Source organism: Williamsia sp. (assembly GCF_036566845.1).
Lineage (GTDB): Bacteria > Actinomycetota > Actinomycetes > Mycobacteriales > Mycobacteriaceae > Williamsia.
The window spans coordinates 1-55493 of the sequence record NZ_DATCVM010000028.1 but is presented as its reverse complement, the minus strand read 5'-3'; the positions used below and the strand labels follow the sequence as shown (position 1 = coordinate 55493).

58 protein-coding genes and 1 pseudogene (1 of these 59 running past the window's edge) are annotated in these 55493 nt (G+C 63.4%); 25 read left to right on the top strand and 34 right to left on the bottom strand.

Annotation, left to right across the window (positions count from 1 at the left end):
- The 4 genes in view from VIQ49_RS01870 to VIQ49_RS01855 are tightly spaced (at most 11 nt apart) and all read right to left on the bottom strand, a layout consistent with a single transcriptional unit that may run on beyond the window.
- Positions 1–653, bottom strand: partial view of an aldehyde dehydrogenase family protein gene (locus tag VIQ49_RS01870; RefSeq protein ID WP_331880218.1) — the 5' portion only. It extends 766 nt beyond the left edge of the window; only the first 653 of its 1419 coding nucleotides appear in the window; the start codon lies at positions 651–653; its stop codon lies off the left edge, out of view.
- 4 nt (positions 654–657) lie between these two features.
- Positions 658–1662 (bottom strand): aldo/keto reductase, encoded by a 1005-nt coding sequence (locus VIQ49_RS01865; protein WP_331880216.1) that lies wholly within the window; start codon positions 1660–1662, stop codon positions 658–660.
- Complete coding sequence (locus VIQ49_RS01860; RefSeq protein WP_331880214.1) at positions 1649–3055, bottom strand: acyl-CoA reductase; 1407 nt, start codon at positions 3053–3055, stop codon at positions 1649–1651. The genes VIQ49_RS01865 and VIQ49_RS01860 overlap by 14 nt, the downstream gene beginning before the upstream one ends.
- An 11-nt stretch (positions 3056–3066) precedes the next feature.
- Positions 3067–4359 carry a hypothetical protein gene (locus VIQ49_RS01855; RefSeq protein ID WP_331880213.1) on the bottom strand — a complete coding sequence of 431 codons (1293 nt, stop codon included), beginning with the start codon at positions 4357–4359 and terminating at the stop codon, positions 3067–3069.
- 112 nt (positions 4360–4471) lie between these two features.
- Between VIQ49_RS01855 and VIQ49_RS01850 the strand changes: the two genes are divergently transcribed.
- A complete protein-coding gene (locus tag VIQ49_RS01850) occupies positions 4472–5143 on the top strand; it encodes a TetR/AcrR family transcriptional regulator (protein WP_331880212.1) in 672 nt (223 codons plus the stop codon).
- On the opposite strand, the gene VIQ49_RS01845 is transcribed toward VIQ49_RS01850, so the two are convergent.
- Genes VIQ49_RS01845 through VIQ49_RS01830 form a run of 4 tightly spaced genes read right to left on the bottom strand, consistent with a single transcriptional unit; the run spans position 5130 to position 7417 of the window.
- Positions 5130–5759: a helix-turn-helix domain-containing protein gene (locus VIQ49_RS01845; protein WP_331880211.1), complete on the bottom strand. Its 630-nt coding sequence runs from the start codon at positions 5757–5759 to the stop codon at positions 5130–5132. The genes VIQ49_RS01850 and VIQ49_RS01845 overlap by 14 nt on opposite strands.
- 22 nt (positions 5760–5781) lie before the next feature.
- Positions 5782–6117 (bottom strand): hypothetical protein, encoded by a 336-nt coding sequence (locus tag VIQ49_RS01840; protein ID WP_331880210.1) that lies wholly within the window; start codon positions 6115–6117, stop codon positions 5782–5784.
- Positions 6118–6140: 23 nt separating this feature from the next.
- Positions 6141–6989, bottom strand: a complete 849-nt coding sequence (locus VIQ49_RS01835) for an SDR family oxidoreductase (protein WP_331880209.1) — start codon at positions 6987–6989, stop codon at positions 6141–6143.
- Positions 6971–7417, bottom strand: coding sequence for a VOC family protein (locus VIQ49_RS01830; protein ID WP_331880208.1), 447 nt, complete (start codon positions 7415–7417; stop codon positions 6971–6973). Before VIQ49_RS01830 ends, VIQ49_RS01835 begins: the two co-directional genes overlap by 19 nt.
- 115 nt (positions 7418–7532) lie before the next feature.
- Here VIQ49_RS01830 and VIQ49_RS01825 point away from each other — a divergent pair, with 115 nt between their 5' ends.
- From VIQ49_RS01825 to VIQ49_RS01785, 9 genes and pseudogenes are all read left to right on the top strand, one after another.
- Positions 7533–8834 carry an acyl-CoA dehydrogenase family protein gene (locus VIQ49_RS01825; protein WP_331880207.1) on the top strand — a complete coding sequence of 434 codons (1302 nt, stop codon included), beginning with the start codon at positions 7533–7535 and terminating at the stop codon, positions 8832–8834.
- Positions 8831–9850 (top strand): phosphotransferase family protein, encoded by a 1020-nt coding sequence (locus tag VIQ49_RS01820; protein WP_331880205.1) that lies wholly within the window; start codon positions 8831–8833, stop codon positions 9848–9850. Before VIQ49_RS01825 ends, VIQ49_RS01820 begins: the two co-directional genes overlap by 4 nt.
- Complete coding sequence (locus tag VIQ49_RS01815; protein WP_331880204.1) at positions 9847–10608, top strand: enoyl-CoA hydratase-related protein; 762 nt, start codon at positions 9847–9849, stop codon at positions 10606–10608. The genes VIQ49_RS01820 and VIQ49_RS01815 overlap by 4 nt, the downstream gene beginning before the upstream one ends.
- 5 nt (positions 10609–10613) lie before the next feature.
- Positions 10614–11582 carry an NADPH:quinone oxidoreductase family protein gene (locus tag VIQ49_RS01810; protein WP_331880202.1) on the top strand — a complete coding sequence of 323 codons (969 nt, stop codon included), beginning with the start codon at positions 10614–10616 and terminating at the stop codon, positions 11580–11582.
- Positions 11579–12151, top strand: a pseudogene (locus tag VIQ49_RS01805) (zinc-dependent alcohol dehydrogenase); the annotation flags it as partial. The gene VIQ49_RS01810 and the pseudogene VIQ49_RS01805, both read left to right, overlap by 4 nt.
- Positions 12152–12239: 88 nt before the next feature.
- On the top strand, positions 12240–12500 hold the full coding sequence (locus VIQ49_RS01800) for a hypothetical protein (protein WP_331880200.1): 261 nt from the start codon (positions 12240–12242) through the stop codon (positions 12498–12500).
- A 387-nt stretch (positions 12501–12887) separates the two neighbouring features.
- Positions 12888–13391, top strand: coding sequence for an ABC transporter substrate-binding protein (locus VIQ49_RS01795; RefSeq protein ID WP_331880198.1), 504 nt, complete (start codon positions 12888–12890; stop codon positions 13389–13391).
- A gap of 307 nt (positions 13392–13698) precedes the next feature.
- Positions 13699–14136, top strand: a complete 438-nt coding sequence (locus VIQ49_RS01790; protein ID WP_331880196.1) for a TetR/AcrR family transcriptional regulator — start codon at positions 13699–13701, stop codon at positions 14134–14136.
- Positions 14137–14400: 264 nt separating this feature from the next.
- Positions 14401–15072, top strand: coding sequence for a hypothetical protein (locus VIQ49_RS01785; RefSeq protein WP_331880194.1), 672 nt, complete (start codon positions 14401–14403; stop codon positions 15070–15072).
- 74 nt (positions 15073–15146) lie between these two features.
- On the opposite strand, the gene VIQ49_RS01780 is transcribed toward VIQ49_RS01785, so the two are convergent.
- From VIQ49_RS01780 to VIQ49_RS01715, 14 genes are all read right to left on the bottom strand, one after another.
- Complete coding sequence (locus tag VIQ49_RS01780) at positions 15147–15650, bottom strand: hypothetical protein (protein WP_331880192.1); 504 nt, start codon at positions 15648–15650, stop codon at positions 15147–15149.
- On the bottom strand, positions 15647–16252 hold the full coding sequence (locus VIQ49_RS01775; protein ID WP_331880190.1) for a helix-turn-helix domain-containing protein: 606 nt from the start codon (positions 16250–16252) through the stop codon (positions 15647–15649). The genes VIQ49_RS01780 and VIQ49_RS01775 overlap by 4 nt, the downstream gene beginning before the upstream one ends.
- Positions 16253–16346: 94 nt before the next feature.
- On the bottom strand, positions 16347–17495 hold the full coding sequence (locus VIQ49_RS01770) for an acyl-CoA dehydrogenase family protein (RefSeq protein ID WP_331880188.1): 1149 nt from the start codon (positions 17493–17495) through the stop codon (positions 16347–16349).
- A gap of 13 nt (positions 17496–17508) precedes the next feature.
- Complete coding sequence (locus VIQ49_RS01765; RefSeq protein WP_331880186.1) at positions 17509–18654, bottom strand: thiolase family protein; 1146 nt, start codon at positions 18652–18654, stop codon at positions 17509–17511.
- Positions 18655–19473 (bottom strand): enoyl-CoA hydratase/isomerase family protein, encoded by an 819-nt coding sequence (locus tag VIQ49_RS01760; protein WP_331880184.1) that lies wholly within the window; start codon positions 19471–19473, stop codon positions 18655–18657.
- Entirely contained in the window at positions 19463–20725 is a 1263-nt protein-coding gene (locus tag VIQ49_RS01755; RefSeq protein ID WP_331880183.1) for a CaiB/BaiF CoA-transferase family protein, read from the bottom strand. Before VIQ49_RS01755 ends, VIQ49_RS01760 begins: the two co-directional genes overlap by 11 nt.
- Complete coding sequence (locus VIQ49_RS01750; protein ID WP_331880182.1) at positions 20725–21492, bottom strand: SDR family NAD(P)-dependent oxidoreductase; 768 nt, start codon at positions 21490–21492, stop codon at positions 20725–20727. Before VIQ49_RS01750 ends, VIQ49_RS01755 begins: the two co-directional genes overlap by 1 nt.
- Complete coding sequence (locus VIQ49_RS01745; RefSeq protein ID WP_331880251.1) at positions 21492–22658, bottom strand: acyl-CoA dehydrogenase family protein; 1167 nt, start codon at positions 22656–22658, stop codon at positions 21492–21494. The genes VIQ49_RS01750 and VIQ49_RS01745 overlap by 1 nt, the downstream gene beginning before the upstream one ends.
- A gap of 138 nt (positions 22659–22796) precedes the next feature.
- Positions 22797–23114, bottom strand: a complete 318-nt coding sequence (locus VIQ49_RS01740; protein WP_331880181.1) for a hypothetical protein — start codon at positions 23112–23114, stop codon at positions 22797–22799.
- Positions 23080–23484, bottom strand: coding sequence for a hypothetical protein (locus VIQ49_RS01735; protein ID WP_331880180.1), 405 nt, complete (start codon positions 23482–23484; stop codon positions 23080–23082). Before VIQ49_RS01735 ends, VIQ49_RS01740 begins: the two co-directional genes overlap by 35 nt.
- A complete protein-coding gene (locus VIQ49_RS01730) occupies positions 23481–24188 on the bottom strand; it encodes an ABC transporter ATP-binding protein (RefSeq protein WP_331880178.1) in 708 nt (235 codons plus the stop codon). The genes VIQ49_RS01735 and VIQ49_RS01730 overlap by 4 nt, the downstream gene beginning before the upstream one ends.
- A complete protein-coding gene (locus tag VIQ49_RS01725) occupies positions 24185–24901 on the bottom strand; it encodes an ABC transporter ATP-binding protein (protein WP_331880176.1) in 717 nt (238 codons plus the stop codon). The genes VIQ49_RS01730 and VIQ49_RS01725 overlap by 4 nt, the downstream gene beginning before the upstream one ends.
- Positions 24879–27059 carry an ABC transporter permease gene (locus tag VIQ49_RS01720; RefSeq protein WP_331880174.1) on the bottom strand — a complete coding sequence of 727 codons (2181 nt, stop codon included), beginning with the start codon at positions 27057–27059 and terminating at the stop codon, positions 24879–24881. The genes VIQ49_RS01725 and VIQ49_RS01720 overlap by 23 nt, the downstream gene beginning before the upstream one ends.
- Positions 27059–28429 carry an ABC transporter substrate-binding protein gene (locus tag VIQ49_RS01715; RefSeq protein ID WP_331880249.1) on the bottom strand — a complete coding sequence of 457 codons (1371 nt, stop codon included), beginning with the start codon at positions 28427–28429 and terminating at the stop codon, positions 27059–27061. The genes VIQ49_RS01720 and VIQ49_RS01715 overlap by 1 nt, the downstream gene beginning before the upstream one ends.
- Before the next feature lie 465 nt (positions 28430–28894).
- Between VIQ49_RS01715 and VIQ49_RS01710 the strand changes: the two genes are divergently transcribed.
- The 7 genes from VIQ49_RS01710 to VIQ49_RS01680 are packed head-to-tail and all read left to right on the top strand — an operon-like array spanning position 28895 to position 34533.
- Entirely contained in the window at positions 28895–29425 is a 531-nt protein-coding gene (locus VIQ49_RS01710; protein ID WP_331880172.1) for a carboxymuconolactone decarboxylase family protein, read from the top strand.
- A 4-nt stretch (positions 29426–29429) separates the two neighbouring features.
- Complete coding sequence (locus VIQ49_RS01705) at positions 29430–30701, top strand: aromatic ring-hydroxylating dioxygenase subunit alpha (protein ID WP_331880171.1); 1272 nt, start codon at positions 29430–29432, stop codon at positions 30699–30701.
- Complete coding sequence (locus VIQ49_RS01700) at positions 30682–31008, top strand: hypothetical protein (protein ID WP_331880170.1); 327 nt, start codon at positions 30682–30684, stop codon at positions 31006–31008. The genes VIQ49_RS01705 and VIQ49_RS01700 overlap by 20 nt, the downstream gene beginning before the upstream one ends.
- A gap of 1 nt (position 31009) precedes the next feature.
- Positions 31010–32221 carry an amidohydrolase family protein gene (locus tag VIQ49_RS01695; RefSeq protein ID WP_331880169.1) on the top strand — a complete coding sequence of 404 codons (1212 nt, stop codon included), beginning with the start codon at positions 31010–31012 and terminating at the stop codon, positions 32219–32221.
- Entirely contained in the window at positions 32208–32624 is a 417-nt protein-coding gene (locus VIQ49_RS01690) for a nuclear transport factor 2 family protein (RefSeq protein WP_331880167.1), read from the top strand. Before VIQ49_RS01695 ends, VIQ49_RS01690 begins: the two co-directional genes overlap by 14 nt.
- Positions 32621–33721, top strand: a complete 1101-nt coding sequence (locus VIQ49_RS01685; RefSeq protein ID WP_331880165.1) for an acyl-CoA dehydrogenase family protein — start codon at positions 32621–32623, stop codon at positions 33719–33721. The genes VIQ49_RS01690 and VIQ49_RS01685 overlap by 4 nt, the downstream gene beginning before the upstream one ends.
- 2 nt (positions 33722–33723) lie before the next feature.
- Complete coding sequence (locus VIQ49_RS01680) at positions 33724–34533, top strand: acyl-CoA dehydrogenase family protein (protein WP_331880163.1); 810 nt, start codon at positions 33724–33726, stop codon at positions 34531–34533.
- Between the two features lie 182 nt (positions 34534–34715).
- On the opposite strand, the gene VIQ49_RS01675 is transcribed toward VIQ49_RS01680, so the two are convergent.
- The 4 genes from VIQ49_RS01675 to VIQ49_RS01660 form a co-directional block, all read right to left on the bottom strand.
- Positions 34716–35240, bottom strand: a complete 525-nt coding sequence (locus tag VIQ49_RS01675; protein WP_331880162.1) for a hypothetical protein — start codon at positions 35238–35240, stop codon at positions 34716–34718.
- Positions 35241–35485: 245 nt separating this feature from the next.
- A complete protein-coding gene (locus VIQ49_RS01670) occupies positions 35486–36271 on the bottom strand; it encodes an enoyl-CoA hydratase (RefSeq protein ID WP_331880161.1) in 786 nt (261 codons plus the stop codon).
- A gap of 5 nt (positions 36272–36276) precedes the next feature.
- Positions 36277–37452 (bottom strand): acyl-CoA dehydrogenase family protein, encoded by a 1176-nt coding sequence (locus tag VIQ49_RS01665; protein ID WP_331880159.1) that lies wholly within the window; start codon positions 37450–37452, stop codon positions 36277–36279.
- Positions 37436–38437 (bottom strand): acyl-CoA dehydrogenase family protein, encoded by a 1002-nt coding sequence (locus VIQ49_RS01660; RefSeq protein ID WP_331880158.1) that lies wholly within the window; start codon positions 38435–38437, stop codon positions 37436–37438. The genes VIQ49_RS01665 and VIQ49_RS01660 overlap by 17 nt, the downstream gene beginning before the upstream one ends.
- A 201-nt stretch (positions 38438–38638) precedes the next feature.
- Here VIQ49_RS01660 and VIQ49_RS01655 point away from each other — a divergent pair, with 201 nt between their 5' ends.
- The 3 genes from VIQ49_RS01655 to VIQ49_RS01645 are packed head-to-tail and all read left to right on the top strand — an operon-like array spanning position 38639 to position 41274.
- Positions 38639–39292 (top strand): TetR/AcrR family transcriptional regulator, encoded by a 654-nt coding sequence (locus tag VIQ49_RS01655; protein ID WP_331880156.1) that lies wholly within the window; start codon positions 38639–38641, stop codon positions 39290–39292.
- 49 nt (positions 39293–39341) lie between these two features.
- Positions 39342–40184 (top strand): acyl-CoA thioesterase, encoded by an 843-nt coding sequence (locus tag VIQ49_RS01650; RefSeq protein WP_331880155.1) that lies wholly within the window; start codon positions 39342–39344, stop codon positions 40182–40184.
- Positions 40185–40230: 46 nt separating this feature from the next.
- Positions 40231–41274, top strand: a complete 1044-nt coding sequence (locus VIQ49_RS01645; protein ID WP_331880154.1) for a dihydrodipicolinate reductase — start codon at positions 40231–40233, stop codon at positions 41272–41274.
- Here the strand turns inward: VIQ49_RS01645 and meaB are convergent.
- From meaB to VIQ49_RS01630, 3 genes are read right to left on the bottom strand one after another with little or no spacing between them, the layout of a single operon-like run.
- Entirely contained in the window at positions 41255–42142 is an 888-nt protein-coding gene (meaB, locus tag VIQ49_RS01640) for a methylmalonyl Co-A mutase-associated GTPase MeaB (RefSeq protein ID WP_331880152.1), read from the bottom strand. The genes VIQ49_RS01645 and meaB overlap by 20 nt on opposite strands.
- Positions 42143–42170: 28 nt before the next feature.
- On the bottom strand, positions 42171–43310 hold the full coding sequence (locus VIQ49_RS01635; protein ID WP_331880151.1) for a thiolase family protein: 1140 nt from the start codon (positions 43308–43310) through the stop codon (positions 42171–42173).
- A complete protein-coding gene (locus VIQ49_RS01630; RefSeq protein WP_331880150.1) occupies positions 43303–44748 on the bottom strand; it encodes a class I adenylate-forming enzyme family protein in 1446 nt (481 codons plus the stop codon). Before VIQ49_RS01630 ends, VIQ49_RS01635 begins: the two co-directional genes overlap by 8 nt.
- A gap of 52 nt (positions 44749–44800) precedes the next feature.
- Here VIQ49_RS01630 and VIQ49_RS01625 point away from each other — a divergent pair, with 52 nt between their 5' ends.
- Complete coding sequence (locus tag VIQ49_RS01625) at positions 44801–45565, top strand: SDR family NAD(P)-dependent oxidoreductase (RefSeq protein ID WP_331880148.1); 765 nt, start codon at positions 44801–44803, stop codon at positions 45563–45565.
- Positions 45562–46320 (top strand): SDR family NAD(P)-dependent oxidoreductase, encoded by a 759-nt coding sequence (locus VIQ49_RS01620; protein ID WP_331880146.1) that lies wholly within the window; start codon positions 45562–45564, stop codon positions 46318–46320. Before VIQ49_RS01625 ends, VIQ49_RS01620 begins: the two co-directional genes overlap by 4 nt.
- 91 nt (positions 46321–46411) lie before the next feature.
- Here VIQ49_RS01620 and VIQ49_RS01615 read toward each other — a convergent pair whose 3' ends face one another.
- From VIQ49_RS01615 to VIQ49_RS01595, 5 genes are all read right to left on the bottom strand, one after another.
- The gene (locus tag VIQ49_RS01615; RefSeq protein ID WP_331880145.1) at positions 46412–47191 is read right to left on the bottom strand and encodes an enoyl-CoA hydratase/isomerase family protein; all 780 of its coding nucleotides are present in this window, start codon (positions 47189–47191) and stop codon (positions 46412–46414) included.
- Between the two features lie 318 nt (positions 47192–47509).
- Complete coding sequence (locus VIQ49_RS01610) at positions 47510–48277, bottom strand: enoyl-CoA hydratase/isomerase family protein (protein ID WP_331880248.1); 768 nt, start codon at positions 48275–48277, stop codon at positions 47510–47512.
- Positions 48278–48279: 2 nt separating this feature from the next.
- Positions 48280–49368, bottom strand: coding sequence for an acyl-CoA dehydrogenase family protein (locus tag VIQ49_RS01605; RefSeq protein WP_331880144.1), 1089 nt, complete (start codon positions 49366–49368; stop codon positions 48280–48282).
- A complete protein-coding gene (locus VIQ49_RS01600) occupies positions 49355–50260 on the bottom strand; it encodes an acyl-CoA dehydrogenase family protein (protein ID WP_331880143.1) in 906 nt (301 codons plus the stop codon). The genes VIQ49_RS01605 and VIQ49_RS01600 overlap by 14 nt, the downstream gene beginning before the upstream one ends.
- On the bottom strand, positions 50238–51674 hold the full coding sequence (locus VIQ49_RS01595) for a class I adenylate-forming enzyme family protein (RefSeq protein ID WP_331880142.1): 1437 nt from the start codon (positions 51672–51674) through the stop codon (positions 50238–50240). The genes VIQ49_RS01600 and VIQ49_RS01595 overlap by 23 nt, the downstream gene beginning before the upstream one ends.
- 161 nt (positions 51675–51835) lie before the next feature.
- Here VIQ49_RS01595 and VIQ49_RS01590 point away from each other — a divergent pair, with 161 nt between their 5' ends.
- The 3 genes from VIQ49_RS01590 (at position 51836) to VIQ49_RS01580 (ending at position 55473) form a co-directional block, all read left to right on the top strand.
- The gene (locus VIQ49_RS01590) at positions 51836–52882 is read left to right on the top strand and encodes a ferredoxin--NADP reductase (protein WP_331880141.1); all 1047 of its coding nucleotides are present in this window, start codon (positions 51836–51838) and stop codon (positions 52880–52882) included.
- Positions 52883–53617: 735 nt separating this feature from the next.
- Positions 53618–54574, top strand: a complete 957-nt coding sequence (locus VIQ49_RS01585; RefSeq protein ID WP_331880140.1) for an ABC transporter permease — start codon at positions 53618–53620, stop codon at positions 54572–54574.
- Positions 54571–55473 carry an ABC transporter permease gene (locus VIQ49_RS01580; RefSeq protein WP_331880139.1) on the top strand — a complete coding sequence of 301 codons (903 nt, stop codon included), beginning with the start codon at positions 54571–54573 and terminating at the stop codon, positions 55471–55473. The genes VIQ49_RS01585 and VIQ49_RS01580 overlap by 4 nt, the downstream gene beginning before the upstream one ends.
- Positions 55474–55493: the final 20 nt, after the last annotated feature.

Below are 55493 nucleotides of genomic sequence, written 5' to 3'. Positions count from 1 at the left end.
ACCGAGGGATGCTCCACCAGCGCCGCCCCGGCGTCGGGGCCGTCGCCGAGTACAACGTTGAACACACCCGGCGCGAAGCCCGCCTCACTGGCCAGCTGGGCCAGCCGAACTGTGGTCGACGACGTGAACTCCGAGGGCTTGACCACAACTGTGTTCCCGGCGGCCAGTGCCGGTGCACACGCTCGCGCGGCCTGATTGATCGGCACGTTCCAGGGCGTGATCACCCCGACGACACCGAAGGGTTCTCGCCGGGTGTAGACGTGCTGATCCGGTGCCACGTCGAGGGTTTCGCCGACCGGCATACCGATCAGTCCGCCGTAGAAGTCGAAATAGGCGGCCGAACCCTCGATCTCACCCAAGGCGGCGGCTTCCGGCTTGCCGGTCTCGCTGATCTCCAGTTGCGCCAGTTCCGGCGCGTTGTCCCGCATGGCGCGCGCCAGGTCGGAGAACAGCCGCGCACGCGCCTGTCCCGGCACCTGCCGCCAGGCCTGCGCGGCCGACTCGGAAGACGAGACCGCGGTCCCGATGTCGGAGGCATCTCCCTGCGCGATCCGGCGGACCTCGTTGCCGGTGGCCGGATCGGTGACAGCGAGGTACGCACCGGTCGACGGTGCCGCTGCGGCGCCGCCGATCCAATGGTCGAGTTGATCCAAGATCTCAGATCCTTCTGGTAGGAGGTGTGAACATGTCGCGGCGCTCATGCAGGAAGTCATGGGGGTATCCCAGCCGGATTCGCGATGCCTTGTCGAGCCGGTCAAGATGTGACTGGTCCAACCTGACACCCGGCGCTCCCAGGTTATCGCGCAACTGTTCTGGCGTTCGAGCGCCCACCGATGGCATCAGTCCCTGCTCGATCACCCAGGCCAGAGCGACTCTCGCCGGCGTGGACTCGAGCTCGGACGCAACCTCTTTCACCACCTCGATCGTCTGCATCGCCGATGCCGACAGCTGTCTGCGTCCACCAGGTGGTTTGCCGGTGAGCAGGCCTCGTGCGAGTGGACTCCATGCACACACCGCGATGTTCAGTTCGCGCGCCATCGGCAACAGCTCCCGCTCCGGTGTCCGCGCCACCAACGAGTATTCGACCTGCATGGCGCAGAACGACATCCAGCCGCGCAGTTCCGCGATCGCATCCGACCGGGCGACCACCCAGGCCGGCATGTTGGTCACGCCCACCGACAGCACCTTGCCCGACCGCACCAGATCGTCGAGAGCCCGCAGCGTCTCCTGGATCGGAGTGCACTGGTCCCACGCGTGGACCCACAGCAGGTCGATGTAGTCGGTGCCGAGTCGCCGCAGACTGGTCTCCACACTGCGCCGCAGACTCTTCCGATGGTTGCCACCGGAGTTCGGGTCACCTTGCGTGGTGGGCAGTGAGTACTTGGTACTGATCACCACGTCGTCGCGTTCACCGGCGACCAGGCGGCCGAGGATCTCTTCGCTGGCACCGTTTGTGTAGTTGTTGGCGGTGTCCACAAAGTTCCCTCCTGCCTCGCGGAACAAGCGATACACCTCCCCGCTGACCTTCTCGTCGGCCCCGAACCCCCAGTCGGTGCCGAATGTCATCGCTCCGAGACAGAGTTCGCTCACCCGCAGCCCGGACTTGCCCAGGATCCGCAGGTTCATCGTGGCCGAATCATCGGCCAGCTCACGCGTCGTCATCGACCACCCAATTCACGAATCGATGCAGCGGGTACATGCCGTCATGGGGGCTGCCCATGCTCCCTGTCATGGCGCTGCCCAGCTTCACCACGCGCTGGACGCCGGCGGTGGCGAGGTCGTCGCGGATCTCGGCCTTGCGGTGGGTCGGGAAGACACCGACCGTCTGTGTTGCCACCGTCGCCAGCGCGGCCGCATCACGCATGTGTTGTACCGGAATGACATTCACTGTCTTGTTGGTGGGGTGGAAGTCCACCATCTCGGGCGAGCGGACCACAAGGCCACGTCCGTCGAACTCTCCCCAGACCCGGTAGTCGGGTTCGAGGAACCGCATTCCGTCGACGGCCTCCCTGATCTCGGATGCCGGTTTGGGTCCCACTGCCGACGCGAAATCACGGTCTATGCCGAGTCGTTCGAAGAGCAGCGCGCAGAATCGGTCGACGTCGGCGACATCACCTTCGACGCAGATATGCCTGGCCGCCAGGCACGCGTCCTGGTTGAAGATCGTGACGTCGGACGCCGCCTTCTCGGCGACCTCGCGCAGGGTCTCATCCGATTCGAACGCCTCCCGGCCGATGATCGACATCGACACCTTGGGATCGAAGGAGATGAGCCCGAAGCCGGGTCCGGCGTACTTCGCGGCGTTCTCGATCGCTGCGCCGCCGCCCCAGGCCACCAGCTTGTCGAAATACTGCGACCGGTACAGGACACTCTCCACCTTCTCGTCACCACCGCGCCAGTAGACCGCCGACATCGATTGGAGCACTGGATGATCCGGAGCGATGTCGGCCATGGTGCGCAGTACGGCCACCGTGGTGAACGGGTCCGCGGACGGCATCTTGAAGACGTTGACCGCCTTCGTCAGCGCCGCGTCGGCGATCGACGTCATGCAGGCACTCGGCGAGTTGCCGGCCAGCATGTGCACCAGACGCGGGGGGAACGCCCGTACCCGGCTGACCCGGCCGTTGGGGTCGGTGCGCTCGACCCACCCGTCGAGGACGTCGACGTCGCCGAATGTCCTCTGCAGGCGGTACTCCAGGGCCTCCCTGGTGAGGAATTGTCCCGGCCGGGCGAAGGTGTTCTCGATGATCCGCCGCGGAAGCGCGCTGACCTGAACAGTCATCTCCAGGGATTCCTGGAGGTATTCGTTCTTCTCCAGCGAGAGGTGTGAGGCGGTCTCGACCAGGAAGTCGATGATATCGGACACCGGTACGTCGAAGGCCGGTCCCTGCTGGGTGCGCGGGACGAACAGATCGTTGAACTCGAGTTTGGGGGTGACAAAGGGAACCCCGAAATCCCGGGAGAGGTACTCACTGTCCTCGCCCCAGACCAGTTTTCCCCGAACGAAGTGCGGTACCCGGATCTTCGATGCGACCGGGCTCAGCGTGGTGGTCATGGCGTATTTCCTCAGTCCTCGATGAATCCACGCACGTAGGCATCCATCGTGCCTGCGCAGGTGATCTTGTCGTCGTCTTTGAGATCGGAGTAGCGGGCGATCTGGTCCAGGACCGTGGTCCCGCCCCGCCCACAGGGGCATCCGTCGAGTTCGGCGATGATCTTGTCACCGGAAATCGTTCCGCCCCAACGTCCGTCGACGGTGGTGTCGAAGAAGGCGGCGCGTCCCTCGACCTGTCCGTCCGAGATCGGCGCAAGCGTCTCACCGTTTTTGTCCAGGACAAACAGGACCACGTCGCCGGGCACGTGGTACCGGCCGGCAAGGCACTTCGGCAGACGCTGATTGAGCTCCTGCATCGAGTAGTAGTGCAGGAACCGGCTCGGGTCGATGTTCAGCATCCGGTCGATCTGTTCGCGGTAGTCGTCCGGCAGCGACGTGCCCTTGAGCCCACCGCCACTTGTCAGTGCGTTCTCGCCGGTGATGTCGCCGTCCTTGGCACCGAGTTCCCGGAGGATCTCGGTCAGCCGGAACAGGTTCGGGAACTGGGAGCTGAAGAAGAAGCGCTCAGTGCGCCGGGTGAGGATCTGCTCGGCCAGGTAGTGCAGCCGGTCTTCGTTCTTCTGCTGGCGCTGCGCGGCTTTCGCCTCGAAGGCTGCGATCTCATCGGGTGCGGCGGTGCCATCGGCCATGGCCCGGCGCATCGCCTGCAGCTGCGACATGTACTTGTGGTGTCCGACGGGGGCTGTGCTCGGAGGCATGGTGATGCCGTCCGGCCGACCATAGGACCTGGCGAGCATGTCGCGAAGTGCGACGTGCGCGGTGAGGCTGGTCTCCGGGCCCACCGGGATGAAGTTCCAGACCTGTTGTGGCGGAAGGCCGAGATCGGTCAGGGCGTCGAGCATGTTGGCCGAGTTCGAGTCGAGGTCGGTCTGGGTCTTGTTCAGAAACGAACCCTTGCCGCTGGTGCCACTGGAACTCGACACCATGTGCCCGGCGGACTCGAGCCGGCCGATCCAGCCGTCGACGTCGTCGACCCCATCGACGTCCACCTCGACCCGGCGGGTCGACAAGGAGTCGAGCCAGCGATTCATCTGTTGCCATTTACCCTTGGCCACAAGGGATTCCGGGTAGCTCTTGTACGTGGTGTGGGGAAACAGCAGAGGAATGAGGTCTTCACGGGCCTTGATCTGGGTGATCCCTTCGGCGTCGGCACGCTGCCGGAGCACCGGCACCTGCTCTCGACGTTGCTGAAATCTCCCGTCGAGTAGCTCGACGACCTCTCGCTGACCGGTGGTCATTGACATTGCTGCCTCCGTGAAATGGGGAACGTACGAAAGCGCGCCGGAGCGCCACTCCAATAACCATACCCGCGGGTATGGTTTTCTGTCCAGGGCTACGGATGGCAGACTTTTCCGGGTGACGTCGACCAACTCCGCCGGCCCCGCGAGCAGCCCCGGCCGCAACCGCGGCGGCCGTCCGACCAAAGCACAGGCCGGCGAACTCGATCGCAAGATCCGCGAATGTGCGCTCGACGAGTTCCTGCAACATGGCTACGAGGGCACGTCGATGAACGCGATCGCCGCCGCGGCAGGCACCACAAAGCCCTCCCTCTACGCCCGGTTCCCGACCAAGGAGGACGTCTTCCGTTCAGTACTGGGGTGGGCCCTCCAGCAGCATGATTGGCCCGAGCCCGAACCACCCGCGCCCGACCCCGACGACCTCGAGTCCGCCCTGACGGCCGTGGCCCGGGCAGCCATTCGCCGTGCGACCAATCCCTCGATGATCAAACTCGAGCAGATCGCCATCGCCCACGCCTCGCGCTATCCCGAAATCGCCCGTCGCACATACGGCACCGGCTTCTGGCCGCGCAAGCAATTTGTCGTCGACCTGCTGGTGAGGCACTCGGCTACCGGGGCGATCGTGGCCGAGGACCCGGGCATGCTCGCCGAGCTCTTCCTCGGCATGGTCGGCGGCCAGTCGCGCCTGGCATCATTCGGTATCGTGCGGGACACCGAGGAGCAGGACCGTCACATCGACGCCGCGGTACAGCTCTTCCTGCGCAGCCTGCGACCTGTCAACGGGGGTTGACAGTCCGCAGACAGAACTCGTAGATGCGGTCGATGTCGGCGGCGGACGGTTCAACTCGTCGCCACAGGTAGTCCGCGAGCATCCCCAGCACCGCGTGGGAGGCGAGCAGTGCATCGAAATCGGGTTCGGCACTGCCCAGCTCGGTGAACGGCTCGTGCAGCAACGACGCCATCGGACGGTCCGCAGACAACTTGGCCTTCATACTGTCTTCACCGAGGCCTCCGGCGTTCCACTCCACCGCGCGTGTGGTGTCCGCGGTCTCTCCGATGGCTTGCGCGAGCACACCTTCGACCCAGCGGCGAATCTTGCGCTCGGGAGTGGGTTCCTTGTTCATCTGATGGTCGACATACCTGCGCAGACGCAGGGTGCCGTCCTCCAGCAACGCGGCCACCAGTGCGTCCTTGGACGAGAAGTGCCGGTAGAAGGCCTCGTTCGACAATCCCGCAGCGGCCACGATGTCGGCCACCCGCGGCCGTGACGCGGTCCCCCGCTCCTTCATCACGGCCAATGCGGCGTCAAGCAACCGGCGCACTTCGGCAGCATAGTTCGCTCCCCGTTTCGCCAGAGAGCGCTCGGCGATTCGGCTCGCCAGATCGTCCGCTGTGTCCCCACTCATCTGCTTGTCCACATCATAGAGATTATTGGTGCCCGTCCACAGCAGGGTACTCAGTGGTGAGTTCGAGCAGCCGCGTCGCCGGCGGCGGATCCAGTTGTTGCAACTTCGACAACGTCAGTGCACCCGATCGCGCCGCGGCAACCATCCTCTCCACAATCGCCGTCAACTCGTCGCCTTCCAGCTCGTAGATCGCGATGTAGGGTCCGCCCTCATCGCCCGGCGCGAACCGCCGCGCGGACCTGATGCCGTCGATCGCAATCATTTCGGGCAGATGGATCTCCTTGTACCAGCGGTTGAATTCGGCATCGACGTCCGGCGAAGCCGGTCGTGATTCGACAACATAGATTCCCTTGGCCATATGTTGTTGCCTCTCAATCATTCTCAGGTAGCTGCGCCGGGGCCGCGCACAGCGGCGCAGACTCCACCGTCAACCAATAGGTCGATGCCGTTGAGAAAGCTCGCGTCGGCCGACAGCACGAACGCAGCAACCGCGGCGACTTCCTCGGCCCGCCCGAATCGGCCCAGCGGAGTCTGCTCCGCCCAGGCCGCCATCCGAGGGTTGTCCGCAGCTTCCTGTCGTCCCTGCGGTGTGTCGATGAGACCCGGTGAGATCGAGCAGATGCGCCCGCCGGCGGGACCCAGGCGCACCGCCTCATGTTGGGCAAAACGCTTGACCCCGAGTTTGGCCAGCGAATAGGCCACACCGGGATGCTCGACCATCGAGCCGAAACTCGCGTGGATCCGGTCGAGAAACTCATCGTGCAACGGATCGTCGAGAATCGCGCCAGTGACGGTGTCAACCTCGAGGCCACCGATCGTCGGCGCCATCGAGGCGAACGTGACCCACGCGGTGTCACCGGTCGCCAGTGGTCTGAGTACCTCCGCGAGCTTCGCCGTTCCGATCAGGTCGACGGTGAAGATCCGGCGCCAATCCGCCATGGTCGGTGAGATCCCGGCGACATGGGCCACCGCACGCAACGTTCCCAGCTCGTCGACACGGGCAACCAGCCGCCCCAGTCCGCCCACATCGGTGATGTCGAGGACAAAAGGCTCGACAACCGCGTGACCACCGCTCAATTCCTCCGCCGCCGCGATCACGGTTGCCTCGTCCAGGTCGACCAGAACCAGTGTGTCCACCAGACCGGTGAGCCGCTTGGCGACCTCGAGGCCCATCCCACGGCCGGCTCCGGTGACGATGCCCACGGTGCCCATCAGTGGTGAGCCCAGCACTGCTGCATGTGCGGCTCGGCCGCCCGGGTCACCAGTTCCATCCGGTAACCGGTATCACTGCGCAGGAATGCGAAGAACAACGATCCGTCCGGACCGCTGCGGGTCGCTTCGGTGACGTAACCCTGACTCGTCAGCTCGGCTGCATCGGCATCGACGTCATCCGACCAATAGCCGGCATGGTGGACCCCGGATCCCTCGGCCGGTTCCCAGAACGTGCCCGGCACGCTCCGGACAACCTCGAGGCGCGGGGTGGTGATCGAGAACGCGCATCGAACCTCGACCGTCACGAGCCCCGGCGGCAGCGTGACCTCGATGGGAGCACCGACCTCCGGCCCCCACTCGTACCCGAGCAATGACGACAACTGGGTCTGGGTCGCCTCCAAATCGTGCGTGACGATTCCCACGTGAAACAGGTCTTCAGCCTTCATGAACTCGCGACCACCTTTCGTTGCACTCCATGTTCGGAACGATCTTCACACTAAGTAAGAATTGTGTTCCGTATCGCCAGAATGATATTCTGGCACACGAAACGAGGAGGCCTCCATGGCATGGGATTTTGAGACCAACCCGGACTACCAGGCGAAACTGGACTGGGCCGATGAGTTTGTCCGCGAAGAAGTCGAACCGCTTGACCTCGCGTGGCCGCACATGCAGTTCGTACCGCTCGACGGCGGCCGCCGCAAGGCGATCGATCCGCTGAAACAGCAGGTTCGCGACGAGGGCTTGTGGGCAACCCACCTCGGTCCCGACCTCGGCGGGCAGGGTTACGGCCAGCTCCAACTGGCGCTCCTCAACGAGATCCTCGGCCGGTCATCCTGGGCGCCGATCGTCTTCGGCTGCCAGGCCCCGGACACCGGCAACGCCGAGATCATCGCCCACTACGGCACGCCAGAACAGAAGAAGCAGTATCTGCAGCCGTTGCTGGACGGCGAGTGCTTCTCCAGCTACTCGATGACCGAGCCACAGGCCGGCGCCGACCCGACCCAGTTCAAGACCAGCGCGGTCCGCGACGGCGATCACTGGATCATCAACGGCTACAAGTACTTCTCATCGAACGCGAAGACCGCGTCCTTCCTCATCGTCATGGTGGTCACCAACACCGAGGTCAGCGCTTACAAGGGCATGTCGATGTTCCTGGTCCCCACCGACACCCCCGGCGTCATCATCGAGCGCAACGTCGGCCTGCACGGCGAGCCGATGGACGAGGGCACCCACGCACTCATCCACTACGACAACGTCCGCGTCCCGGACAGTGCATTGCTCGGTGGAGAAGGCCAGGCCTTCGCCGTGGCCCAGACCCGCCTCGGCGGTGGACGGATCCATCACGCCATGCGGACGATCGGTTTGGCGCAGAAGGCAATCGACATGATGTGCGAGCGCGTGCTGAGTCGTGAAACGGCCGGCAGCCGCCTTGCCGACAAGCAGTTCATCCAGGGCTACATCGCCGACTCGTACGCGCAGCTGGCGCAGTTCCGGCTGTTCGTCCTGAACACCGCCTGGAAGATCGACAAGTACAACGACTACAAGAAGGTCCGCAAGGACATCGCCACCGCCAAGGTGATCATGCCGACGGTCCTGCACGACATCGCCTGGCGCGCGATGCAGGTCCACGGCGCCCTGGGTGTCACCAACGAGATGCCGTTCCTGACGATGGTGCACGGCGCCGCGGTGATGGGACTCGCGGACGGACCCACCGAGGTCCACAAGATGACCGTCGCCAAGCAAGTCCTGCGCGATTACAAGGCCACCGATGACCTCTGGCCCACCGAGTGGATTCCCAGGAAAACAGCTGCTGCCAAGGCGAAGTACGCCGAATACCTCGAACTCGAAGTGGGGAACCTATGATCGACACCGCAAAACTCGCCGCCTGGATGGACGAGCAGAACCTACCCGGAAAGGGCGAACCGCTCGAGACCAAGTTCCTCTCCGGCGGCACGCAGAACGAAATCTACAAGCTCACCCGCGGTGAGCATGTCAGCGTGATCCGGCTCCCACCGGCAGCCGCGCCGGCCAACCGTGACGACGGCATCATGCGCGAATGGCGCATCATCGAGGCCCTCGACGGCACCGATGTGCCGCACACCAAGGCCATCGCTGCCTGCTCGGACACTTCTGTTCTCGGCAGGGCCTTCTACCTCATGGGATTCGTCGACGGCTGGTCGCCGATGGACAACAAGAAGTGGAAAGAACCGTTCACCAGCGACCCCGAACTGCGTCGCGGGCTGGCTTTCCAGCTCGCCGAGGGCATCGCGCTGCTGTCGAAGGTCGACTGGCAGGCCAAGGGTCTGCAAGACCTCGGTCGCCCGGACGGCTTCCACGAACGCCAGGTGACCCGGTGGACGAGCTTCTTCGATCGGATCAAGGGTCGCGAGCTCGACGGCATGGACGAGTCGACCGCCTGGCTCAATGCCCACAAGCCGCTCGACTTCATCCCCGGCCTCATGCACGGTGACTACCAGTTCGCCAACGTGATGTTCAAGGAAGGCGCACCGGCTCAGCTCGCCGCCATCGTCGACTGGGAAATGGGCACGGTCGGTGACCCGAAGCTGGACCTGGCGTGGATGATTCAGGGCTGGCCCGAAGACACCAGCGCACCCGAGGCCGCCACCTCCAGCTACGTCGACCTGTCCGGAATGCCGTCGAAGCAGGAGATGGTCGACCACTACGCCAAGGTGTCGGGCCGTCAGGTCGACGACCTCGACTACTACCTGGTCCTGGCCAAGTGGAAGCTCGCCATCGTCCTCGAACAGGGCTTCCAGCGCGCCGGCGACGATCACAAGCTGCAGTCCTTCGGCTCGATCGTCCCGCAGCTCATGCGTGGAGCAGCCGATTTCGCCGCGTCGAGCGACTACAAGTCATGACCGGTACCGAAGGACTCGTCATCGAGCGGCGGGGTGCTGTCCAGGTCCTGCGGCTCAATCGCCCCGACGCGCGAAATGCGCTCACCGACAGCCTGCTTCGCGGGATCGGGACGGCGGCTCTGGAAGCAGAGGCCGACCCCGAGATCCGCGCCATCGTGCTCACCGGAGCCGGTGACCGCGCGTTCTGTGCGGGTATGGACCTGAAGGCTTTCGCCGAGGGCGGCGACTTTTCGTCCGAGGGTTACGGCAAGCTGACCAAGGGTGAACTGGCCATCCCGGTGATCGGCGCTGTCAACGGCACCGCCATCGGCGGCGGTCTCGAACTGCTTCTCGGCTGCGACATCATCGTGTCGTCGTCGGCTGCGAAGTTCGGTCTGCCAGAGGTCAAACGCGGTCTGTTCCCCGGTGGGGGCGGCACCACCATCGGAACGCGAATACCGCTGAGCGTCGCCTTGGAGATGACGCTGACCGGCGACTTCATCACCGCTGACCGGGCATACGAGCTCGGGCTGGTCAACGCTGTTGCCGCCCCAGAGGACGTGCTGGAAACCGCTATCGGCTATGCCCAGCGGGTAGCCGCGAACGCACCCCTGGGCCTGGCTGCGATCAAGGAACTCGTTCGACTCTCGGTCTCGGACAGCGCTCTTGCCGATCAGAAGATCGGCGATTGGCAGAAGACCGTCTTCAGCAGCAGCGATGCCAAAGAAGGTGCCATTGCGTTCATCGAGAAGCGGACACCGAATTGGAAGGGCCGGTAGGGACGATGCGAGCTGTTGTCTGCTCGACCCACGGGCTACCGGAAGTTGTTCGGGTAGAGAATGTTCCGTCTCCTGAGCTGGACTCCGGCCAGGTGCGGGTCGGCGTGGTCGCGGCAGCAGCCAACTTCCCGGACGTGCTGGTCATCGCGAACGAGTACCAGATCAAGATCCCGGTACCGTTCACACCCGGCAGCGAGTTCGCCGGAGTGGTGACCGAAGTCGCCCCGGACGTGATCGGTGTCGCGGTCGGTGACCGCGTCACCGGTACCGGCATCGTCGGCGCGTTCGCCGAGGAAGTCGTCGCGAAGGCCAAGGGCCTGAGCAGGATCCCGGACGGTGTCGACGAGTCGGTGGCCGCCGCCTTCGGCGTCGCGTACCGAACCGCGTATCACTCCCTGCGTTCGGTCGCCCGGGTCGAAGCCGGTGATCACGTGATCGTGCTCGGCGCCGGCGGCGGTGTCGGCCTGGCCGCGGTACAGCTCTGTGCCGCGCTGGGCGTGACCGTCACCGCCGTCGCCTCGTCGGCCGAAAAGCTGGATGTGGCAATGAGTTACGGGGCCAAGAACTTCGTCAACCATCGGGAGACCGACTTGCGCAAGACTCTGCGCGAGCTGTTGCCCGACGGTGCTGACGCGGTGATCGACCCGGTGGGTGGCGACCTCTCCGAGGCCGCGCTCCGCACCCTCGGCCGGGGTGGACGCTTCGTCACCATCGGATACGCATCCGGAACCATTCCCCGGATTCCGCTCAATCTCGTTCTTGTCAAGGGTGTTCACGTCCTCGGGTTTCAGTTCCAAGACCTCCCGCCGGACGAGTTCGGGCGCAACGAGGAAGAGCTCGCCGGTCTGCTGAAAGATGGCCGGATCCGGCCCCACGTCGGTGCGAGTTTTCCGCTCGAGGAAACTGCCGCAGCACTGCGTCTCGTCGCCGACGGCAAAGCCATCGGCAAGATCCTCATCGAGGTCAAGAGATGAAATCGGTGATCGTGTCCGGCGCTGGATCGACGGCCATAGTCGAGATACCCACTCCGACACCGGGACCCGATGACGTCCTGATCAAGATGCGAGCCTGTGGCATCTGTGGATCCAACGGCTTCTACGTCGAAATCGGAGGCATTCCACCTCTGCAGGGCAAGACTCCCCTCGGCCACGAGCCGGCCGGTGAGGTCGTCGAGGTCGGCGCCAAGGTCGAGGGCATCGCCGTCGGCGATCACGTCGTGATCAATCCGATGGCCGATGGCGCGAACATGTTGGGCAGTGGCGGACCGGTCGGCGCACTCTCGGAGTACGTACTCATAGAACGTGCTCGGGTCGGGGTCAATCTCGCGATCCTTCCTCCCGAGGTACCGTTTCACGTCGCTGCGCTCAACGAGCCGATGGCAGTGGCCCGGCATGCGGTCAACCGCACCGGCGTCAAGGCCGGCGACACCGTCGTCGTGTTCGGTGGCGGGCCGATCGGTCTCGGCGCGGTCATCGGTTTCAAGCTGAGCGGTGCCCAACACGTGGTGGTGGCCGATATTCTGCCGTCCCGACTGGAGAAGGCGCACCGCACATGTCGGCGCTGTGGTACATCTGGGACGGGAAGGCACTGTGGCTCAATTCCCTTGTGAAGAGCCAACGCTGGACCGACCTGTGAGAGATCCGCGGGTCTCGGTGCTCGTCGACGCCGGAGAGAGCTTCAACGACCTGCGTGGTGTCGAGATCATCGGCAAGGCCACCCCGGTCGGCGAGATCCCTCGAACTGGCGAGCCATGCGACGAACTCGTCGTGCCTGAAACAGCTTTCGGCGAAAAATATGCCGGCGGCAGGTTCGGATACGACGGTAGGCACGCCTGGCTCCAGGTCGTTCCCGAAAAGATGGTCAGCTGGGATTTCAGCAAATCTGGGCGATAGACCCGGGGATCTCAGTCCGCCCCGCGCGAGCACTCGGCCGCGCGGGGTTGTGTCGTTTCCTCATGCAGGACAGGGTGATTCGTGGCTCGTCAATCATCGCAAGTTTGCAATGAGAGCGCCACAATCGAATTCAGACATGGGTATGGTCACCGGCAGTGAGACAGATCACCGCAGAACCGTCATCATCCTTCGAAAGCCTCGAACTCCCCGGAAGCCGAGGGAGAACCGGTTCCCGGCGGGACCGCCAGGATTCTGCAAGCCGCCGAACCTCCGTTCACTCGACCCTGCGGCACTGTCGAACAACTATGCGTTCCAGCCGGTTCTGGGCAACGCCCTGTACGGAACGTTGATGATCACAGCATCGACACCCTCGAGATCGAGTACAAGATGGCAACCGACTTCTCCACCACCGACAACGGCGCCAGCTTCACTCTCGTGTTGCAGCCGGGCCTGACGTTCACCGACGGCACTCCGCTCGACGCCGGACTCCTCAGCGAAATCGTGCCGACCGGCGGCGGCCAGTACATCAGGATGAACCAGCGCCGAGCACCTTTCGACGGTATTCGCGCGCGACGTGCGGTGATGCTCGCCGCCGATCCCGAGGGTCTGAACACGATCGTCCACAACGGCGAGAACGAGGTCCCGCAGACACTGTTCAACGAGGACTCACCGTATTTCACGGATGTGAAACTTCAGCAATCGAACAATGAGGAGGCCCAGGCCCTGTTCGATGAGCTCGCCGCCGCGGGAGCCACGGCGCGGACCACACAGGAGCGGCTCGTTGCAGAGATCCCCGGAATCTGGTACACGCGTGCAGTTCCATCGGTCACCTACGGAACCAATGTCAAAGGGGTAGAACTCTTCACCCTCGGCCGCAGCGAATCTGGGTAGGTGGCGCGAAGGCCTTGTTGCGGACACGAATGTGATCTCTCTTGCACTATGGCCTACATCAGCAGCTTCTGGCCTTCGAGCTTCCATCCTTTGCCGGCCGGTGATCATTCTGCGGCGCTATGTGTTTCGGCCGCCGTTGACGCCTGGTATCTGCCCGGTGCCGCGGATTGGTGAGCCTCTCCCTGCCGCCAGTAAACTGACCGACGGTCCACTTGAGGGCGTAATCGCAGAATGTGGACCACCGGTCAACTTGTCAACCACTAGGGTGCATACATGAGCGAGCAGGGTGTGAAGCGCGTACGAAGCGATGCAGCTCGCAATCGACTCGCCATCCTCGATACGACGGACCTTCTTCTCGCGCAGCACGGCGCCGGCAACATCTCCATCGAGCAGATTGCCGCCGCCGCGGGGGGTCGGAAAGGGAACGATCTTCCACCGCTTCGGTTCGCGCGCCGGGCTGATGCGAGCACTGGTGGTCGAACGCGCCGAAACACTTCGGCAGACGGTGACCGACGGGCCACCACCATTGGGTCCCGGCGCAACGGCCGCCGACAGACTCCTGGCTTTCTTCGACGCCATGTTCGAGCCTACCGTGGACAACGTCGAGCTCATGATCGCGTACGACAACGCGACCGCTCATACCCAGGCGGACGAGATCAACGCCTTCTGGCACCGCCACATCGCCCAGTGCTCAGCGAAGCCAGACCAGAGGTCGACACCAAGATCGTGGCGAGAGTCCTGCTGAGCACCCTGGACCCCGACGTAGTCCTTCAACACATTCGGACCGATCACACCGCCCGTCTCGCGGCAGCAGTCCACACCGTTGTCGCAGCCGTTGTCGCACAAGGTGATTGACTCTTCGACCCCGCCCGGGATCGACCCAATCTGGAGTCCCGGTGATCCAGCGCTCCAGCCCGTAGGGGCCGGCCGAGTCGCCACCATGTAGCACCACTGCCATCGAATCGGCGAAATCGCGACCATCCACGCGGTCCCCGGTCACAATGTTCGTGTGAGCGGAGCGGCCAAACGACACACACTGTCGCCAGAACCTGCCCGGACCACGATGACGGTGGTCCCGGACTTCGCCACCACCGATGAACTCGTCGACGCCGTACGTCTGGTGAATCAGGTCCGCCGAAAGGCGCGCAATCGAGATCTGCCGTACCGGCTCGCGGTCCTGGGCAACGATCCGACCGACCTCGTCCAGCACGCCGGCGGTCTGCTGTTCGACCACGTCATGGCAGGCTGGAACGTCACCGTCCTGGTACCGGCCGAAGCTGATCCGCGGCCGCTTCGCATACTCGGCACGCGGATCATCGACCTGGAAACCGCGCTCGCGATGGACCTCGAACCCGCACTCGCCTCACGGCGCCGCAGCCCCTGGCCTCACAAGGTGGTTCTGGCCGGCGATCTATGCGCTCACAACGACAGGTTGCACGAGGCGGTTCTGGATTCTTTCGACCACGGCGACACCAACACAATGTTGTGGGGCCCGCACCGGCCGACAGTGGACGACAACGACGCCATACCGGTCGAACATCAACTCAGCAGAGCGGCCCGCGCATTCAAATCACACGCGCTGGCCGCCACGTCGGGAGCCGCCGCAGATGTCGTCCCGATCGAGTCCTTCGTCGGCAACACCTCGCACACTGCGGCAGCGCCGGCACTCCATCTCACCTGACCGGTCGCCCCATACCTCGAAAACACCTGTGCCCCAACGCTACTGCGTTGGGGCACAGGTGAGATCGAGGCGGATCAGGCCGGAACCAGATCCGACAGGCCGCACCACGACCTGGTCTTGCTGCAGCGAAACATCTCCGCGACACCGGCGGTTTCGGTGGGCAGAGATGCTGCCGCAAGCGCCTGCGCCTTGAACGCCCGGGCGGCAACGCTGAGACGGTGCCGCACCGTACCGATCTGTTTGTCGAGTCCGGACGGCAGGCTGTCGCCGAACAGCGTCACTTCGGTCTCGCCATCTCCGAGGATCTGCTGCACACCCTCGCGCACCCGATCGTCGCGCTCGTACAGCGATCCTGCGGTGACCACGGCCTGCGGGTGAAAACCGTACCCACGCCACTGGAACCCCTGATCGAAGTCGACCGTATGCGCACCGAGAATCTGGAGTGCTCGAGCGCTGGGATCGTCCTGCACGAGAACGGTGACGTCCCAACCGGCCATTCCGCGGTCGAACACCAGGCCCCCCGCGTATTGGATGACCTCGTTTGCGGTGGGTGCAACGACCACCAGGCGGTACTTCATGTATTCGTCGCCGGCATGAAGTCCTTCGCCAGCGCCTGCGCGTATTCCTTGAACACGTCCGTGAGTGGAACTGATTGATCCAGCAGCCATGATGTTTCCATCCCGTTGAGAAAGGCGACTATTTCGACGGCCTTCAGGTCCGCATCGAAGTCCGGGCGGTATCTGCCATCGACCTGTCCGCGCCGGATACCAGCGGCAACGGTGTCAATTGAGGCACGATGCCTGGCGACCAGGCGATCATGCAACGGAGCATCCGGTTCGAGGTTCTCTATTTGGAGAACCGCAAACGTTCCTATCAATTCAGGCGATCGTTCGAATCGCTCGGCGACTCTCACGATGCCTTCCAGCAGATCACCCTCGCGATCGGCATGTTGGTCGTCGTCCGCATCGCGCATTTCGAGCACCGCGTGCAAGAGCTGTGCCTTGGACTCGAAATGGTGGAGCAAACCGGCGGAGCTGACGCCGGCTTCGGCAGCGATCTGCGACAGAGTCGTATTTCGCCAACCATTGCGTGCGAGCAACCGTTGCGCAACGTCAAGAATCTGCCGTTTGCGCTCCTCCCCCTTGACAAGGAGAGCTTCATACGGTCGATCGCGAGCCACTTCGCTCCTTCGTCACGGACAACCAACTGAACAGATAGTAGGTTGGTTTCGCCCGTGTGACAAGGGTCTCACAGAAATCGGCCCGGGACCCAGCTCACAAGCCAAGCGACTTGGCGATGATCACCTTCATGACTTCGCTTGTACCTGCATAAATGCGGGCGACGCGGGCATCCGTGTAAAGCCTCGCGATCGGGTATTCGGCCATGTACCCATACCCACCGAAGAGCTGCAAGCACCGATCAACGACTCGCGCCTGCATTTCGGTACAGAACAATTTCACCCGCGCGGCATCCGAACCGGACAGCTCGTCGTCGACGAGGTCGAGGACCGCCCGATCGAGCATCGCCTGGCCGGCCTCGATCTCGGCCGACATGGCGGCGAGTTCGAACTTGGTGTTCTGGAACGAGCTGACCGGCGTGCCGAACGCTTTGCGCTCTTTCACGTAGTCGATCGTGGTGGCCACGGCCGCACGAGCCTGGGCAACCGACCCGACCGCCACAGCGATACGTTCCTGCGCCAGGTTCCGTCCGAGGTACCCGAAGGCTTTGCCTTCTTCACCGAGCAGGTTCTTCACGGGGACGCGGACGTCATCAAACGAGAGTTCGACGGTGTCCTGCACTTTGCAGCCCATCTTGTCGAGCACCCGGCCGCGTTCGAATCCAGGCATGCCGTTCTCGACCACCAGCAACGACAGCCCACCGCGGCGGTTATCCGGATCGGTGGACGTACGGGCCAGGACTATCACCAGGTCGGCGAGCAATCCGCCGGTGATGAACGTCTTGGCTCCGTTCAGCACATAGTCATCGCCTTCCCGGACAGCGTTCGTCTTGACGCCGGCCAGATCGGAACCGGTACCCGGTTCGGTCATGGCAATGGCCGAGAGCAGGGTGCCTTTGGCGAGTCCCGGGAACCAGCGGGTGCGCTGCTCCTCATTGGCGTACTCGAGGAAGTACGGGAGGATCACGTCGAGCTGGGTCCGGACCGTGCTCAGGGTAACCAGTGCGCGGGCCGCCTCCTCCTGGAGAATCACGTTGTAGCGGTAATCGCGCAGGCCGGCGCCCCCGAATTCCTCGGGAATCGCGATTCCCAGCAATCCCAGCGACCCGAGTTCGGCGAAGATCTCGCGGGGCATCTGGCCCGCCTTCTCCCAGACCGGATACTCCGGGACGACACGCTTGTTGATGAAGTCGCGCGCCAGGGACCGGAACTCCTCGTGATCCTCGGTGAATACCTCGCGTCTCATTTCGATTCCTCTCTCACGAGACCAGTTCGACGAGGGTGGCGTTGGCTGTGCCGCCGCCCTCACACATCGTCTGCAGTCCATATCGGACCCCGTTGTCACGCATGTGATTGATCATGCGGGTCATCAGTACAGCGCCCGATCCACCGAGCGGATGGCCCAGAGCGATCGCGCCGCCGAGTGGATTGAGCAGGTCGGGATCGGCACCCGTCTCGGCCAGCCAGGCCATCGGCACGGGCGCGAAGGCCTCGTTCACCTCGAACACCCCGACCTCGGACAGCTTCACCCCGGCCTTGTCGAGCACCTTGGCGGTGGCCGGGATCGGGCCGGTGAGCATGAGCACCGGGTCGTCGCCGACAACCGCACCCGCGGTGTAGCGCACCAATGGATTCAGTCCGAGTTCGCGGGCCTTCTCCGGGGTCATCACCAACAGGGCGGCCGCACCGTCGGAGATCTGCGACGAGTTCCCGGCGTGGATCACACCGTCATCGGTGAACGCGGGCTTGAGGTTTCCGAGTCTTTCGACCGTGCTCCCCCGGCGGATGCCCTCGTCGGCGGTGACCACACCGTCGTCGGTCTGAACCGCGGCGATCTGGGATTCGAAGGCTCCGGCATCCTGTGCGAGCGCGGCCCGTTCGTGCGAGAGCACCGAGTACTCGTCGACAGCAGTTCGGTCGAAGCCCCACTTCTGAGCGATCTTCTCCGCCGAAATTCCCTGGTTGAAGGCAAATCCTTCATAGCGGCCAAGCGCTTTGGGTCCGTACGGTGCACCCGTGGAGCGAGCCGCACCCAGTGGTACCCGGCTCATCACCTCGACGCCGCCGGCGACAACAACGTCCTGTTGACCCGACATGACGGCCTGGACCGCGAAATCGAGCGCCTGCTGGCTCGACCCGCAGGCCCGGTTGATCGTGACCCCAGGAATCGACTCGGGCCAGCCGGCCGCGAGGACCGAATAGCGGCCGACGTTGCTGGACTGGTCACCGACCTGCGAAACACAGCCCCACACAACGTCATCGATGATCGCGGGATCAACACCGCTGCGTTCGACCAGCGCACCGAGCACGTGAGCCGACAGGTCCACCGGATGGATGCCGGCCAATCCACCGTTCCGCTTTCCGACCGGGGTACGAACCGCCTCGACAATTACTACTTCACGCATCTACTTCTCCACTTCGGTGTTCTCTGCTGAAGGTCTGGGAACTGCCCAGCGGCCGGTGAACTCCGGTGCTCTCCGCTGGCTGAACGCAGCGAACGCCTCCTGGGCATCGCCGGTTGCAAAGTTGGCCGCCTGTGCCCGGGCCTCATTGGCAAGTGCGTCGTGCAGCGTGCGATCGGCACCCTCGTTGAGCAATGCCTTGGTCTGGGCCAACGCAATCGGCGGTCCGGACGCGAGACGGCCGGTGAGGTCCTCGACGAATCCGTCGATCTCATCGGCGGCAACAACCCAGGTGACGAGATTGAGTTTGTGCGCCTGCTCGGCATCGATCGTCTCGGCGAGCATTGTCAGCCGTTTGGCCTGTTGCAGACCAACAAGTTTCGGGAGAAGCCAAGACCCACCGAGATCCATCGACAGACCGCGTTTGACAAAGATCTGCGAGAACTCCGATCCGGGTGTGGCGATCACGAAATCGCAACCAAGCGCCAGGTTCCATCCTGCACCCACAGCGACACCATCCACTTTCGCAATGGTCGGTATCGGAAGGTTGTGCAACAACTCGGCAACCGCAGTCAGGTTCCGCAGCTTGTACGTCGGATGTGTCGGATCCGGGGTGGCGATGTCAGCACCAGAGCAGAATGCACCGCCGGCGCCGGACAGGACCAGTGCACGAACACCCCGATCGTCTCCCGCGGCGATGAGCGCATCTCGCAGGGCAATCCAGAGTTCCCGACTGATCGCATTCTTACAGTGCGGCCGATTCAGCGTGAGAGTACGAACTCCCTCACGATCAGCGCACAGCAGGATCGGCTCAGCGTTCATACACCGGACCCACTGCGCCCTGAACTCGCAAGTCCGCCAGCTGGGTTTCGTCGATCCCGACTTCGGCCAGGATCTTCTCGGTGTGTTCGCCGAGCCCCGGTACCGCGCCCATCGGCGGATCGAAGTCCGAGATGATCGGCGGCGGCAGCAGTGCGGGAATCGGTCCGTTCGGCGTATCTATCTCACGCCACCGATCTCGTTCAGACAGCTGAGGATGCGCGATGACCTCACTCGGTAGGTTGTACCGCGCGTTGCCGATACCCGCGTCGTCCGCAATCCGCTGGATCTCGGCCAGGTCGTGCTCGGCACACCACGCCCCTACTGCCTTCTGCAGGACATCGCGGTTCGCGACCCGCCCACTGTTGTTCGCGAAACGTGCATCGTCGGCGAGGTCGTCCCGTTTGATGATCTCGCGTGCCAGACGTTGCCACTCGCTGTCATTGGTGGTGCCCAGCACCACCGTCTGCCCATCCGCGGTCCGATACGAACCGTACGGCGACACCGCCGGTGAACTCATGCCCAGAGGTTGCTGGTCGACGCCCGAATGGCGGGTGTAGTTCAGCTGATAACCCATGACCTCGGCGGCCGTGTCGAACAAACTCACCTTGACCTCGGCCGATCCCTTGCCCTGTGCCACGCGTCGATCTCGCGAGTAGAGCAGCGAGATGATCGACAGTGCCGCATAGAGTCCCGTCGAGACATCCGCCACCGGCGGACCGGGTTTCGCCGGTTCACCCGGGAAGCCGGTGACCGCGCAGACCCCGGCCTCTGCCTGCACGAGCAAGTCATACGCCCGCTTGTGCGACAGCGGACCTCCGCTGCCGTACCCGTCGATCTCCACGGCGATGAGGTTCGGGTGCCGTTGTGCCAGCTCGTCCCCCGACAGGCCGAGCCGTACAGTCGCACCCGGGGCCAGATTCGACACCAGCGCGTCGGCCTCATCAAGCAACCGGTGCAGCAGATCGATTCCGGCCTCGGACTTGAGATCGAGGGTGACCGACTCCTTGCCGCGATTGGCCCAGACAAAGTGGGCTGCTTGACCTTTCACCACGTCGTCGTAGTGCCGTGCGAAGTCGCCACCCTTCGGGTTCTCCACCTTGATCACCCGGGCACCGAAGTCGGCGAGCGTACGGGTACACATCGGCGCCGAAATGGCCTGCTCCAGGGTCACCACCGTGACGCCCGCGAGCGGGCCCGCCTGCGGGTGGTTGCCTGGGTGATCGGGTGTCACCGATGGGTCGGCGTCGGTCATCACATCACCGTGCCGCCGTCAACCGGCAACACCTGTCCGGTGACGAAGGACGCAGCGTCCGAGGCGAGGAACAGGAACGCACCGGCGATCTCCTCCGGCTCGGCCCAGCGTCGCAGCGGGATCCGGTTCAGCATTGTCTCCGAGAACTTCTCGTTGGTGCGAATCGTCTTGGTCATCGGTGTGGCGGCCAGCGGGGCCAGCGCATTCACCAGGATCTGCTTGCGTGCGAGTTCGCGGGCCAGCGACTTCGTCAGACCGATGATCCCGGCCTTGGCCGCGGAATAGTTGACCTGACCCAGTGTTCCGGTGATGCCGGCAGCCGACGTCACGTTGATGATGCGGCCGGTGCCGTCCGTCGGCAGGAACCGAAGTGCCGCCTGTGAGCAGTTGAACGCGCCCTTGAGGTGGATGTCGAGCATGCGCTGGAACGACTCTCCGGTCGTGTCCTTGAACATCGCGGGCGCCGTGACCCCGGCGTTGTTGACAACGATGTGCAACACACCGTCGGTGAGTGCCGCCGCGGCCGCCGCTGCCGCATCGGCACCTTCGCGGTCGCTGACGTCGAGCTCGAAACCTTCGGCCTTTCCGCCGGATTCGACAATTCGCTTGGCGACCAGCGTAGCCGCCTCACCATTGATGTCGGTCACCAGCACGGATGCCCCGGCGGCCGCGAAGGCCTCGGCCACGGCCGAACCGATGCCACCGGCAGCGCCGGTCACCAGCGCAGACCGGCCGGTCAGATCAAACATCCCACTCTTGACAGTCATCAGTAGCTCCTCGGCATTCCCAAAGTGTGTGAACCCAGATAGTTCAGAATCATTTCCTGGCTGATCGGGGCGATCCGCATCAGACGGGCCTCACGGAAGTACCGTGCGACGTGGTACTCCTCGGAGTAACCCATACCGCCATGCGTCTGCAGGGCGCGGTCGGCCGCAGCAAAACCCGCCTCGGCACAAAGATACTTCGCCGTGTTCGCCTCACGGCCACAGGGCTTTCCATTGTCGTAGAGCCAGGTTGCCTTGCGCAGCACCAGCTCTGCCGCATCGAGGTGCGCCAATGCATCGGCCAGCGGAAACTGAATCCCCTGGTTCATCCCGATCGGCCGGTTGAACACAACGCGCTCACCGCCGTACTTGACAGCCTTCTCCAGGGCCACCCGGCCGATGCCCAGCGCCTCGGAGGCGATCAGCATCCGCTCTGGATTCAGGCCGTCGAGCAGGTACTTGAAGCCCTGGCCCTCCTCACCGACACGGTCCTCGACAGGGATCCGAAGATCATCGATGAACAACTCGTTCGAGGTCACCGCATTTCGGCCCATCTTGGGGATCGGCCGGATCGTCACCTTGCTGCGATCCAGATCGGTGAGGAACAGCGTCATGCCGTCGGTCTTCTTCTCGACGTCTTCGTACTTCGTGGTGCGGGTGAGGAGGAGGATCTTCTCCGACTCCATGGCCTTCGAGATCCAGACCTTGCGGCCGTTGACCACATAGCTGTCACCATCACGCTTGGCGAAGGTGGTGATCCGTGAAGTATCCAATCCGGCACCGGGTTCGGTGACACCGAAGCAGACGTGCAAGTCGCCGTTCACGATTCGGGGAAGCGTGCGCGCCTTCAGCTCGTCGGATCCGTGCACCACCACCGGATGCATGCCGAAGATCGATAGGTGGATCGAACTCGCGGCGTTCATCGCTCCTCCGGAACGGGACACCGCCTCGAGAAGCAAGGTCGCCTCGGTGATGCCGAGCCCGTGACCGCCGTATTCCTCGGGCATGGTCATTCCCAGCCAGCCACCGTCGGCGATCGCTTTGTAGAATTCTTTCGGAAACTCGTGCGCGAGATCCTTTTCCATCCAATACTGGTCATCAAAACGGCTTGCCAGCTCAGATACCGACTTGCGGATCAGCTCCTGATCCTCGGTCAAGTCGAAGTTCATTCCGGTGGACACAACGCATTCCTTCCGATTTCGTGTCGAGTCACCACGTCCGCGAGCGAACGCAGAAGAATTCGCCGCTGCGGGAGGCCGGATTTCGGGCCCCCCGCGACGACGACGTTTGGCGTGCCCAGTACCCGATCAGTCTGACGCCGGCAGCGGCTTGGGGCTCTTGATACTCAGCTCCACACCATTGATGCTCAATGTTCCGGTGCCCGCCGATGTGCAGAGCAGCTCGATGGAGCCCTCCGCATCAACATAGCGCTTTCCGAGAAGTGTTGCAGGAGCGGCACCGTCACCCGCTATCTTTTCGGCTGTGGCCGCCGGAACCATCGGGCTGCCGCCGCAGCTCACAACCGCGGCACCGTCACTCGGAGCCTTGACGATCACGACGCGAGTGGCGCAGGTGGTACTTGCCAGCTGGTCACCGGGGCGCAACGGCGTGCTTTGCTGTGTCATCGTGAATATCCTTTTCGACGAGAAGTTTATCGTTGGGGGACAATTGTTCCGACAGGTTGCTGAAGTCAAATGCCTGCCGCGCCAACCAGAATCGCAGGAAGTCGGTGAGCGAATAGCGCAGGAACACTGCCGATCCTACGACAGCCAGCGAAATGCCGATGAGTGCGATCACGATCGCATCGCGCTGCTCCAGCGGATTCGAGGTGCCGTGTGACATGAAGTAGGCGATGATCGCGAGCACCGGGCCCACCACCATCAGTGCCAGACCGATGCGCAGCCAGAGCTGCGACCGGCCGGCCGACGGATCGGGGATCTTCAGCTCGGACAACTCACGGGTGAAGCGATCGGCGCGAGATTCGGGTGCGGTCATGATGAACTTCCTAGGTAGAGGGCTGCCAGTTCTTTCTTGAATTCGTCGTCGGGACGACCCTGGTGTTCGACCCGGCCACGGACGAGTACCGCGGCATGGTCTGCATAGTCGAGAACGGCCGCCGCAAACTGCTCGACAACCAGGACCGCGACGCCCTGCCGGGCGATCTCGGCCACCTGCTCGTAGAGCTCGGCGACGATCAGGGGCGCGAGCCCCATCGACAATTCGTCGAGCAGCAAAACCGCGGGATCGGTTGCCAGACCCCGGGTCAGGGCCAACATCTGCTGCTCACCGCCGGACATGGTCCCGGCGGTCTGCGATGCGCGCTTTCCGAGAATCGGGAATCGCCTGAATGCGATCTCCTCGATCTCCTCACGCGAACGCCCGGTGAACGTCATCATCTGGAGGTTCTCGCGAACCGTCAGGTTCGGGAAGACCCCGCGGCCTTCCGGGATCAGGCACACGCCCGAACGGGCGACGTCTCCCAATGCCATTCCGGTGGCGTCCCGTCCACCGAGCCAGAGTTGACCCGACTTGACGGGATGGTTTCCGGCCGCCACGTTCAGCGTTGTGGTCTTGCCGGCACCGTTGGGGCCGAGCAGCGCGACAACTTGCCCGGCGGAGACACTCAGATCGATGCCGTGGAGCACCGTGATCGCGTCATACGCCGCACGGACGTCCTTCAATTCCAACAAAGGAGTCATGCTTCCGTCCCCAGGTATGCCGCCAGAACCTTTTCGTCCTTGCGGATGACGTCGGGCGGGCCGGATGCGATGATCCTGCCGAGGTCGAGCACGAACACCTGGTCACAGACCTCCATGACCAGTTCCATGTCGTGTTCGACCAGCAGGATCGCTGCACCGCGGTCAGCGATGGTGCGAAGGAGGAGCGCGAAACGCTCCGTCTCCTCGGGATCCTGACCGGCCGCAGGTTCGTCGAGCAGCAGCAAGCTCGGTTTGACGGCGAGGGCGCGCGCCACCTCCACCAAACGACCTATACCCGTGGGCAATTCGTCGGAACTCTCGTCGGCGATATCGCCGAGGTCGAGTCGCTCGATGATCTCGTCCACCACTTCCGCCGAGTTCCGGCGGTGCGGACCGAGTTCGGCGGCGACCAGCAGGTTGTCCCGAACGCTCAAGCGACCGAACAATTCCAGTCGCTGGAAGGTGCGGGCCAGGCCGCGCCGGGCCCGTTTCGAGGGTCCTTCCCGGGTGACGTCATGGCCGTCCATGATCACCGTGCCCGACACCGGCTTGCGCAATCCGGTGACGACGTCGAACAGCGTGCTCTTTCCGGCGCCGTTGGGGCCGATCAAGCCGGTGATCTTCCCGGCCTCGGCGGACAGCGCAACGTCCTCGAGCGCCCGATGGCCACCAAAGGCCACCGTCACGCCACTAACCTCGAGTTGCAACGGCATGGTCCAACACCTCCTCGTCCTCGGCGCGCCAAGGGCGTTTGATACCCCACCACTCGACCGGGATGTCTGATTCCACGATGGCCCCATTCGGGCCCGATGTGTCCGAATTCTGCGAATCGATGTCGTCCGGATCGATTGTGGGCTTCGGCTTGACGGCCACCCACACCCGCAGTGCCACCACTCCGGCGACGATGCCGAAGAAGAACATCCAACCGTCGATCACATCGGCCAGGCGCAGTGCCCAGAGCAACACGAACCAGCTCAGGAATGCTGATACCCCAATGCGGTCAGCGAAAACCGGATCCCACTCCTTGCGCATCTGCGGGATGGCACCCGAACTGATGATGCCACCGGCGAAGGCGATTCCGAGCAGGCCAGGGATCACCTGCACCAGGTCGGCGGAGTCCGGCCAGATCATGACCACAGCAACAAACGGGCCAGCCAACATGAATCCGGTGAAGAAGCCGGCTCCGACCGAGCCGAGTCCGGCGATGACCGCAATCAGGAACAGCGGCAGTCCTGCAACAAAATTGAACTGATCGGCGGTGACCGACTGCAATTGCATTCCGTACAGCGCTCCGCCGAGTCCGGCGATACCGGCACCGAGTGCGAACACTGCGACCTTGGCCATCAGGAGGTTGCCACCGAGCGTGGCATAGGCCGCCTCGCTGTCACGCTGGGCGATGAGCCTGCGTCCGAAGCGACTACGGCGAACCAGTGCCACCATCAGTGTCGCCAGGGCGAGGAACACCGCCGAGAGAATCGTGACTCTCGCCGTGGTGTCGAAATGGAACCCGAACAGATTCGGTCCCACCAGCTCCACCGATCCCTGGTCGAAGATCGAGATGTCCGCCCCGAAGAGATTGAACTCCGGCAGCGTGAATATCCAGCGATCCATGATGACCGCGAACGCGGCGGTTCCGAGCGCCAGATAGACACCCGATAGCCGCAGCGCCGGAATCGCGACGAGTGCACCCGCGATTGCCGAGACCACCACCGCGGCGATCAGTGCCCACCACTGCCCGCTTCCACCGAAGTAGGCGCAGGCGGCCGCACCGATCCCGGCCATCGTCAACTGACACAACGAGATCTGGCCGGCGAAGCCCGCCAGGGGGACAAACGAGAGCGCGATGATACTCATCGGGAAGATCAACCCGAAGCTGATCAGATCGCCTTCACCCAGAACGGTGGTCAGCACCACCGCGAACACGACGATCACCGCACCGAAGATCAGGGTGCCGCGAACTGTGGGTAGCGGAACCCTGGTGAGTCGACGGTCGCGGCCACGTAGCCGGCCGTGCGGGAACAGGAGGAGTGCGAGCAGCAACAAGATCGCAGGCGCTGCCAGGCGCAGACCCGGGAGGTACGCGTTCTGCGGCAGGTATCCCGCCAGGTACGCCTCCATGCAGCCGACCACGATCGCGCCGACAAACGTCATCGGCAGGCTCTTGAGTCGGCCGAAGATGGCTGCGGCGTAGGCGCTGATGATGAGCAGCGACAGCTGCATGGCATCGAGGGCCACCATCGAAGCGATCAAGATGCCGCCGATCGCGGCGAGTTCGGTTCCGAGGATCCAGGCCACGCGGTTGGCCCGCACCGGATTTGCTCCGGTGAGGCCGACCAGTCCCCGGTCGTCGACGGTTGCCCGCATCTCGGTTCCGATACGGGTGTTGAACATCAACACCCGTAAGCCGATTGCCACTGCAATTGCCACCGCCATCGTCACTGCCTGATGCCAGGTGATGGTGGCGGAACCGATGTGGATCGGAGACCTTTCGGCGAAGAACCGGGGAATCGACTTGGCGTCGTTCGGATCCCAGATCCACCGTGCAACGGCGATGAGAGCGCTCAACAGAGCGATCGTCATCACCATCTTCTCGGCCTCACCCAATCGTTGGACCGGTCGCATCGCCAATTCGACAAGGAGCGCGAACCCCGGTGCCAGGACACCGAGAATGATGATCAGCGAGAGCCATACGGGCACACCCCATCCGATGGAGAGCTGCCAGTATGTGAAGGCGGCGAACATGCCGGCCGCGCCGTGCGCGAAGTTGAAGACGCCGGTGGTCGTGTACGTGAGTACCAGGCCGCTGCCGATCACTGCGTAGATCGCAGCGGTCGTCAGACCAACGATTCCGAAGGTGAGGAATTGATCCATTACTTCACATCACTCATGCTCTTGCCGACATCGGCCAGGGTCAGCGGGGTCCCATAGTCCTTGGTGTACTTGTACGGCTGCGCGCAGCGGTAGAATTCTCCGTCGGTCGCACCGATGTCGACAGACTCCCAGCCGTCGGCGGTCGACTTCTCGACGTTGAAACAGCCGTTCGGCGGAACCGGTGCGAGCATGTTGTTAGGCGCATGCAATCCACCTGCAGTCCAGGCGGTTTCGCTCTTTGCCTTTTCCACGAGGCAGGCCCGGGTGAGGTCGTCGCCACAGGCTGCGGCCGACTTCGCGAACAACAGCCACGACGAGAACGCACGGATCGCCGGCAGGGTCATCTCGGTATCGGGCGAGTACTTCTCCCACAACTCGTTGAGCTGCTCCATCGCCGGAACGTCGCTGGTGATCGGCGCATTGCCACCGAGGTCGAGGTAGTTGTTCTGTTCGGCGGCCGAGGTACCGGCCAACTCGATGAACTGGCCGCCGTATGCGTTGTTGTTGGTGTCGATCCAGTCGAGCTTGTAATCGATACTGGTGAGCACACTTTCGAGCTTTGCGAGCTGTTTGAAGTCGCCATAGTAGATCAGGCCCTTGACGCCCTTGCTCTTCATCGCCTGCGCGTAGGGGGTCCAGTCCGAGACACCCATCGCCGGATACAGGTCGTTGTAGACGAACGTGCCACCGGCCGCGGTGGTCGATTCGACAGCCTGTTCGCCCAGGACCTTTGTCACGGGTGAATCACCGTTGATGATGCCGACCGCACCCTTGGAATCGGGGTAGGCCTCATTGAGGAGCCAGCTCCGGAAGCCGTAGTAGGGGTCGTAGCCGACGGTCAGGCTGGGGTCTGCCGCGATCTCGAGTTCGGCACCGGCGGACTGGGCCTGTGCGATCTGGGCCGGGAAGCTCGGAAGCGTGCAGTTCAGACGCTCTTTGACGCCTAGTCCGTCCAGCGCGGCACCGCCGCCGACCAGAGCGAAGTCTTCTCGGCACGCGGCGATCATCTGCTGGCGAACCTCCATGAGCTTGCTATCACGGGTGTTGGCTACGAGCTCGCGTCCGTTGATACCGCCGAGTTCGTTACACCACGAGGTGAAGACCTTGGCCGCGTCCACGAACTCCGAGTTCTTGGTGAAACCGACATCTGAGAAGACCCCCACCTGGATCTGCGAGTCTGTGACACCTTGCGCGGGAGCGCCTTTCGGGGAGCCCGACTGGCAGACGTCCGACAGATCACCGAAGTCGGCCGAAGCGCTGGCCGCTGCAGTCGTGCCGCCGCCACCGCCGCCTTCTTCCGAGCCCGTGTCGCTGCCGTCCCGGCCACAGCCGGCAACAAGCAACGTGGCCGCCATCAGGGCGATCACCATGCGTTGTGGTCTCACATTGTTTCCTCTCGAGTGCGTGCGTTCCGCCTGCGGATGTAGCGATCCGAGACGGGTTTGTGGACCCTGCCCCCGACGGATCGACACCACGTCGCGGGCCGTTGCGCTTTCGCTAGTAGGAAACTAGCTTCTCCCATTTGAAGAATCAAGATTTTGTAGGACGCAGATCACACCGTACCGGAACTGTGACCATCGGCAAATCGGACACCGGGGGCATCTTCAACTGCCGGCCCGGACGTGTTTCGGCAGGTGGGGCGACTCCACATCGGACATTCGCATCTGCACATCCAAGTCAAGGGCCCCGCCCGTCGCCGGATCAGCACAGCATGGACGACGAAGACGCGCGATCGACAAATTTCCCCGCAGGATTGACTAACCGGGGACTTCATGGAAATCTAGGTGTTCGAAAGTGAGAATGCGATTCTCCTACCGAACGAGAGGAGGTGGTGGATGCGTCTGCCCCCGTTACCCGCGGACCAATGGGACGAGACCGTCGACACTGCCCTTAAGGGGATGCTGCCGAGATGGCGGAGGAACCCGGAGAATGCCGGAACGATCCTGGCGACCCTGGTACGTCACCCGGCCCTGACTCAGGCGTACCTCGGATTCAACGTGTACATCTTGTTCAACTCGACCCTGCCGGCCCGGCTCCGCGAGCTCATGATCCTGCGGATCTCGACCCTGTCGAACTGCGAGTACGAGGCCAACCATCACGCCGAACTCGGTAAGGAGGCAGGGTTGACGGATGAGGAGATCTCCGCCGCCCTGCTCGGCAAGGGACTCAATGACTTCGACAGCGCCGCCCTGCGCTCAGTCGATGAATTAAACAGGGAATCTCGAATCTCGGACGAGACCTGGGCGGCATTGTCCGACCACCTCGACGAAAAGCAGCGGATGGACCTGGTCTTCACGGTCGGTTCCTATCGAATGCTCGCAATGGCAATCAATACTTTTGACGTCCAGCTTGAAAAGGAAAGGTAAATCAATGGCCCACTTCAAGAAACCAGCTGCAGGCAGCTGGACGGAGCATTGGCCGGAGCTCGGTACCGAGCCGGTCGATTACTCCGACTCCACCGATCCCGAGTTCTACCAGGCCGAGATCGACGCCATCTTCAAGAAGAAGTGGGTCAACATCGGACGCGTTGAGACCATCCCCAAGAAGGGGAACTTCTTCACCCGTGAGATCGCCGCACTCGGCACCTCGCTGATCATCGTTCGCGATTCCAACCTCGAAGTTCGCGCATTCCACAACGTGTGCCGCCACCGCGGAAACAAGCTGGTCTGGAACGACTACCCGAACGAAGAAACCTCGGGTACCTGCCGCCAGTTCACCTGCAAGTACCACGCCTGGCGCTACAGCCTCGAAGGCGACCTGACGTACGTGCAGCAGGAAGGCGAGTTCTTCGACCTCGACAAGAACCAGTACGGACTTGTCTCCGTGCGCTGTGAGGTCTGGGAAGGCTTCATCTGGGTCAACATGGATGACAACGCCGGGCCACTGACCGACTACCTGGGCCGCTTCGCCAAGGGTGTCGAAGGCTACCCGTTCGGTGAGATGACCGAGGTCTACAGCTACAAGTCGACGATCAACAGCAACTGGAAGCTGTTCATCGACGCGTTCGCCGAGTTCTACCACGCACCGGTGCTGCACCAGAAGCAGGCCACCAAGGAAGAAGCCGAGAAGCTTCTGCACTTCGGCTTCGAGGCCCTGCACTATGACCTCGACACCCCGCACTCGATGATCTCCAGCTGGGGAGGCATGTCGCCGCCCAAGGACGAGAGCATGGTCAAGCCCATCGAGCGGAAGCTCCGCAGCGGCCTCTTCGGCCCCTGGGATCGCCCCGACATCGAAGGTCTCGACCCATTGCCGGCAGGCATCAACCCCGCCGGTGCAAAGCCTTGGGGCGTCGACGAGTTCGAGTTCTTCCCGAACATGTCGCTGCTGTTCTGGGCGCCGGGCTGGTACCTCACGTACCACTACTGGCCCACCGCGGTGAACCAGCACGTCTTCGAGGCCAACCTGTACTTCGTCCCGGCCAAGACCTGCCGCGAACGGCTTGCGCAGGAACTCGCCGCAGTCACGTTCAAGGAGTACGCGTTCCAGGACGCCAACACCCTCGAAGCAACGCAGACGATGCTCGCAACCAAGACGGTCAGCGAGTTCCCGCTCTGTGACCAGGAAATCCTCCTCCGCCACCTCCACAAGGTGGTCAAAGATGAAGTAAGGGAGCACAAAAATGCCGCAGCTACCAGCTGATTTCGCCGATCTCGAGAAGTTCTCGGACTGGATCCTGGCCACCGAAGAGGAGCGTTACGCCAAGCGCCTCGAGACGAGCATGGACGACATGCAGGTGTTCTACGACGCCGGTATGGAAAAAATGGACGCCGCACTGGACCATCTCGACAACTTCGACCTGTACGACCTGCCGGATCCGGAGCGGGCACTGATGTACCTGATGCAGTCGGTCATCATGGTCTCGTTCCCGATCGAGGTCTGGAAGCAGCCCCGCGTGCTCGACAGCGGTGCGGCATGGGTTGAAACCGTGCGGCAGCCGGCGTTCTGACATGCAGACACTCGTAGCGGCGGGATTGCTCGACATCGACTCCGGCGAAATCGTCCGGCCCGGGATCATCCGGGTCGACGGTGAGCACATAGTCGGCGTGGGCGGTTCTCCAGAAGGCGAGGTCATCGACCTCGGTGACCTCATCCTCGTCCCCGGTTTCATGGACATGGAGGTCAATCTGCTCATGGGCGGTCGCGGCGAAAAGCCGGTCGCCTCAATGGTCCAGGATGATCCGCCGATACGAATGTTGCGTGCGGTGGGCAATGCCCGCCGCACGCTGCGTGCGGGCTTCACCACCGTCCGCAACCTCGGTCTCTTCGTCAAGACCGGCGGATATCTCCTGGACGTTGCACTCGGCAAGGCAATCGACGCCGGTTGGGTCGACGGTCCCCGGGTCATCCCGGCCGGCCACGCCATCACCCCCACCGGCGGTCATCTCGACCCCACGATGTTCGCGGCCTTCATGCCCGGCGTCCTGGATCTGACCATCGAAGAAGGCATCGCCAACGGTGTGGCAGAGGTCCAGAAGGCCGTCCGGTACCAGATCAAGCACGGCGCACAGCTGATCAAGGTGTGCGTCTCCGGTGGGGTCATGTCCCACACGGGAACAGCCGGGGCCCAGCACTATTCGTTCGACGAGCTGGTTGCCATCGTCGACGAGGCTCATCGGCGCGGTTTGCGGGTGGCTTCGCACACCCACGGCGCCGAGGCGGTCAAGCAGGCCATCAAGGCCGGCATCGATTGCATCGAGCACGGTTTCCTCGTCGATGACGAGGCGATCCAGATGATGATCGACAACGACACCTTCCTCGTGCCGACAACCCGGCTGATCGACGGTATGGACATCTCTCACGCTCCGGACGAGCTGAAAGAGAAGGCCGCGGAGATGTTCCCCAAGGCCCGCATCGCGGTCAAGAAGGCGTACGACGCCGGTGTCAAGATCGCGGTCGGAACCGATGCACCGGCAATTCCGCACGGCAAGAACGCGGACGAGCTCGTCGCCCTGGTCGACCGCGGACTGCCCCCGCTGGCAGTCCTGCGCGCGGCCACCACCGTCGCCGCAGACCTGATCAACGTCACCGACCGCGGCCGACTCGTCGAAGGGCTACTGGCCGACATCGTCGGTCTGCCCGGAGATCCCTTGGAAGACATCACCGTCACGCAAGACGTGCGGTTCGTCATGAAAGGCGGAAAAGTTTATGTCAACAAATGACGATCTGCTGGAACTCCAGCAGTTGTTGGCCCGCTACGCGGTGAACATGACCAAGAACGACGTCGAAGGTGTCGTCGCGGTCTTCACCCCGGACGGGACCTACAGCGCATTCGGCGACGAGTTCGGGCTCGACCAGTTCCCTGAACTCGTAGCAGCGGCACCCAAGGGTCTGTTCATGACCGGTCTGCCACTGCTCGAGATCGACGGTGACACCGGAACCGGCACGCAGCCACTGTGTTTCGTCCACGACGCGACGCACGACATGCGCATCGGCTACTACAACGACACCTATGCGCGGACCGAGGCCGGGTGGCGTATCCGTACCCGCAAGATGACGTTCATCCGCCGCAGCGGCGAACACGATTCGGGTATCCCCCACGCATTCGAACGCTCGGGGGCATGAACACGGCGGACTTCCGCTCGGCTGTTCGTGAGTGGCTCGACGCCAATGATCTGACTCCTGGACCCGACCATTCTCTGGATGGTCAGGTCGAGCAGTTGAATCGGGTGCGTCGAGCCCTTTTCGATGCCGGGTGGATGCGTTACGGATGGCCCGAAGAGGTCGGTGGACTGGGCGGACCCGCCGAGTTGCGGGCTGTGCTCGGCGAAGAAGTCGCGATCCGCGATCTCGCCGAACCGGGCCTCTATTCGATGATCGAAGTCCTCGTACCGACGATGATGTCGTACGCGACACCGGAACTCGCCGCGGAGATGGTCCCGCTGATGCTCAGCGGCCGCGAGCAATGGTGCCAAGGATTCTCAGAGCCCGGCTCGGGCAGCGATCTGGCGTCACTCACCACCAAAGCCGTACAGCAGGGCGACAACTGGGTCATCTCGGGACAGAAGGTGTGGACCAGCCTGGCCCAGTACGCTTCTCGCTGCGTCCTGTTGACCCGGACCGGTCCAGGACACAATGGAATCACCGCATTCTTTGTCGACATGGACACCCCGGGGATCACCGTTCGGCCACTGAGGACCATGCACGGTGTCGATGAGTTCGCCGAGGTCTACTTCGACAACGTTGTGGTTCCTGCCGACCGGATGCTCGGTAAACCCGGCGATGGCTGGGGTGTGGCGATGGATCTGCTCCCCCACGAGCGGTCGACCTGTTTCTGGCATCGCATCGCCTACCTGTTCACCCGTCTCGACCGGTTGCTCACCGAGTCGGCACCGATCACCACGGCCGCAGACGACGCCGAACTCGGTGCGGCGTATCTGGCACTGCACACCATTCGTTGCCGTTCCAGGATGACGCAACAGCGTCTGGCCGAGGGAGCCCAACTGGGACCCGAGACGTCCGTGGACAAGGTGCTGCTGGCCACCGCCGAGCAACAACTGTTCAACACCGCACGCGATCTGTTGCCGGGAGCGATTGAGCTCTCTGAATCGGAATGGCGGATCGAATACCTCTATTCGCGCGCTGCCACCATCTACGGCGGCACCGCGGAGATCCAACGCAACATCATCGCGCGACGACTGCTCGATCTCGGGAAGGAGTGAACATGGACGACGACGAACTCCTTTTACTCACAGAGACATTCCGCAAGGCAATGACCGGGTCATCCGGGCCTGCGCTCGACGCGGCCCTTGTCCAACTCGGATGGACCGAGATGCTCGCCGAGATTCCGGAGATCGCTGTGCCCATCGTGTTTCGGCTTCTCGGGGAAACCGGCGCGCACGCCTCGGTGATAAACGACGTTGTCGGGGCATACATCCCGCTGCCCTTCGCCGGTGGTTCCTGGGTCGTCTGGCATCGGAAGAGCGAGGCCTCCGGAGCAACACTTGATCCAGAGTTGCCCCTGGAAGTGGTCGGATCCTGCAGTGGGACTCCACTACCCACGGCCACGCTCGCCGCAGCACAGCGGGCAATCGGATGGTGGCTCATCGGCACCAGCCGAACAATGTTGTCGCTGGCACGCGAACACGCGTTGAGTCGCACCCAGTTCGGGAAGCCGGTGGCGGGTTTCCAGGCGATTCGGCACAAGCTCGCCGAGACCTACGTCGCGATCGAGGGCGCAGAGGCGACCCTCCGGATGGCCGAGACGCAGCGCAGCGGAGATCGACCATCAAATGCGGACGAATTGGGTTCGATACTCGCGAAAGCTGCTGCCGGACAGGCTGCTCTGACCGCTGCCAAGCATTGCCAGCAGATCCTGGGCGGTATCGGCTTCACCGAAGAACACGACCTGCAGCGCCACATCAAACGAGCGCATGTTCTCGACGGACTCTTCGGGAGTGCCCGCGAGCTGACACGGGAAGCCGGCGCCATCATTCGACAACAGGGTTCGGCTCCGCGGCTGGTCGACCTGTGACCGCCCAGCGCATCTGAACATACTGAACAGCACTACTTTTCACCGAGAGATCAGGGCCTGCCCCCCACCACGGGGGAACAGGCCCTGACCTGTTTGCCCGCCCGGTGTTGCGAGCGCATACGCACAGGGCCGGCACTCCCCGAGGGAGCACCGGCCCGTGTGTTGTTTCTGATTGTACGAGATCAGCAGCCCGGAATCGCTTCGCCGGAGCCCTGCACGGCCAGGACGGTGCAGAAGGTCACGCCCGCAACGACCCACGTGCCGTCGACCAGCACGGCCTCACCGCTCTGGCCGGGGAGCACGGGATTGCCGCCCAGTTCCAGGTCCCAGACAACGGTTGCCTTGTCGGGTGCGTCGAGGGTGACCGACTGGACGGATGCAGTGGTGCCCGCGGCCTGCGGGTTTGTGCTCATGCCCTGCAGCACCGGGCCGAAGACCGCGGGGTTCTCGATGTACGCCGTACGCTCCTCGACCGGAGCTGCCCCGTTGAAGAAGGTCTCGTACGCGGTGGTGATCGCCTCGGTGGTTGCGGCGTCCGCGGTGGCGGCGGCAGCCTCACTCGAGGTGGTGGCAGCGGCCGACGAGGTGGCCGCAGCAGACGTCGACGAGTTGTCGTCGCTGTCGTCGCTACAGCCGGCAACGAGTCCGACCAGAACAGCAGCGCAGGCGCCGGCGGTGAGAGCCCTACGGAGGATCGAATTACGCATGGGTGAATCCTTTCTCGTGGACAGAGTATTCCGCCACTGAAGTGAAACTGAAGTCTCCGGCCGATGAGCGGGCGCGCGATTTCGCTTGTGCCCCCACTCATCCGCGACGACGACTGAGACTGATAATTGCATTCTCGGAAAGATCGTACGACACTCTCCGAGTGTCCTTGAGGGATTCGGAGAAATCGGTTTACCAGCATCTTTGGGACTCGTCAGCCCTCCGGCCGACTGCGAGCCTCACGCTCTCAAGTGATCTTCGACTTCATTTCATCGAGTCGGGCCAGAACCGGATAACCACTGACACTCAACGCATTTCCATGCCCGGTCTGGTGGACGTCGAACACAGACTGGATCGCGGCGTAAAAGCCTTGTACGTCCAGCGTCTGGTTGACGGCCCGCTTTGCCTGACGCAGGCCGAAGGGAGGCATCGAGGCGATGTGCTGCGCGAGCTTTGTCGTCTCGACGTCGAGCTCGGCACGGGGCACCACCTTGTTCACCATTCCCACCTGCTCCGCCTCCACCGCGGTGACTGGGCGACCGGTGAACAAGATCTCCTTGGCCTTACGCGGACCGAGTTCCCATGTGTGACCGTGATATTCGACGCCACCGATACCCATCAGCACCACCGGGTCCGAGAACTGGGCGTCGTCCGCTGCAACGATCAGATCGCAAGGCCAGCAAAGCAACAGACCACCGGAGATACAGCGCCCCTGGACCGCCGCGATCGACGGTTTGGGGATGTTGCGCCATCGCAACGAATACTCCAGGTAGCGGCGGCTTTCGTTCTGATAGATCAATTCCAGGGTGATCTTGTCAGGGACCGGTTCCCCGCTCTTGAGGTCGTGACCGGCCGAGAAGTGCTTGCCCTCGGCACGCAGAACGATGACAACGACGTCCGGGTCACCGGCAGCCCGCATCCAGGCTGCATCCAGTTCGTCGAGCAGAGCGCCGTTTTGGGCATTTGCCCGCTCAGGACGATTGAGCGTGATGGTTGCGATCTTATCGGCGACCGAATATTCGATGTACGTCACTGGCCTTACCCCCTCGGTAGCCCGAGCACGCGCTCGGCAATGATGTTGCGCTGCACTTCGGACGTACCACCGGCGATGGTTCCGGCAAAGCTCCGGGCATAGCGGTCGAACCAGCTCCCACTGAAATCATCGTTGTTCAACGGCATGTGGGGCGCGCTGACCGCGGGATGGATAAGACCGTCGACCCCGGCGGCGTTCAGCGCGACCTCCGACGCGGCCTGCACCGCTTCGGACCCGAGCACTTTCAACACCGACAACGCCGCGACGTCCTCCTCACCACGAGCAGTGCGGGCCAGTGCCGCCGAACCCAACAGGCTCAACGCCTTGGCGTCCATGAGCAGGGTGGCATATCGGTCGCGGTCCAGTGGTGTGTTCGGCTCGAAATCTCCGATGAGATCCTGCAGCCGATCGGCGAAGCCCATCCACAGCAGATTGCGTTCATGGCCCAGGGAGCCGGAAGCAACACCCCAACCGCCGTTCAGCGGACCCACCAGATTCTCCGCCGGCACGCGCACGTCGTCGAAGAAGACCTCATTGAAGTCGGTGTCATCCGCTCGGCAGACCGATGCGAACGGACGCCGCGTGACGCCCGGCAGGTCCGTCGGGATCAGCAGAACGCTGATCCCCTTGTGCTTGGGCACATCAGGATCTGTTCGGACAAAGGCCAGGAGCACGTCGGCATGGTGCGCACCGGACGTCCAGATCTTCTGGCCGTTGACAACGAAGTGGTCTCCGTCGCGGACGGCACGCGTGCGCAGCGAAGCCAGGTCCGAACCGGCACCCGGTTCACTCATGCCGAGTGCAGCAGTGATCTCACCCCGCAGAATCCTTGCCGCCCAATGATTTTTCTGTTCATCGGTCCCGAACGACAGGATCGATGCCGCGATGATCCCGAGACCCTGGGGATTGAAGCTGTGGTAGATCCGCCGCCGCGACAGCTCCCGCAGATGTACGTACTGCTGCAGGATCGTTGCGTTCCGGCCACCGAATTCCGGAGGGTTTCCCGGCAACAGCCATCCGTGATCGAACTGCACACGCTGCCATCGACGCGCCCATTCGGGCATGTCCGCACTCGAATGCGACCGCTCGGCGGTGTCGGCCTCCGCGGGCACGTGTTCGTCGAGGAACGCGATGAACTCCTGGCGAAAAGCCTCCAACTCGGGATCAAATGTCAACTGCATGTCGCTCCTCGAAGATGCGGGCACGGTGCTCCGCGGCGCCGCCCAGTAACAGTTCGCCGGACTTCGCCCGTTTGAGCGCGAACTGCAGATCGTTCTCCCACGTGAATCCCATTGCGCCGTGCAATTGCAAACCGTGGCGGAAGACCAGGGACTGACACTCACCGGCCGACGCCTTGGCCATCGACGCCGCCACCGCGCAGGTCCGGTCGTCGCCGGCCGCAATTGTCAACGCGGCGTAGTAGGACAGGGCACGGGCACGTTCGATGGCTACGTGCATGTCGGCGGCCTTGTGTTTGACCGCCTGGAACGATCCGATTTGGACGCCGAACTGCTGACGGGACTTCACGTGCTCGAGCACCATGTCGAGGATCCGCTGGCAGGCACCAACTGTCGTGAGCGCGAGCCCGGTCAACGCCACCGGCATCGCCAAGGACACGTCGACGTCGGCGCGGTCAGCGGCATCGGCCCGGACACCGGAGAACGACACCTCGGCGATGTGCAGCGCGGGATCGAACACCTGGGTTCGGGTGGCCGAGACCTGATCAGCTCGGACCACAAACGTTCCGGCGGAGGTGACCACCGCGATCCGATCAGCGCGATCGCCGTCCAGGATGTGCTTGGCCGTGCCGTCGAGGATCCAACCGGAGCCGTCGCGCCGGGCGTTGACGCCGGAGAACACCGCGGTTCCGGCCGCACCGTCGAGTTGGAATCCGGGTACGAGGGGTGCGAAGTGGGTCATGGTCGCAAGGTAGGGCGTGGGATCGGTCGACCGGCCGAGTTCCTCGAGCACGATCGCCAGTTCGACGGCGTCGGCGCGGTCGGTCAGTTCTGTCCATCCGAGTTTGTTGTACAGCTTCCACAGCGGCCCGGGGTCGACCCCTTCGTCGACGACGCTGCGTATGAATGCGGGTGAACACTCCTTCGCGACCACGTCGCGGATGGTGTCGCGCCATAGGCGTTGGTCCGAATCGAACTCCAACAGCATGTCGGCATGCCTCCTTCCACGTCGCATTTCCGCGACATCGCGAGAATATCATTCTCGCATATTGTCAGTGTGAATCTCAGAAGTGTCCACGAGATAGTCCCCAGGCCACTTTTTCGGCCCCAGGTCCGGTAGAGTGCCAGCCATGTTCTTCACACTTCGCCGCGGACCATCGTCCGACAAAGGCCGAGAAACGATCCGATCGTGACCAGTCCCAGCGAAGAACCCGCCTGGAAGCAGCGCGCGGTCGAGCGCTCCATCAAGACAGCCAAGCTTCGCGCTGAACAGCGCGTACAGAAGTTTCTGGACGCCGCACAGGCGATCATCACAGAAAAGGGCACGACGGAGTTCACCGTCCAGGAAGTGGTGGACCGGTCACGACAGTCGCTGCGGAGCTTCTATCTACAGTTCGACGGCAAGCATGAACTGCTGCTCGCGCTCTTCGAGGATGCCCTCGGCCGATCCGCCGACCAGATCCGCGCGGCGGCGGCCGGACCCACCGATCCCATGGAACGCCTGCGAGTGGCCGTAGAGCTGCTCTTTGAGCTCTGCCGTCCCGACCCCGACGCCAAACGACCGCTCTTCAACGACTTCGCACCCCAGTTGTTGCTGACGCACCCCGCCGAGGTCAAGATCGCCCACGCACCGCAGTTGGCGCTGTTCACAGAACTGATGGAACTCGCCCAGGAGGCCGGCCAGCTGCGTCCTGACGCGAATCCCAAACGGACTGCCGCGATGACGATGCAGACAGTGATGTTCATCGCGCAATCAAGCGCCTCGACCGACGACGCCACCATTCAGCCGATCACCGCAGAAGAAGTCTGGCAGTTCTGCGCCAAGGGATTCTCCGCTTCCTAATTGCGAGAATGCTGTTCTCCTCTTTAAGAATTCTGCTTACAATCGGTAGATGGCCGATATGTGGAATGACCTTCTCAGCTGTCTCGAACTACGAGAGCTGACCCCAGACACCAGTTCCGACACACCCGAGCAGGACCCCGGAACCACCGCCGCGGTATTCGAAGGGCAGAACCAGAATCTCGAATACCACCGTTTGTTCGGCGGCCAGATCCTCGGCCAGTTCATCGCGGCCTCACTCGCCACGTCTCCGGACAAGTCGATCAAGTCGATCCACTCGGTCTTCAGCAAAGAAGGACGTGCGGACGAGCCCGTGACCTACCGAGTGGTCAGGCAGCAAGAGGGACGCACCTTTGCGAGTCTGCTGATCACCGCATATCAGGCACACGGCGTCATCGCCTCGGCGGCGGTCTCGATGCACACCTCCGAGGACGGCCCCGAACTCCAGGAGATCGGTTCCCCGTCGCCGCTCCTGTCGGCCGACCACACGGTCGACTTCAACCTCATCCCGTGGGAGATCCGGACCGCAGGCGACCTCAACTCCACTGGCGTCTCGGCTCCCGAGTTCGAGTTCTGGATGCGCACACCCACCGTGGACGCCGCACTCGCACCCGCGCTGGCGGCCTACGCCACCGATCTGACCATCATCGGCACGGCTCTGCTGCCGCTGGAGGGCTACAGCCAGACCGGCAACGGCACCGCATTTGTCTCCGCGGTCACCTCGCACACCATCTGGTTCCACCGTCCCTTCCGCACCGACGAGTGGTTGTTGCTCCGCCAGCACAGCCCACTGGTCGCGCACGCCCGGACCTTCGGCCGCGGCGACATCCTCACCGAGGACGGCGCGCTGGTCGCCTCGTTTGCACAAGAAGCGATGGTCCGCATCAAGTCCTGATCCAATCTAGTCGGATATCCAAGAGTCACAACAGATCTGAGGGCACATGGCGATCAACACCGCACCGAACCGGGTGGTCCAGTGGGCGACCGGCAACATCGGCACCAAGTCATTGCGGGAGCTCATCGAGCACCCGACGCTGTCGCTTGTCGGCGTCTACGTCCACAGCCGGCAAAAGGCCGGTGCCGATGCCGGTGAACTCTGTGGCATCGGACCGATCGGGGTGATGGCCACGAGCAATATCGACGACGTGATCGCTCTCGGGCCGGATTGTGTTGTGTACATGCCGGCCGCGCTCGACGTCGATGAGGTGTGCCGGCTGCTGGCCGCGGGTATCAATATCGTCACCACCCGCGGCGAGTTCCACCATCCGGACAGTATGGATCCCGAACTGCGCACTGCGGTCGAAGCGGCCTGCCGCACCGGCCAGGCTTCCATTCACAGCACCGGAAGCAGTCCCGGGTTCAGCACAGAGGCCCTACCCCTGGTGGTGACGTCGATTCAGCGGCGCCTCGACAAACTGACCATCGACGAATACGCCGATCTCTCGTCACGTAACTCGCCGGAACTCTTGTTCGGGATCATGGGCTTCGGACAGGCGCCCGCCGAATTCAACGACGCCCGACTCGAACACGCACGGACCAGCTTCGGACCGTCGATGCAACAGACCGCCGATGCCCTTGGCCTGACACTTGATTCGATAGAAGCCGGTGGTGAAATCGGTGTCGCAACGAAGGACGTCGAGATCGCGGCCGGCACAATCAAGAAAGGAAGCGTCGCGGCTCAGCGGATCAGTGCAAACGGCATGCGCAACGGCAAGCCACTGATCACGTTTCGGGCGAATTGGTACTGCACCAACGACTTCGACGCCGACTGGGATCTCCTCTCCACCGGCTGGCGGATCACCGTCGAGGGGGATGCACCACTACAGATCGACATCAAATTCCCGATTGCGCTGGAGGACATGGCCGCGACGACTCCCGGGTATACCGCCAACCGGGCGGTCAACGCGGTCCCCTACGTGTGCGCGGCACCTGCAGGAATCCGTACCACCGCCGATCTGCCTCAGATCATCGCGAGATTGGGCTGACCTCTGCCGGTGCGGCGATCAACATCTCCGCCGCACCGTACGGGTCGATCTCACCAGCGGCCACCGCGTCGGCCAACCGTGAGAGATCCGGATGCATCTGGAGAAGAGTCTGGGCCAATGACAAGATCTGAACCCGCGCCCGCGCCGACTTCCGATCGGCGTTGTCGTCCCGGTGATGAGCGTCGATGACGTCGACGAGCTCATCGATCCCCTCACCGCGGACGGCAACGAGTTTGAGGATCGGGACGTGCGATTCTGCTCGCAGGTCCCGGACGGTCTGATCTGCGCCGTCGCGGTCGGCCTTGTTCACCACGAGGATGTCGGCCACTTCGAGCAGACCTGCCTTCGCGGCCTGAATCGCGTCTCCGGCACCGGGATTCAGGACAACCACAGTCGGGTCGGCGATCGCCGCCACCTCGACCTCCGATTGTCCGACACCGACCGTCTCCAGGACGATCAGATCGTAGGAGATGGCGCCGAGCAGCCGGATCGCGGCGGGCACAGCCGCCGAGAGTCCACCCAGGTGACCGCGGGTGGCCATGGAGCGGATCAGCACACCGGTGTCGTTGATGTGTGCGGCCATCCGGATCCGGTCACCGAGCAGCGCGCCACCGGAATAGGGCGACGATGGATCGACCGCGAGCACCGCGACCTTCAGACCGCGCTCCCGATATGCGGTCACCAGGGCCGCGACAGTGGTTGATTTTCCGGCGCCCGGCGGGCCCGTCAGACCGACAACACGCGGACTCCCGGACCCGGTGGCCGCCAGGACCTCATCGCGACGCGGACCTTCGACCAGGGTGAGCAACTTACCCGTTGCCCGCTCGGATCCGGCCCGCGCCGCGGTGATCAGTTCATCGACCGTCATACGAGGCAGTGATTGTGGGAGGACGAACTCACGCGTGGACCTCGACGACAACCGCAGATCCCATGCCGCCGCCGGCGCACATGGCCGCCACACCGATACCGCCACCACGACGGCGGAGTTCGTGAACGAGGGTGGTCAGCATGCGCGCACCGCTGGCCGCCACCGGATGGCCCAGTGAGCAACCGCTGCCGCTCGTGTTGACGATGTCGGGGTTGATGTCGAGCAACTTGATGTTGGCGACACACTGTGCCGCAAACGCCTCGTTGATCTCGAACAGGTCGACATCGTCGACCTTCAGACCCACTCGCGCAAGCGCTTTCGGGATGGCCTCGACGGGGGCCAGACCGGTGAACGCCGGATCGATGCCCACCGACGCCCAGGAACGAACGGTCGCCAGTGCCGGCAGCCCGAGATCGCTGCTGGCGACGGTCAGGATCGCGGCCGCGTCGTTGGCGCCGCTCGAGTTGCCCGCAGTGATCGAGAAGCCTTCGATCTCGGGATGGAGAACCTTCAGGGAGGCAAGCTTTTCCAGGCTCGTTCCGCGGCGCGGATGCTCGTCGACCTCGAACAGTCCGTGGACCGTCTTGATCGGCACGACCTCGTCGTCGAACCGACCCTCGTCGATCGCGGCGATCGCCTTCATGTGCGACCGGTACGCCCAGGCGTCCATCTCTTCGCGGGTGACGCCGGCCTTCTGCGCCGCATTCCAGCCGACCGTGATGGACATGTCCCGGTTCGGAGCGTCCGGACGGTCGGGGTGAGTCGGGGACATCCACGGATCGATCCAATCCTCACCGACGCGGAATCGCGCCTTCGGTGAGGTCGACGAGGAGTTCACGCCGCCGGCCAGGATCAGCTGGTCCATGCCCGAACGGATACTGCCGGCAGCGGTGGACACGGCGGACAGGCTGGCCGCGCAATGCCGGTTGACGGCAAGCCCGGGAACCCCGGTCAGGCCGGCGGTGATCGCCGCGTGACGGGCGATCACGCCGCCGCCATAGAGTCCCTCGGCGAGGTAGATGTCGTCGACCAGATCCGGATCCAGCGTGCTGACCGCCGCATTTACCACGTGGTCGGCCAGAACGTAGGCGTCGGTATCGCGCAGAGTCCCCTTGACCGCGCTGCCGATCGGGGTGCGCAGCGCCGATACGATAACGGCTTCAGGCATTGTTGTTCTCCAGTTCTGCCACAAGGTTGCGGCGCAATAGCTTTCCGGTCTCGGTACGTGGGAGCTCGTTCTGGAACACGATCACGTCCGGGGTCTTTGACGAGCGGAGCCGATCCCGGACGAACTGCTTGATCTCGTCCGGATCGCCGGCACCCACGACGACGGCGACAAGGCGTTGTCCCCATTCGGGATCTGGCACACCGATGACGGCGGCCTCGACGATGCCCGGGTGGTCGTGCAAAACGTCTTCGATCTCGGCCGGGGCGATGTTCTCGCCACCGCGGATGATCGTGTCGTCCGACCGTCCCTCGATGAACAGGTAGCCGCCCGCGTCGAGGTGGCCGAGGTCGCGGGTGGCGAACCAGCCTTCGTCGTCGAGCACGCTCCGGCCACCGTACTCACCCGAAATCTGTTCGCCACGAACGAACACCAGCCCGGTCTCACCCTCAGGGGTGGGTGTTCCGTCTTCTCCACGGATCGCGATCTCGATACCCGGCAACGGCTGTCCTACCGAGCCGAGACGATCGCGCACCGCGGGATCGGACGAGGCGAAGGCGGTCCGGTGATCGTCAGGTCCGAGAACCGCGATGGATGACGCGGTCTCGGTCAGCCCGTAGGCGTTGACGAAGTTGGTGTCCGGGAACAACGCGAGCGCACGTTCCAGCACCGGCCTGGGTGTCCGCGCGCCACCATAGGCCAGGCTCTTCAGGAACGGTTGCCCCGCATCCTCTTCCGTGGTGGCATCGACGATACGGGCCAGCATCGTCGGCACGACCATGGCGTGTGTGACCTTCTCGCTGCGCACCGTCTCGATCCACGCCCGCGGTTCGAAAGCGTCGACGTAGACCACCCGGCGCCCGCTGTAGAGATTCGACATCAGGTTGGTCAATCCCGCGATGTGATACGGCGGCACGGCAACGACGGTTGCGTCTTCCGTTGCAGCAGAGGAGAACTCGATGGTGTTGAGAACGTAGGCCAACAGATGACGGTGGCGCAGGATCGCAGCCTTGGGTGCGGCGGTGGTGCCGCTGGTGTAGATGATCACGGCGACGGCATCACCGTCGTAGTGCGCAGCCGGGCGCTCGGCATCATCCATCGGGACGCTGCCGGCCAAGGACTCGATCCAGGAATCGAGGTCCTTCTGATCGAGGACCAGCGCTCCGGGATGCCGGTCCCGGAGTGCGTCCAACTGCGCCTCACCCAGGCGGTAGTTGAGCGGCACAAACGGGACTCCTGCAATCGCGGCACCGAACAGTGCGACGGGATACGCCACGTGGTTCACCCCGGAGTAGAGGATCGCCGGGTACTCGGCGAAGCCGGTCGCCGCCCGACGAGCCAGGTCCAGTAACTCCCCGGCCGAACTCGACCGGCCATTTGCCGTCACGACGGCTCGATCGTCCGCCGATGCTGCCATTTCAAGGATCATCGTGATATTCATGAGAACATGATTCTCTCAGACTGAGATCGTCAATTGCAAGAAGGGAAACCACATGGAAATCAATGGCAGTTCCGCCATCGTCGTCGGAGGCACCGGTGGACTCGGCGAGGCAACGGTACGTCGTCTGCATGCCGCAGGCGCCAAGGTCGTTGTGGCCGATGTTGCCGATGACAAGGGCAAAGCGCTCGAAAGCGAGCTCGGTGTGCGGTATGTCCGTACCGACGCCAGCGACGAGGCCTCGGTCAACGCGGCAATCGCCGAAGCCGAGTCCCTGGGTCCTTTCCGCGTGTCCGTGGATTGCCACGGCGGCCCCGCCGGTGGTGGCCGTCTGGTCGGCAAGGACGGAAGCCCCATGGAGCTCGAAGCCTTCACCAAGACGATCAGCTCGTACCTCGTCTGGACCTTCAACGTGACCCGGCTGGCCGCCGCCGCTCTCGCGCGGCAGGAACCTCTCGACGAGGGCACCCGCGGAGTCATCATCAACACCGCGTCGATCGCCGCCTACGAGGGCCAGATCGGTCAGCTCCCGTACGCCGCCGCAAAGGGCGGCGTGGTCGGCATGACCCTGGTCGCCGCCCGCGACCTCTCCCCGCTGGGTATCCGGGTCATGGGCATCGCCCCGGGCACCATCAACACCCCCGCGTACGGCAAGGCCGCCGACCAACTCGAGGCCTACTGGGGCCCTCAGGTTCCGCACCCCAAGCGCATGGGCCGTTCCACCGAGTACGCCTCGCTGGTGGCCGCCATCGTCGAGAATGACTACCTCAACGGTGATGTCATCCGTCTCGATGGCGCGCTGCGGTTCCCGCCGAAGTGACGGACAGCAAGCCGCTCGACGGCAAGGTTGCATTCGTGGCCGGCGCGAGCCGGGGCATCGGTGCAGCCATCGCGGTGGCGCTCGCCGATGCGGGTGCCTCCGTCGCCGTTGCGGCACGTTCCGAGGCCGAAGGGAAAGTGCCGGGCACGATTCATTCGGTGGCCGAGCGGATCACCGCATCCGGCGGCCGGGCGATCCCGGTGTCCTGTGACGTCACGTCGGAGGAGTCGATCACCGCGGCGGTCGATCAGGCCGTCTCTGAGTTCGGTGGCATCGACATTCTGATCGCCAACGCCGGCGTGCTCTGGATGGGGCCGATCGAGAAGACGCCACTCAAGCGGTGGCAACTCTGCCTCGACGTCAACCTGACCGGGGTCTTCCTGATGACCCAGGCTGTGATCCCGCACCTGCGGGCGCGGGGCGGTGGATCGCTGATCGCCGTCACCACCACCGGTGTCGACATGATCGATCGCGGCTCGAATGCGTACTGGGTGTCGAAGGCTGCGGTCGAACGGCTCTATCGCGGACTCGCATCAGACCTCAAGGTGGACAACATCGCGGTCAACTGCCTGAGCCCGTCCCGGGTGGTTCTCACCGAGGGGTGGGCCTCAGCCGGTGGCGGACAGAAGATCCCACCGGAGGCCATCGAACCCCCGGAGACCATGGGCAAGGCCGCGCTGGTGCTCGCGCAACAGGATGCAGCCGGTATCACCGGAACGATCCAGCGCTCGGAGAGCATGATTCCCCGGGCCTGACAACCAAATTCGCTCCGCGTACCGTCGTTCGCTCCTGTTGCAACTGGAGCGAACGACGGTACGCGGAGCGAATTCGGGGGGGTAGTTGGGACTAGTCTGGGATGTCGGCGGGGATCCAGCTCGGGTCACGCTTCTCCATGAAGGCGCGCATACCTTCTCGCGGCTCCGGCGAGTTCTCGAGTGCACCGAACATCGTCTGGTAGTCGATGAGGCCATACCGCTCGTTGAGCATCCGTTTGACCTGAGCCCGCGCCTCGGGTGCGGTCTGGAGGATCTCGCGCGCCGCGGTCAGCGCGGCCGACCGCAATTCCTCGTGGGGCACCACCCGTGAGATGACGCCGAGGCGCAAGGCTTCCGCCGCGTCGAATCTGCGGGCGGACAAGATGAGGTCGCGCGCCGCCGCCAGACCCACGTGTGCGGGAAGTGCTGCGGCATAGGTGGCATCGGGGATTCCACGCAGCAGCTCAGGGACTCGGAACGTGGCCCGGTCACTGGCGACCGCGATGTCGGACATCATGGCGACCAGGAGCCCGCCGGCCTGACAGATGCCGTTGACCGCCGAGATGACCGGCGCCCGGCTGTCCCGGATCGTCAAGAACGGCAGCACATCATGGCCGATGCCTTCGGGGAGGTTGTCACCCGGTTCGGCACGTCCACCCAGATCGCCACCGGGGGCAAAGACGTCACCGGCGCCGGTGATGATCAGGGCCGCCAGATCTGGATCCGAATTCACCAGACGCACAGCCCGTTTCAACCCGTAATACATTGCAGGTGTGAACGCGTTGCGCGCTGCCGGACGGTCGATCGTGCACCACCCGATCGGACCTTCCCGCTCGAACTTCAGGCCACCGGCTCCCAGATCATCACTCATTCGAGCAGACTATCCGATGTGTCATGATCGAGAATTCGATTGCGCGACATCGAGAGTGCGCGATAAATAGAATCGCAGAATGAAGTTCTGGTGTGGCACCGCTTTCATGAACACAATCGAAATGCCTTCGGTGGCACAGATGATGGACCGTTCGAGATCATCATCGGCCTGCGTGACGCACCGTCACTCGATGTCTACCGACGGGCCGAGGACCTCCGAGCCTGATCAACCCAATAGTGGTGGGTTCTGGTGAGGTCGAACTGGGCGTTCTCTCACCAAATCCCACCACTATCGGTCGGTCCGACCCGGTACGCGTCGTCAGTTCTTGTTGGCCGTCAGTCGAGCGATGTTCGTCTGGAAGTCCTTGGTGGTGAACGACTGATGCTCAGCACTCATCGCGAAGTCAAGGGTGGCCAGCACCGCCCGCTCGAGGTGCAGATTGAGCAGACGTTTGGTTGCCTCCACCGCTTGCTGGGGCTGATCCAGCATCCGTTTCGCACACGCCAGGGCTTCGACGAGAGGGTCGGAGACCACCTTGTTGGCCAGCCCGATCTCACACGCACGTTCCGCCGAGATCCGGGCGCCGGTGAGAGCGTATTCCTTGGCCAGCAGAAGGCTGGTGTGCAATGGCCACGTGACCGGACCACCATCGGCCGCAACAAGCCCCACCTGCACGTGCGGATCGGCCAGGTAGGCCTTCTCGCCGATGAAGACCATGTCACTGAGCGACGTGAGACTGCAGCCCAGCCCGACCGCGGGTCCGTTCACCGCTGAGATCACCGGGATTCGGCACCGCGCCATACCGAGCACGATCTCGCGACCGTCGGCAATGGTCTGTGCACGCAGTTCGTCGTCCTTGGCCAATTCCGCGAGGTACGCGAAATCACCTCCGGCAGAAAAGGCTGTGCCCGCTCCGGTAAGAACTGCGACGCGCGCGGTTCGGTCCGCACTCAGTTGTGGCCACAGTCGCGCCAAGCCCACATGCAGGGCATGGTTCACCGCATTGAGCGCATCCGGCCGGTTCAGCGTGATGATACGCAGCGGACCGTCGGCCTGGACGTCGATCTCGTCGGGCATGTCGTACATGGTCAAACTCCCAATCCTAGGATTCGCGATGCGATGATGTTCTTCTGAATCTGCGAGGTGCCGCCCATGACGCTCTGGGCCCGGCTGTAGAGGTATGCACTGAGCAGTTCGGGATCGGTGGTCCCGACCACATCGAGTGCGGCATGACCCACAGCCTGTTCGACCCAGGTCATCAGCAGTTTGTCGAGCGACCCTTCCGAACTGTGCTGAACACCGTCGAGTTGTTCCGACAGCCGGCGACGCACGTGCAGTCTGAGCATCTCGGTTTCGATTGCGGCCCAGGCCAGGTCGGCCGAGGGTGTGCCGCCGGACTTCGCGGCGATCTGGTTGACCAGCTTGCTGTACCGCGCGGCGAAGCCGAGGGTGGAGGGCTCGCGCTCATGCCCGACAACGGTCATCGCCAGTTTCCAGCCGTCGCCGGGCGCGCCGACCATGTTCTCGGCCGGAACCCGAGCCCCGTCAAAGAGCACTTGACCGAATTCCGTGGTCACCCCGCTGATCATCTTCAGCGGTCGCTGCTCGATCCCGGGCTGGTTCATCGGCACGATGAAACCCGAGATCCCCTTGTGCCGCGGCACATCCTTGTCGGTGCGGGCAAGCAGCAGGCACCAGTCGGCGTTGTCTGAGTAGCTGGTCCAGATCTTGTGACCGTGGATGACATAGTCGTCTCCGTCACGAGTGGCGGTGGTGGTCAGCGACGCGAGATCCGAACCTGCGCCGGGTTCGGAAAAGCCCTGGCACCAGCGTTCGGTTCCGTTGATCATGCCCGGCACGAAACGCTTGCGGATCTCTTCACTGCCGTGGTGCCCCAGTCCGAAGACAAGATAGCCCAGGCTCGGCCGCGGCGGGAAGGCGGCACGCGCCAGCTCTTCGTCGAGGATCACGTCGTACACCGCCGGAAGGCCCTGGCCGCCATACTCTTCCGGCCAGCTCAGGCCGAAGAACCCGGCCTCGTACAGCGCTCGATGCCATTCACCCATCCGGGAGAAGTATTCGTCGCCCGTCGTCGCGAACACACCCTTGCGTTCGGAAAGCCAAGCTCGCATCCGCTCACGGAACGCGGCTTCTTCTGTGGTGTCACGAAAGTCCAATTTGGATCTCCTCCAGACTCACTGGGAACAGTTCGGTGGATGTCAGGGCCCGGCGCAGGAACACGTGCACCACGCACTCCCAGGTGTTGCCGATGCCACCGTGCACCTGGATCGAGGTCTCGCAGATCGTCCGTGCGGTGCGCGCACAGTAGAGCTTCGCGATGCGGCCTGCCTGCAGCGCCTCATCGGTCGGCAGTTCGTCGACGGCCCAGGCCGCGTGCCGCAACACACTGATCGATCCCTCGATCAGTGCCAGGCCCTCGGCGAGCAGATGCGCCACCGCCTGGTACGACCCGATTGTCGCGCCGTACTGTTCGCGCAACTTGGCGTACTCGACCGCGGCGGCATGCGCTCCGCGGGCGGACCCGACCAGATCGGCCGTCGTGGCGACCAGCGCCAGCGCGAGGTTCCGCTCCACCTGCTCCGCCGTCAGGTCTCCCACCGCGGTGGGTTCGCCGTTCACGTCGGAACGAAGCCTTGTCAGGTCGACACCATCGTGGGTCGTCCCGAGATCGATCGTGCTGACCGTGTTCCCGTCCAGCACCACGCCCTTGTCGAATCCGCGGGCATCAATCGCCCCGGCGCCGACCACGGCAGTGAGGCGATGCGGCCCATCGTTCAGGTGGCGCAGAACATCATCGGCGAGCACCGGCCCCAAGAAGGGAACGTCCACCAGCCCGCGGCCGAACTCCTCGGCGACGATCGCAACCTCGACCGCCGAGGCACCGTCGGAGCGCAGATCACGCCAGCCCGTGGAGTCGACCACTTTTTCCAGCCGTGCGATGCGGCTCTCGTCGTCGAGATCGGAGACCGCGGACGGTCCCAGATCATCGGCCAATTTCGAAGCAGCATCGCGTAATTGCCGCTGCTCACTCGTCAGACGAACGTCCATAGCGCTCCTTCAGCACTCGGCGCAGCACCTTGCCGGATGGCAGGCGCGGAATAACAGACACAAAAATGACCTCGCTGGGTCGCTTGTACTTCGCCAACCGATCACCGATCAGATCGGTGAGTTCAGTGGCCAACTCGACGAGTTCATCGGTGCCGGGGTCGGTGACGGTCACCGCGGCGATGATCGCCTCACCGGTCACCGCGTCGGGGACTCCGAACACCGCGCAGTCGGCCACCGACCGGTGGCCGTGCAATACCGCCTCGACTTCGGCGGGTGCGACCTGGAACCCCTTGACCTTGATCATCTCCTTGGAGCGGTCGGTCAACCGCACCCAGCCGTCGGCGTCGATCGTCCCGATGTCTCCGGTCCGGTACCAGCTGTCGCAGAATGCATCTGAATTGGCCTCGGCCGGAAGGTATCCGGACATGACCGATTCCGACCGGGCCTGGATCTCGCCGGGCTCACCGGCACCAAGAACCCTTCCGGTCTCGACCGACACCACCCGGAGACTGACGCCGGCGCCCGCACGACCCACGCTGTCCAGGCGAGGCGAATCGATCGGATTGCACGTGATGACCGGCAACTCACTGGCCCCGTATGCCGGTACCCACCGCACGCCGGTCCGGCCGGTCACCCGCTCGGCAATGCTGGGCGTCACCGGGGTGGCGCCCCACATGATGTAGCGCAGCGACGACAGATCGTAGTTTTCGAGATCCGGTTCGGAGGCGAGGGCCAACGCGATTGGCGCCACGGCCATTTCGATGGTGATCCGGTCGGACTCGATGTGCCTCAACATCAGCTCCAGGTCGAATCTGCGGTGCAACCGCACCCAGGCGCCGGTGTCGAGTGCGGTGACGACATTGAGGATCCCGAGGATGTGGGATGGCGGCGTGAGGATCTGCAGGCGGTCGTCGGACGTCAGTTCGAGCGCGTCCCGCCAGTGCCGGACGGCAGCTCCGAACGAGCGGTGGCTGTGTCGGACAGCTTTGGGCATCCCTGTGGTTCCCGAACTGAAGACCAGCAACGCATCGCTGTCGAGCTTCTGGTCGGCGCAGTTGATCGCGGCGGACGTGGCTTCGACGGGTTCGATCGGCTCGTCGAGGCTGTGCATCGGCATCAGTTCGGCAAGGACCGCGCTGTCGCCGATTGCGTGGTCGGCTCCGGTTGTGGCCAGCGCATGCTCCACCTCCGAGCGCTTGTACGCGGGACTGATCAGCACCACGGCGGCGCCCACCCGCCAGATCGCGAGTACTGCGATGACGAACTCCGGACGATTCGACGACATCAGGGCCACCCGGCTCCCCGGAACCACCCCACGGGCGGTGAGTGTTGCCGCCAGCCCCGCCGTCAAGGCGTCGAGCTGCGGCAACGTGTAGCTGCGCCCCTCGAATGCCAGGGCGGCGGGCCCGTCCATGTCCTTGTCCTAACCAGGCATCGAGCGGCGGTTGTCGCCGTGCAGCCTTCTACCGAATCAACTTGAGAGGATCCTAGCTCACTGGAGAGAATACTATTCTCATCCAGTAGAATCTACGTATCATTCTCGGTAAGCTGCACACGACACGAAGGAGGTGGCTCATGGCGAGGCCCCCTATGTTCCAGCGCGCGACCGTGACGAGGATCGTCAAGGAGACCGCAGACGCCCGTACATATGTGCTGTCCCCGCACGAGGCACCGATCTCGTATCGCGCCGGCCAGTTCATCACGTTCAAGGTGCACGTCGACGGTGCAGAGCTGTTCCGCTCGTACTCGATGTCGAGCGCCCCGGAGACCGATTCCGAGCTGATGACCACCGTCAAGCGAGTTCCCGGCGGCAAGGTCTCGAACTGGATGCACGACAACATCAGCGAGGGTGACGAGGTCGAGATCACCCGTGCCGCCGGTCTGTTCTGCCTGAGCGACACCTCCGCACCCCTGCTCGGATTCGCCGGCGGTAGCGGTATCACGCCGATCCTCTCACTGACCAAGAGCGCTCTCAAGACCACCGATCGCCGGATCCGGTTGCTGTGCGCTGACCGAGATCCCGCAGCGGCGATCTTCCACACCGCCATCGACGAGCTCGCCGCCCAATACCCCGACCGGTTGTCCGTGGTGCGCAGTTTCGACGTCGTGGACGGATTTCTCGACGCTGCAAAGGTCCTCGAGTTCGTCGGCGACGACACCGACGCCGACAGCTATCTCTGCGGTCCCGACCCCTTCATGGCCGTCATCAAATCGGCACTGCCGGGACCCGGCCGGGTCATCGCAGAGGAGTTCGGAGCAGCAGCACAAACCGTCCCCGACGCCGGACTCGAGACCGAGATCGGGACCGAGATCGGGACCGGGACCGGGACAACCGTCGCACCGGCCGAGCTCGGCACCGTATACATCCAGCTCGGCCGCAAGAAGGTGGAGATCGGGCGCAAGCCCGGCGAGACGATCCTCGAAAGCGCCCGCCGCGCCGGTCTGTCGCCGCCGTTCTCCTGCGAGTCGGGCAACTGCGCCACCTGCATCGGCGAGGTCCTGGAAGGCAGCGCCACCATGCGCGCCAACAACGCACTCGACGACGACGAGGTCGCCGACGGAATGGTGCTCACCTGCCAGGCCGTACCGAATACGCCGTCGATCAAGGTCAAGTACGAGTAGGAGTGCCCCTGCGGTGGCGCGCCCGACCTACCCGGAATGGCATTCCGAGTTCCAAGAACACTCCTCTTGACAATCAGATCACCAATCTCGTACGTTTACTCACACGATCGCGAGAGTCCGACGCCGACGTCCCGACTGCGCGAGCCTTGACATTCCCGAATGTCAAGGCACACAACGCTTCCCTGAGGCATCCTGCTGCAAATCGCCTGTGCTACAAGAAAATCAGAGGCACAAGCGCTCGCGAAGGCCATCCCACGGCCCGACCGCCCGATCGGTGGCGCTCCCACGCGCCCTGACATTCAGATACATACCGATCGACCCCGCACGCGAAAACAATTCCGCTGGTGCCATATTCACGCTTCGCAGAATTGAACATGTTGCAGTAAACCTACTCTCGGCGACCTGATCGTGGCCGATAACGGGACTCGTTACAGCATCTATTTCCAAATTGATTGAGCTTCAGTGCTTTTCGCAATTCATGCCCGAATGCTGATCAGTCGCTCAGCCGAAATCGATCTCAAAACAATTGATTTCTGTGCTTGCCATCCGTGTCCGAATATCTCTATGGTGGAGCCCACAACCATCACATACTGCGATGTTTGTCACAGCCCCTCCTCCTCGAGCAGTAACAGCACGGATCTCGGAACACGGCCCGTTCCGCGTGGATAATCCACCGTCTGACGCCGCATGCCGAGGATTTCTCAAGCCCTTGCGCAGGACGAAAGTTGACCATCAATGTTTCTCACCATCGCGACGCGTCTCGGACGTAGCATCGCCGTGGTTCTCTTGGTGACCATCGCCGTGGTTGCCTTGTTGAGCCTGGCACCAGGTTCGGCCTCAGAGGTGATCCTCGGCGAGAATGCCACTCCCGAGGCCGTCGCCGAGATGGACGAACAGCTCGGACTCGATCAGTCGATCTGGATGCAGTACTTCGACTGGCTCAAGAACGCGGTGCAAGGAGATCTCGGCTCTTCGCCATTGACCAGCCAATCGGTGACCGATGCAATCATGGAGCGACTACCCGTCACCTTGGAACTGGCCGCCCTCGGGTTGTTCATCGCACTCACTGTCGCGGTGTTGATGGGTGTCATCTCCGCCTCGCGTCCCGGATCCGCACTCGATCGTGGCACCAACGCGTTGTCCGCGGTGTTCCTTTCGGTGCCGGCCTTCATCGCCGGACCGATCCTCATCTACTTCTTCGCGATCCAGCTGCAGATCTTCCCAGTCCTGGGATGGTCAGACATCAGCGAAGGGCTCGGCGCAAACCTGCAGAGCGCAATCCTGCCGGCCATAGCGATCGCCCTCACCGAAATCGCGTCGTTCCACCGTCTGCTACGCACGGACCTGATCTCCACGCTCGGCGAGGACTACATCGCGGCAGCGCGTGCAAAAGGTATGTCCGCCGGCTACGTCATGTTCCGGCACGCCTTCCGGCCATCATCCTTCTCCTTGATCACGCTCGCGGGCATGAACCTCGGACGCCTCATCGGTGGAACGGTGATCGTGGAAACGTTGTTCGGGCTGCCAGGACTCGGGCAGCTCATCGCTTCGTCGATTACCAACCGTGACCTGATCATGGTCCAGGGAATCGTCGTCTTCATCGCCGTCGTCTATGTCGGAATCAACACAATCGTCGATCTCAGCTACGGCCTGATCGATCCTCGCGTCAGAAAGGTGGCGGCAGCCGCATGACCGAAATCATCGCCAAGAAGCCGGCCGACCCGTCCGACACCGAAGAACTGGCCGCACCCGCACTGGTGGTTCCGGTGGTACGCCAACGGCGCTCGATCCTCGTGATCTTGTCTGTCATCTGGCTCGCCGCCCTGATCCTGGCTGCGTGTTTCGCCAATGTCCTGCCCATCGCGCCGTACGACGTACCGGTCGGGGCACCTCGACTGAGCCCATCGTTCGGCTCCCTGGATCTACTTCTGGGGACCGACACCTTCGGCCGTTCCGAGCTCTCCAGGATCATCTACGGTGCGCGGGTGTCCCTCGTGGTGGGCACACTCGCCGGTCTGTTCGGTTTCATCATCGGCTCGCTCATCGGTCTGGTCGGCGGCTACTTCGGTCGTCACCTCGACAACGGGATCTCGCTGCTCACCGATGCGATGCTGGCGTTTCCGCCGCTGATCCTGTTGCTGGCGCTGGCGTCCATTCTCGAACCGAGCGCCCAGACCATCCTTCTCGGGCTGACGCTCGTTGTCATTCCGGCATTCATCCGGCTCGCACGTGCCAACTCGATGGCGTGGTCGTCACGTGAGTTCGTCAGGGCGGCAAGAAACATGGGTGCGGGCCATTCCCGGATCCTGTTCAAGGAGATCCTGCCCAACGTGCTCGCACCGCTGGCGGCCTACCTGCCGATCGTGATGGCCGCGCTGATCGTCGCCGAAGGTTCACTGAGCTTTCTGGGCCTCGGCATCCCGCCACCCACACCCAGCTGGGGCGGGATGATCAGCGAAGGCAAGGACGCTCTCTCCACGTCGCCGCACCTGGTGTTCGTACCGGCGATCGCGATCTTCTTCACCGTTTTCGCCCTGAACCAGCTGGGTGATCACCTCCGGACCAAGTTCGACAAGACACTGCAGCGCTGAACGCCCCCCCCCCCCCCCCC

Excerpts from the sequence above, each read along its gene's own strand:
- VIQ49_RS01865 (WP_331880216.1), bottom strand. The coding sequence starts at position 1,662 with ATGACGACGCGTGAGCTGGCCGATGATTCGGCCACGATGAACCTGCGG.
- VIQ49_RS01860 (WP_331880214.1), bottom strand. The coding sequence starts at position 3,055 with ATGACCACCACGCTGAGCCCGGTCGCATCGAAGATCCGGGTACCGCAC.
- VIQ49_RS01855 (WP_331880213.1), bottom strand. The coding sequence starts at position 4,359 with ATGTCAATGACCACCGGTCAGCGAGAGGTCGTCGAGCTACTCGACGGG.
- VIQ49_RS01845 (WP_331880211.1), bottom strand. The coding sequence starts at position 5,759 with ATGAGTGGGGACACAGCGGACGATCTGGCGAGCCGAATCGCCGAGCGC.
- VIQ49_RS01840 (WP_331880210.1), bottom strand. The coding sequence starts at position 6,117 with ATGGCCAAGGGAATCTATGTTGTCGAATCACGACCGGCTTCGCCGGAC.
- VIQ49_RS01830 (WP_331880208.1), bottom strand. The coding sequence starts at position 7,417 with ATGAAGGCTGAAGACCTGTTTCACGTGGGAATCGTCACGCACGATTTG.
- VIQ49_RS01825 (WP_331880207.1), top strand. The coding sequence starts at position 7,533 with ATGGCATGGGATTTTGAGACCAACCCGGACTACCAGGCGAAACTGGAC.
- VIQ49_RS01820 (WP_331880205.1), top strand. The coding sequence starts at position 8,831 with ATGATCGACACCGCAAAACTCGCCGCCTGGATGGACGAGCAGAACCTA.
- VIQ49_RS01815 (WP_331880204.1), top strand. The coding sequence starts at position 9,847 with ATGACCGGTACCGAAGGACTCGTCATCGAGCGGCGGGGTGCTGTCCAG.
- VIQ49_RS01810 (WP_331880202.1), top strand. The coding sequence starts at position 10,614 with ATGCGAGCTGTTGTCTGCTCGACCCACGGGCTACCGGAAGTTGTTCGG.
- VIQ49_RS01795 (WP_331880198.1), top strand. The coding sequence starts at position 12,888 with ATGGCAACCGACTTCTCCACCACCGACAACGGCGCCAGCTTCACTCTC.
- VIQ49_RS01790 (WP_331880196.1), top strand. The coding sequence starts at position 13,699 with ATGCAGCTCGCAATCGACTCGCCATCCTCGATACGACGGACCTTCTTC.
- VIQ49_RS01780 (WP_331880192.1), bottom strand. The coding sequence starts at position 15,650 with ATGAAGTACCGCCTGGTGGTCGTTGCACCCACCGCAAACGAGGTCATC.
- VIQ49_RS01770 (WP_331880188.1), bottom strand. The coding sequence starts at position 17,495 with ATGAGACGCGAGGTATTCACCGAGGATCACGAGGAGTTCCGGTCCCTG.
- VIQ49_RS01765 (WP_331880186.1), bottom strand. The coding sequence starts at position 18,654 with ATGCGTGAAGTAGTAATTGTCGAGGCGGTTCGTACCCCGGTCGGAAAG.
- VIQ49_RS01760 (WP_331880184.1), bottom strand. The coding sequence starts at position 19,473 with ATGAACGCTGAGCCGATCCTGCTGTGCGCTGATCGTGAGGGAGTTCGT.
- VIQ49_RS01755 (WP_331880183.1), bottom strand. The coding sequence starts at position 20,725 with ATGACCGACGCCGACCCATCGGTGACACCCGATCACCCAGGCAACCAC.
- VIQ49_RS01750 (WP_331880182.1), bottom strand. The coding sequence starts at position 21,492 with ATGACTGTCAAGAGTGGGATGTTTGATCTGACCGGCCGGTCTGCGCTG.
- VIQ49_RS01745 (WP_331880251.1), bottom strand. The coding sequence starts at position 22,658 with ATGAACTTCGACTTGACCGAGGATCAGGAGCTGATCCGCAAGTCGGTA.
- VIQ49_RS01740 (WP_331880181.1), bottom strand. The coding sequence starts at position 23,114 with ATGACACAGCAAAGCACGCCGTTGCGCCCCGGTGACCAGCTGGCAAGT.
- VIQ49_RS01735 (WP_331880180.1), bottom strand. The coding sequence starts at position 23,484 with ATGACCGCACCCGAATCTCGCGCCGATCGCTTCACCCGTGAGTTGTCC.
- VIQ49_RS01730 (WP_331880178.1), bottom strand. The coding sequence starts at position 24,188 with ATGACTCCTTTGTTGGAATTGAAGGACGTCCGTGCGGCGTATGACGCG.
- VIQ49_RS01725 (WP_331880176.1), bottom strand. The coding sequence starts at position 24,901 with ATGCCGTTGCAACTCGAGGTTAGTGGCGTGACGGTGGCCTTTGGTGGC.
- VIQ49_RS01720 (WP_331880174.1), bottom strand. The coding sequence starts at position 27,059 with ATGGATCAATTCCTCACCTTCGGAATCGTTGGTCTGACGACCGCTGCG.
- VIQ49_RS01715 (WP_331880249.1), bottom strand. The coding sequence starts at position 28,429 with ATGGTGATCGCCCTGATGGCGGCCACGTTGCTTGTTGCCGGCTGTGGC.
- VIQ49_RS01710 (WP_331880172.1), top strand. The coding sequence starts at position 28,895 with ATGCGTCTGCCCCCGTTACCCGCGGACCAATGGGACGAGACCGTCGAC.
- VIQ49_RS01705 (WP_331880171.1), top strand. The coding sequence starts at position 29,430 with ATGGCCCACTTCAAGAAACCAGCTGCAGGCAGCTGGACGGAGCATTGG.
- VIQ49_RS01700 (WP_331880170.1), top strand. The coding sequence starts at position 30,682 with ATGCCGCAGCTACCAGCTGATTTCGCCGATCTCGAGAAGTTCTCGGAC.
- VIQ49_RS01695 (WP_331880169.1), top strand. The coding sequence starts at position 31,010 with ATGCAGACACTCGTAGCGGCGGGATTGCTCGACATCGACTCCGGCGAA.
- VIQ49_RS01690 (WP_331880167.1), top strand. The coding sequence starts at position 32,208 with ATGTCAACAAATGACGATCTGCTGGAACTCCAGCAGTTGTTGGCCCGC.
- VIQ49_RS01685 (WP_331880165.1), top strand. The coding sequence starts at position 32,621 with ATGAACACGGCGGACTTCCGCTCGGCTGTTCGTGAGTGGCTCGACGCC.
- VIQ49_RS01680 (WP_331880163.1), top strand. The coding sequence starts at position 33,724 with ATGGACGACGACGAACTCCTTTTACTCACAGAGACATTCCGCAAGGCA.
- VIQ49_RS01675 (WP_331880162.1), bottom strand. The coding sequence starts at position 35,240 with ATGCGTAATTCGATCCTCCGTAGGGCTCTCACCGCCGGCGCCTGCGCT.
- VIQ49_RS01665 (WP_331880159.1), bottom strand. The coding sequence starts at position 37,452 with ATGCAGTTGACATTTGATCCCGAGTTGGAGGCTTTTCGCCAGGAGTTC.
- VIQ49_RS01660 (WP_331880158.1), bottom strand. The coding sequence starts at position 38,437 with ATGCTGTTGGAGTTCGATTCGGACCAACGCCTATGGCGCGACACCATC.
- VIQ49_RS01650 (WP_331880155.1), top strand. The coding sequence starts at position 39,342 with ATGGCCGATATGTGGAATGACCTTCTCAGCTGTCTCGAACTACGAGAG.
- VIQ49_RS01645 (WP_331880154.1), top strand. The coding sequence starts at position 40,231 with ATGGCGATCAACACCGCACCGAACCGGGTGGTCCAGTGGGCGACCGGC.
- meaB (WP_331880152.1), bottom strand. The coding sequence starts at position 42,142 with ATGACGGTCGATGAACTGATCACCGCGGCGCGGGCCGGATCCGAGCGG.
- VIQ49_RS01635 (WP_331880151.1), bottom strand. The coding sequence starts at position 43,310 with ATGCCTGAAGCCGTTATCGTATCGGCGCTGCGCACCCCGATCGGCAGC.
- VIQ49_RS01630 (WP_331880150.1), bottom strand. The coding sequence starts at position 44,748 with ATGAATATCACGATGATCCTTGAAATGGCAGCATCGGCGGACGATCGA.
- VIQ49_RS01625 (WP_331880148.1), top strand. The coding sequence starts at position 44,801 with ATGGAAATCAATGGCAGTTCCGCCATCGTCGTCGGAGGCACCGGTGGA.
- VIQ49_RS01615 (WP_331880145.1), bottom strand. The coding sequence starts at position 47,191 with ATGAGTGATGATCTGGGAGCCGGTGGCCTGAAGTTCGAGCGGGAAGGT.
- VIQ49_RS01610 (WP_331880248.1), bottom strand. The coding sequence starts at position 48,277 with ATGTACGACATGCCCGACGAGATCGACGTCCAGGCCGACGGTCCGCTG.
- VIQ49_RS01600 (WP_331880143.1), bottom strand. The coding sequence starts at position 50,260 with ATGGACGTTCGTCTGACGAGTGAGCAGCGGCAATTACGCGATGCTGCT.
- VIQ49_RS01595 (WP_331880142.1), bottom strand. The coding sequence starts at position 51,674 with ATGGACGGGCCCGCCGCCCTGGCATTCGAGGGGCGCAGCTACACGTTG.
- VIQ49_RS01590 (WP_331880141.1), top strand. The coding sequence starts at position 51,836 with ATGGCGAGGCCCCCTATGTTCCAGCGCGCGACCGTGACGAGGATCGTC.
- VIQ49_RS01585 (WP_331880140.1), top strand. The coding sequence starts at position 53,618 with ATGTTTCTCACCATCGCGACGCGTCTCGGACGTAGCATCGCCGTGGTT.
- VIQ49_RS01580 (WP_331880139.1), top strand. The coding sequence starts at position 54,571 with ATGACCGAAATCATCGCCAAGAAGCCGGCCGACCCGTCCGACACCGAA.